The sequence below is a fragment of the Allosphingosinicella sp. genome, from assembly GCF_036403745.1.
In the GTDB taxonomy this organism is placed as follows: domain Bacteria; phylum Pseudomonadota; class Alphaproteobacteria; order Sphingomonadales; family Sphingomonadaceae; genus Allosphingosinicella.
This window is the reverse complement of the sequence record NZ_DASWQI010000031.1, coordinates 1-55,324: the sequence shown is the minus strand read 5'-3', so window position 1 is coordinate 55,324 and position 55,324 is coordinate 1. Positions and strand designations below refer to the sequence as shown.

At 68.6% G+C, this 55,324-nt stretch carries 54 protein-coding genes (1 of these 54 cut by a window edge); 29 read left to right on the top strand and 25 right to left on the bottom strand.

Annotated features, from left to right (window positions below; all coding sequences use genetic code 11):
- Positions 1-314, top strand: partial view of an endonuclease domain-containing protein gene (locus VGC56_RS04075; protein ID WP_464123435.1) — the 3' portion only. The gene continues 118 nt to the left of window position 1, outside the view; only the last 314 of its 432 coding nucleotides appear in the window; its start codon lies off the left edge, out of view; the stop codon is at positions 312-314.
- A gap of 14 nt (positions 315-328) precedes the next feature.
- Here the strand turns inward: VGC56_RS04075 and VGC56_RS04070 are convergent, their stop codons facing one another.
- Genes VGC56_RS04070 through VGC56_RS04055 form a run of 4 tightly spaced genes read right to left on the bottom strand, consistent with a single transcriptional unit; the run spans position 329 to position 3,792 of the window.
- On the bottom strand, positions 329-772 hold the full coding sequence (locus tag VGC56_RS04070; RefSeq protein ID WP_464123434.1) for a nuclear transport factor 2 family protein: 444 nt from the start codon (positions 770-772) through the stop codon (positions 329-331).
- Positions 773-782: 10 nt separating this feature from the next.
- Positions 783-2,369 (bottom strand): carboxyl transferase domain-containing protein, encoded by a 1,587-nt coding sequence (locus tag VGC56_RS04065; RefSeq protein ID WP_464123545.1) that lies wholly within the window; start codon positions 2,367-2,369, stop codon positions 783-785.
- 5 nt (positions 2,370-2,374) lie between these two features.
- A complete protein-coding gene (locus tag VGC56_RS04060) occupies positions 2,375-2,638 on the bottom strand; it encodes a hypothetical protein (RefSeq protein ID WP_464123433.1) in 264 nt (87 codons plus the stop codon).
- Positions 2,635-3,792 carry an isovaleryl-CoA dehydrogenase gene (locus VGC56_RS04055; protein ID WP_464123432.1) on the bottom strand — a complete coding sequence of 386 codons (1,158 nt, stop codon included), beginning with the start codon at positions 3,790-3,792 and terminating at the stop codon, positions 2,635-2,637. The genes VGC56_RS04060 and VGC56_RS04055 overlap by 4 nt, the downstream gene beginning before the upstream one ends.
- 222 nt (positions 3,793-4,014) lie before the next feature.
- On the opposite strand from VGC56_RS04055, the gene VGC56_RS04050 reads away from it, so the two are divergent.
- Positions 4,015-5,208 (top strand): acetyl-CoA C-acyltransferase, encoded by a 1,194-nt coding sequence (locus VGC56_RS04050; protein ID WP_464123431.1) that lies wholly within the window; start codon positions 4,015-4,017, stop codon positions 5,206-5,208.
- Between the two features lie 16 nt (positions 5,209-5,224).
- Here VGC56_RS04050 and VGC56_RS04045 read toward each other — a convergent pair whose 3' ends face one another.
- Entirely contained in the window at positions 5,225-5,626 is a 402-nt protein-coding gene (locus VGC56_RS04045) for a hypothetical protein (protein ID WP_464123430.1), read from the bottom strand.
- 43 nt (positions 5,627-5,669) lie between these two features.
- A complete protein-coding gene (locus VGC56_RS04040) occupies positions 5,670-6,779 on the bottom strand; it encodes an alanine racemase (protein ID WP_464123429.1) in 1,110 nt (369 codons plus the stop codon).
- Positions 6,780-6,951: 172 nt separating this feature from the next.
- Here VGC56_RS04040 and VGC56_RS04035 point away from each other — a divergent pair, with 172 nt between their 5' ends.
- From VGC56_RS04035 to VGC56_RS04000, 8 genes are all read left to right on the top strand, one after another.
- A complete protein-coding gene (locus VGC56_RS04035) occupies positions 6,952-7,830 on the top strand; it encodes an alpha/beta hydrolase (protein WP_464123428.1) in 879 nt (292 codons plus the stop codon).
- Positions 7,827-8,867: a M28 family peptidase gene (locus VGC56_RS04030; RefSeq protein ID WP_464123427.1), complete on the top strand. Its 1,041-nt coding sequence runs from the start codon at positions 7,827-7,829 to the stop codon at positions 8,865-8,867. Before VGC56_RS04035 ends, VGC56_RS04030 begins: the two co-directional genes overlap by 4 nt.
- 168 nt (positions 8,868-9,035) lie before the next feature.
- Positions 9,036-9,404 carry a 30S ribosomal protein S13 gene (gene rpsM / locus VGC56_RS04025; protein WP_464123426.1) on the top strand — a complete coding sequence of 123 codons (369 nt, stop codon included), beginning with the start codon at positions 9,036-9,038 and terminating at the stop codon, positions 9,402-9,404.
- A gap of 83 nt (positions 9,405-9,487) precedes the next feature.
- Complete coding sequence (gene rpsK / locus VGC56_RS04020; protein ID WP_167104510.1) at positions 9,488-9,877, top strand: 30S ribosomal protein S11; 390 nt, start codon at positions 9,488-9,490, stop codon at positions 9,875-9,877.
- A 112-nt stretch (positions 9,878-9,989) separates the two neighbouring features.
- On the top strand, positions 9,990-11,057 hold the full coding sequence (locus VGC56_RS04015) for a DNA-directed RNA polymerase subunit alpha (RefSeq protein WP_464123425.1): 1,068 nt from the start codon (positions 9,990-9,992) through the stop codon (positions 11,055-11,057).
- 378 nt (positions 11,058-11,435) lie between these two features.
- The gene (locus VGC56_RS04010) at positions 11,436-11,663 is read left to right on the top strand and encodes a type II toxin-antitoxin system HicB family antitoxin (protein ID WP_464123424.1); all 228 of its coding nucleotides are present in this window, start codon (positions 11,436-11,438) and stop codon (positions 11,661-11,663) included.
- 9 nt (positions 11,664-11,672) lie between these two features.
- Positions 11,673-11,909 carry a DUF2283 domain-containing protein gene (locus VGC56_RS04005; protein WP_464123544.1) on the top strand — a complete coding sequence of 79 codons (237 nt, stop codon included), beginning with the start codon at positions 11,673-11,675 and terminating at the stop codon, positions 11,907-11,909.
- Between the two features lie 1,192 nt (positions 11,910-13,101).
- On the top strand, positions 13,102-13,863 hold the full coding sequence (locus VGC56_RS04000) for an alpha/beta hydrolase (RefSeq protein ID WP_464123423.1): 762 nt from the start codon (positions 13,102-13,104) through the stop codon (positions 13,861-13,863).
- 21 nt (positions 13,864-13,884) lie between these two features.
- On the opposite strand, the gene VGC56_RS03995 is transcribed toward VGC56_RS04000, so the two are convergent.
- From VGC56_RS03995 to VGC56_RS03985, 3 genes are all read right to left on the bottom strand, one after another.
- The gene (locus VGC56_RS03995) at positions 13,885-14,562 is read right to left on the bottom strand and encodes an Abi-alpha family protein (RefSeq protein WP_464123422.1); all 678 of its coding nucleotides are present in this window, start codon (positions 14,560-14,562) and stop codon (positions 13,885-13,887) included.
- A 100-nt stretch (positions 14,563-14,662) separates the two neighbouring features.
- Positions 14,663-15,052 carry a helix-turn-helix domain-containing protein gene (locus tag VGC56_RS03990; protein ID WP_464123421.1) on the bottom strand — a complete coding sequence of 130 codons (390 nt, stop codon included), beginning with the start codon at positions 15,050-15,052 and terminating at the stop codon, positions 14,663-14,665.
- Positions 15,049-15,345 (bottom strand): type II toxin-antitoxin system HigB family toxin, encoded by a 297-nt coding sequence (locus VGC56_RS03985; protein WP_464123420.1) that lies wholly within the window; start codon positions 15,343-15,345, stop codon positions 15,049-15,051. Before VGC56_RS03985 ends, VGC56_RS03990 begins: the two co-directional genes overlap by 4 nt.
- A 915-nt stretch (positions 15,346-16,260) precedes the next feature.
- Between VGC56_RS03985 and VGC56_RS03980 the strand changes: the two genes are divergently transcribed.
- From VGC56_RS03980 to VGC56_RS03960, 5 genes are all read left to right on the top strand, one after another.
- A complete protein-coding gene (locus VGC56_RS03980; RefSeq protein WP_464123419.1) occupies positions 16,261-16,959 on the top strand; it encodes a hypothetical protein in 699 nt (232 codons plus the stop codon).
- Positions 16,956-18,275 carry a terminase large subunit domain-containing protein gene (locus tag VGC56_RS03975; RefSeq protein ID WP_464123418.1) on the top strand — a complete coding sequence of 440 codons (1,320 nt, stop codon included), beginning with the start codon at positions 16,956-16,958 and terminating at the stop codon, positions 18,273-18,275. Before VGC56_RS03980 ends, VGC56_RS03975 begins: the two co-directional genes overlap by 4 nt.
- 115 nt (positions 18,276-18,390) lie before the next feature.
- Complete coding sequence (locus tag VGC56_RS03970; protein WP_464123417.1) at positions 18,391-18,525, top strand: hypothetical protein; 135 nt, start codon at positions 18,391-18,393, stop codon at positions 18,523-18,525.
- An 81-nt stretch (positions 18,526-18,606) separates the two neighbouring features.
- Complete coding sequence (locus VGC56_RS03965; RefSeq protein WP_464123416.1) at positions 18,607-19,044, top strand: hypothetical protein; 438 nt, start codon at positions 18,607-18,609, stop codon at positions 19,042-19,044.
- A gap of 58 nt (positions 19,045-19,102) precedes the next feature.
- Complete coding sequence (locus VGC56_RS03960; RefSeq protein WP_464123415.1) at positions 19,103-19,450, top strand: hypothetical protein; 348 nt, start codon at positions 19,103-19,105, stop codon at positions 19,448-19,450.
- A 41-nt stretch (positions 19,451-19,491) separates the two neighbouring features.
- Here the strand turns inward: VGC56_RS03960 and VGC56_RS03955 are convergent, their stop codons facing one another.
- Positions 19,492-19,938: a hypothetical protein gene (locus tag VGC56_RS03955; RefSeq protein ID WP_464123414.1), complete on the bottom strand. Its 447-nt coding sequence runs from the start codon at positions 19,936-19,938 to the stop codon at positions 19,492-19,494.
- 81 nt (positions 19,939-20,019) lie between these two features.
- On the bottom strand, positions 20,020-20,310 hold the full coding sequence (locus VGC56_RS03950) for a hypothetical protein (RefSeq protein ID WP_464123413.1): 291 nt from the start codon (positions 20,308-20,310) through the stop codon (positions 20,020-20,022).
- 109 nt (positions 20,311-20,419) lie between these two features.
- Here VGC56_RS03950 and VGC56_RS03945 point away from each other — a divergent pair, with 109 nt between their 5' ends.
- Positions 20,420-20,905: a hypothetical protein gene (locus VGC56_RS03945; RefSeq protein ID WP_464123412.1), complete on the top strand. Its 486-nt coding sequence runs from the start codon at positions 20,420-20,422 to the stop codon at positions 20,903-20,905.
- A gap of 34 nt (positions 20,906-20,939) precedes the next feature.
- On the opposite strand, the gene VGC56_RS03940 is transcribed toward VGC56_RS03945, so the two are convergent.
- Both VGC56_RS03940 and VGC56_RS03935 read right to left on the bottom strand, forming a co-directional pair.
- Entirely contained in the window at positions 20,940-21,851 is a 912-nt protein-coding gene (locus VGC56_RS03940; RefSeq protein WP_464123411.1) for an HNH endonuclease, read from the bottom strand.
- A 56-nt stretch (positions 21,852-21,907) separates the two neighbouring features.
- Positions 21,908-22,195: a hypothetical protein gene (locus VGC56_RS03935; RefSeq protein WP_464123410.1), complete on the bottom strand. Its 288-nt coding sequence runs from the start codon at positions 22,193-22,195 to the stop codon at positions 21,908-21,910.
- A 172-nt stretch (positions 22,196-22,367) separates the two neighbouring features.
- Here VGC56_RS03935 and VGC56_RS03930 point away from each other — a divergent pair, with 172 nt between their 5' ends.
- Complete coding sequence (locus tag VGC56_RS03930) at positions 22,368-23,627, top strand: glutamate carboxypeptidase (RefSeq protein ID WP_464123409.1); 1,260 nt, start codon at positions 22,368-22,370, stop codon at positions 23,625-23,627.
- Between the two features lie 15 nt (positions 23,628-23,642).
- On the opposite strand, the gene VGC56_RS03925 is transcribed toward VGC56_RS03930, so the two are convergent.
- Together VGC56_RS03925 and VGC56_RS03920 are read right to left on the bottom strand one after the other, a co-directional pair.
- Positions 23,643-24,284, bottom strand: coding sequence for a DedA family protein (locus tag VGC56_RS03925; RefSeq protein ID WP_464123408.1), 642 nt, complete (start codon positions 24,282-24,284; stop codon positions 23,643-23,645).
- An 89-nt stretch (positions 24,285-24,373) separates the two neighbouring features.
- Positions 24,374-29,656, bottom strand: a complete 5,283-nt coding sequence (locus tag VGC56_RS03920; protein ID WP_464123407.1) for a beta strand repeat-containing protein — start codon at positions 29,654-29,656, stop codon at positions 24,374-24,376.
- Positions 29,657-29,815: 159 nt separating this feature from the next.
- Between VGC56_RS03920 and VGC56_RS03915 the strand changes: the two genes are divergently transcribed.
- Positions 29,816-31,033, top strand: coding sequence for a hypothetical protein (locus VGC56_RS03915; protein ID WP_464123406.1), 1,218 nt, complete (start codon positions 29,816-29,818; stop codon positions 31,031-31,033).
- A 20-nt stretch (positions 31,034-31,053) separates the two neighbouring features.
- On the opposite strand, the gene VGC56_RS03910 is transcribed toward VGC56_RS03915, so the two are convergent.
- A complete protein-coding gene (locus VGC56_RS03910; RefSeq protein ID WP_464123405.1) occupies positions 31,054-31,401 on the bottom strand; it encodes a hypothetical protein in 348 nt (115 codons plus the stop codon).
- 9 nt (positions 31,402-31,410) lie between these two features.
- Entirely contained in the window at positions 31,411-31,857 is a 447-nt protein-coding gene (locus tag VGC56_RS03905) for a hypothetical protein (RefSeq protein ID WP_464123404.1), read from the bottom strand.
- A 143-nt stretch (positions 31,858-32,000) separates the two neighbouring features.
- Between VGC56_RS03905 and VGC56_RS03900 the strand changes: the two genes are divergently transcribed.
- Positions 32,001-32,402: a hypothetical protein gene (locus tag VGC56_RS03900; protein WP_464123403.1), complete on the top strand. Its 402-nt coding sequence runs from the start codon at positions 32,001-32,003 to the stop codon at positions 32,400-32,402.
- Positions 32,403-32,554: 152 nt separating this feature from the next.
- Here VGC56_RS03900 and VGC56_RS03895 read toward each other — a convergent pair whose 3' ends face one another.
- A complete protein-coding gene (locus tag VGC56_RS03895; RefSeq protein WP_464123402.1) occupies positions 32,555-33,547 on the bottom strand; it encodes a cation diffusion facilitator family transporter in 993 nt (330 codons plus the stop codon).
- A 358-nt stretch (positions 33,548-33,905) separates the two neighbouring features.
- Here VGC56_RS03895 and VGC56_RS03890 point away from each other — a divergent pair, with 358 nt between their 5' ends.
- The 4 genes from VGC56_RS03890 (at position 33,906) to VGC56_RS03875 (ending at position 37,235) form a co-directional block, all read left to right on the top strand.
- The gene (locus VGC56_RS03890; RefSeq protein ID WP_464123401.1) at positions 33,906-34,661 is read left to right on the top strand and encodes a DUF2334 domain-containing protein; all 756 of its coding nucleotides are present in this window, start codon (positions 33,906-33,908) and stop codon (positions 34,659-34,661) included.
- A 106-nt stretch (positions 34,662-34,767) separates the two neighbouring features.
- Positions 34,768-35,709, top strand: a complete 942-nt coding sequence (locus VGC56_RS03885; protein ID WP_464123400.1) for a hypothetical protein — start codon at positions 34,768-34,770, stop codon at positions 35,707-35,709.
- A complete protein-coding gene (locus tag VGC56_RS03880) occupies positions 35,706-36,860 on the top strand; it encodes a glycosyltransferase (RefSeq protein ID WP_464123399.1) in 1,155 nt (384 codons plus the stop codon). Before VGC56_RS03885 ends, VGC56_RS03880 begins: the two co-directional genes overlap by 4 nt.
- Before the next feature lie 39 nt (positions 36,861-36,899).
- Positions 36,900-37,235, top strand: coding sequence for a DMT family protein (locus tag VGC56_RS03875; protein ID WP_464123398.1), 336 nt, complete (start codon positions 36,900-36,902; stop codon positions 37,233-37,235).
- Between the two features lie 75 nt (positions 37,236-37,310).
- On the opposite strand, the gene VGC56_RS03870 is transcribed toward VGC56_RS03875, so the two are convergent.
- Complete coding sequence (locus VGC56_RS03870; protein WP_464123397.1) at positions 37,311-37,670, bottom strand: glycine zipper 2TM domain-containing protein; 360 nt, start codon at positions 37,668-37,670, stop codon at positions 37,311-37,313.
- 115 nt (positions 37,671-37,785) lie between these two features.
- On the opposite strand from VGC56_RS03870, the gene VGC56_RS03865 reads away from it, so the two are divergent.
- On the top strand, positions 37,786-38,412 hold the full coding sequence (locus tag VGC56_RS03865; RefSeq protein WP_464123396.1) for a flavodoxin family protein: 627 nt from the start codon (positions 37,786-37,788) through the stop codon (positions 38,410-38,412).
- Between the two features lie 12 nt (positions 38,413-38,424).
- On the opposite strand, the gene VGC56_RS03860 is transcribed toward VGC56_RS03865, so the two are convergent.
- Both VGC56_RS03860 and VGC56_RS03855 read right to left on the bottom strand, forming a co-directional pair.
- On the bottom strand, positions 38,425-39,078 hold the full coding sequence (locus tag VGC56_RS03860) for an RlmE family RNA methyltransferase (RefSeq protein WP_464123395.1): 654 nt from the start codon (positions 39,076-39,078) through the stop codon (positions 38,425-38,427).
- 160 nt (positions 39,079-39,238) lie between these two features.
- Entirely contained in the window at positions 39,239-40,366 is a 1,128-nt protein-coding gene (locus VGC56_RS03855; RefSeq protein WP_464123394.1) for a Ppx/GppA phosphatase family protein, read from the bottom strand.
- Between the two features lie 342 nt (positions 40,367-40,708).
- Here VGC56_RS03855 and VGC56_RS03850 point away from each other — a divergent pair, with 342 nt between their 5' ends.
- The 3 genes from VGC56_RS03850 to VGC56_RS03840 all read left to right on the top strand — a co-directional run bounded on the left by VGC56_RS03850 (position 40,709) and on the right by VGC56_RS03840 (position 43,292).
- Entirely contained in the window at positions 40,709-41,779 is a 1,071-nt protein-coding gene (locus VGC56_RS03850) for a sensor histidine kinase (protein ID WP_464123393.1), read from the top strand.
- Positions 41,780-41,789: 10 nt separating this feature from the next.
- On the top strand, positions 41,790-42,434 hold the full coding sequence (locus VGC56_RS03845) for a DUF308 domain-containing protein (RefSeq protein WP_464123392.1): 645 nt from the start codon (positions 41,790-41,792) through the stop codon (positions 42,432-42,434).
- A 564-nt stretch (positions 42,435-42,998) separates the two neighbouring features.
- On the top strand, positions 42,999-43,292 hold the full coding sequence (locus VGC56_RS03840; protein WP_464123391.1) for a hypothetical protein: 294 nt from the start codon (positions 42,999-43,001) through the stop codon (positions 43,290-43,292).
- Positions 43,293-43,301: 9 nt separating this feature from the next.
- On the opposite strand, the gene VGC56_RS03835 is transcribed toward VGC56_RS03840, so the two are convergent.
- Both VGC56_RS03835 and VGC56_RS03830 read right to left on the bottom strand, forming a co-directional pair.
- The gene (locus VGC56_RS03835) at positions 43,302-43,601 is read right to left on the bottom strand and encodes a type II toxin-antitoxin system RelE/ParE family toxin (protein ID WP_464123390.1); all 300 of its coding nucleotides are present in this window, start codon (positions 43,599-43,601) and stop codon (positions 43,302-43,304) included.
- A complete protein-coding gene (locus VGC56_RS03830) occupies positions 43,598-43,867 on the bottom strand; it encodes a type II toxin-antitoxin system ParD family antitoxin (RefSeq protein ID WP_464123389.1) in 270 nt (89 codons plus the stop codon). Before VGC56_RS03830 ends, VGC56_RS03835 begins: the two co-directional genes overlap by 4 nt.
- A 234-nt stretch (positions 43,868-44,101) precedes the next feature.
- Here VGC56_RS03830 and VGC56_RS03825 point away from each other — a divergent pair, with 234 nt between their 5' ends.
- Both VGC56_RS03825 and pbpC read left to right on the top strand, forming a co-directional pair.
- Entirely contained in the window at positions 44,102-49,837 is a 5,736-nt protein-coding gene (locus tag VGC56_RS03825; RefSeq protein ID WP_464123388.1) for an alpha-2-macroglobulin family protein, read from the top strand.
- Positions 49,834-51,957, top strand: a complete 2,124-nt coding sequence (gene pbpC / locus VGC56_RS03820) for a penicillin-binding protein 1C (protein ID WP_464123387.1) — start codon at positions 49,834-49,836, stop codon at positions 51,955-51,957. The genes VGC56_RS03825 and pbpC overlap by 4 nt, the downstream gene beginning before the upstream one ends.
- Positions 51,958-52,129: 172 nt before the next feature.
- On the opposite strand, the gene VGC56_RS03815 is transcribed toward pbpC, so the two are convergent.
- Positions 52,130-54,523 carry a glycoside hydrolase family 31 protein gene (locus tag VGC56_RS03815; protein WP_464123386.1) on the bottom strand — a complete coding sequence of 798 codons (2,394 nt, stop codon included), beginning with the start codon at positions 54,521-54,523 and terminating at the stop codon, positions 52,130-52,132.
- On the bottom strand, positions 54,520-55,324 hold an 805-nt coding region (locus tag VGC56_RS03810; RefSeq protein ID WP_464123385.1), incomplete at its 5' end, for a tryptophan halogenase family protein. The genes VGC56_RS03815 and VGC56_RS03810, both read right to left, overlap by 4 nt.

Here is a 55,324-nt window from a genome sequence, read left to right as displayed (position 1 = left end):
CAGGCTTGAAATTCCGACGCCAGCATCCGTCCGGCCCGTACGACCTCGACTTCTTCTGCAGCGATGCACGCCTTGCGATAGAGGTCGACGGCGAAGCCCATAAGCGGGGAAACCGTCCCGCCCGCGACGCCGCGAGAGACGGCTGGCTCACTGCTGCGGGTATCGAAACGATGCGAATCCCTGCTCGGGAGGTGCTGGCGGACCTCGATGGCGTGGTGCGCGGGATCGTGGCAGAAGCGGTCCTGCGCCTGCCCCTCCACCACCCGGCTACGCCGGGCGGTCCCCCTCCCCGAGACGAGCTCGGGGAGGATTGAGCTCCTCCGCTCCCTCACCGCTCGCAGCCTTGGGTCGTCTGGTTCCAGGTCACGTTGAGGATGCGCCATTTGCCGTCCACCCGGACGAGGTCGAAATGGTCGGTGCCGCAGTGGAGGAACTTGCCGTCCACCGTCACCCCGTAGCGGCCCCACACCATCGCCACGTCGCCGTCCACGCGCGCCAGAGGCGCGCGCATATGCTCCTCGACGATCGGCTTGTCCTTGGGCAGGTGCGCGAAAAAGTCGGCCCAAGTGAAGTGGCGGACAACACTCTTCCCGTCCTTGCCCATCGACACGGCCGTCGCCCCGCCCTCGGGCAGCGTCAGCGCCTGCATCGCCGCTGGATCCTTGCCTGTGAGGCGGCCGAGGAGTTGGTTCGCCGTCGCGAGCGCGACGGCTTCGTCGGCGGTCGGGGCGGGCGCCGCGGCGGCGGCGAGTCCGAGGATCAGTCCGAGCATCTCTCTCTCCTCACATCCGAAACAGGCCGAACTGCGCGCGCTCCGGAATGGGGGCGTTCAGGCAGGCGGAGAAGGCGAGGCCCAGCACGTCCCGCGTCTGGACCGGATCGATGATGCCGTCGTCCCACAGGCGGGCGGTGGCGTAATAGGGGTTGCCCTCGTCCTCGTAGCGCTGGCGGATCGGGGCCTTGAAGGCTTCGGCCTGTTCGGGCGTCCAGCTCTCCGCGTCCTTGTGAACCGTCGCCAGCACGCTCGCCGCCTGCTCGCCGCCCATCACGCTGATCCGGCTGTTGGGCCAGGTGAACAGGAAGCGGGGGCCGTACGCCCTCCCGTTCATCCCGTAATTGCCGGCGCCGAAGCTGCCGCCGATCAGCACGGTCACCTTCGGCACCTGCGCGGTGGCGACGGCGGTGACGAGCTTGGCGCCGTCCTTGGCGATCCCGCCCGCCTCATATTTGCCGCCGACCATGAAGCCGGAGATGTTCTGGAGGAATAGCAAGGGCGTGCGGCGCTGGCAGGCGAGCTCGATGAAGTGGGCGCCCTTCAAGGCGCTCTCGGAGAACAGGATGCCGTTGTTAGCGAGGATCGCAACCGGCATCCCCCAGATGCGGGCGAAGCCGCAGACGAGGGTCGATCCGTAGAGCGCCTTGAATTCGTGGAAATCGGAGGCGTCGACGATGCGCCCGATCACCTCGTGCACGTCATAGGGGGTGCGAACGTCGTCGGGGATGAGGCCGTAGAGATCCTCCGGGTCGAGCTTGGGCTCGGCCGGCTCGGCGAGATCGAGATCGACGGCTTTGATGGTGTTCAGGCGGGCGACGATGCTGCGCACGATCGCCAGCGCATGCTCGTCATTGTCGGCGAGATGGTCGACGACGCCGGACTTGCGCGCATGGAGGTCGCCGCCGCCGAGATTCTCTCCGCTGATCACCTCCCCCGTCGCCGCCTTCACGAGGGGCGGACCGCCGAGGAAGATCGTGCCCTGGTTGCGGACGATCACGGTCTCGTCCGACATCGCCGGGACGTAGGCGCCGCCGGCCGTGCAACTCCCCATCACGCAGGCGATCTGGGCGATGCCCTGCGCCGACATCTGCGCCTGGTTGTAGAAGATGCGGCCGAAATGCTCGCGGTCGGGGAAGACCTCCGCCTGGTGCGGCAGGTTCGCCCCACCCGAATCGACGAGGTAGATGCAGGGCAGCCGGTTCTCCCGCGCAATCTCCTGGGCGCGCAAATGCTTCTTCACCGTCAGCGGAAAATAGGCGCCGCCCTTCACGGTCGGATCGTTGGCGACGATCATGCACTCGCGGCCCGAGACGCGCCCGACGCCGGCGATTACCCCCGCCCCCGGCGCCTCCCCGCCATACATGCCGTTCGCCGCAAGCTGCCCAACTTCAAGGAACGGCGCGCCGGGATCAAGCAGTCGCGTCACCCGGTCGCGCGGCAGCAATTTGCCGCGTCCGACATGCCGCTCGCGATGCTTCTCCGAGCCGCCGAGGGACGCGATCGCGACGCAGGTGCGAAGCTCGTCGGCCAGTGCACGATTTTGCGTCGCATAGCGGCGGAAATCGTCCGAGCCGTCGTCGATCTTGCTGACGATCTGGGTCACGAATGCACCGGCTTCTTGCGGATGAGGTAGCGGTAGACGCCGATCACATTGATGAAGAACAGCACGACATTCTGCCACGCGACGCCCTTGCCGTCGTCGTTGAGGAAGCCCCAGAGGATATAGGCGATGGAGCCAGTGACGAAGAGGACGAAGGCCCATCCCGTCGGCTTGCGGCCAAGGTCGAGTGAAACGACGAGCGCGGCAATCGCGCCCGCGACGGCGCCATACCATTGGAAGGCGTTGATCAGCCCGTCGCTCATGCCCCCGCGCCGATCAGCTCGCGGCCTATCAACATTCGGCGGATTTCGTTGGTGCCGGCGCCGATGTCGAGCAATTTGGCGTCGCGCATGTAGCGCTCGACCGGCCAATCCTTGGTGTAGCCGGCGCCGCCCAGCGCCTGGATCGCCTCTAGGCTGACCTTCACGGCGCTCTCGGAGGCGAGCAGGATCGCGCCCGCCGCGTCGAAGCGCGTCGTCTTGCCCGCATCGCAATTCTTGGCGACGGTATAGACGTAGGCGCGCGCCGAGTTGAGGGCGACGTACATGTCCGCGACCTTGGCCTGCATCAGCTGGAAGGAGCCGATCGGCTGGCCGAACTGCTTCCTGTCCCGCACATAGGGCAGCACCACGTCGAGGCAGGCCTGCATGATGCCGAGCTGGATCCCGGCGAGCACGGTGCGCTCATAATCGAGCCCCGACATCAGGACGCCGACGCCGCCGTTCACCGGCCCCATCACATTCTCGTCGGGGACGAAGCAGTCGTTGAAGACGAGCTCGCCGGTGGGCGACCCACGCATCCCCATCTTGTCGAGCTTCTGCCCAAGGCTGAAGCCTTCGAACCCCTTTTCGATGAGGAAGGTGGTGATGCCGCGGCTGCCCTCGCCGGTCTTGGCATAGACGACGAGTGTGTCGGCATTGTGGGCGTTGGTGATCCAGAATTTCGTGCCGTTCAGCCGGTACCCCCCCTCGACCCGCTCCGCCTTGAGCTTCATCGACACGACGTCCGAGCCGGCCCCGGCCTCGGACATGGCGAGGGAGCCGACATGCTCGCCCGAAATCAGCCTGGGCAGGTATTTCGCCTTCTGCTCCGGGGAGGCCCAGCGGCGGATCTGGTTGATGCAAAGGTTCGAATGGGCGCCGTAGCTGAGGCCGATCGAGGCCGAGGCCCGCGCCACTTCCTCCTGCGCGACGACATGCTCGAGATAGCCGAGCCCGAGCCCGGCATAGTCTTCCTCGACGGTGATGCCGTGGAGGCCGAGCGCGCCCATTTCCGGCCACAGCTCGGTGGGGAACCAATCCTCCGCGTCGATGCGCGCGGCGAGCGGCGCGATGCGGTCGGCGGCGAAGCGGCGCGTCGTGTCGCGGATCGCGTCCGCCATCTCGCCGAGGGCGAAATCGAGCCCCGTCTCGGACATGTCTCTCTCCTGTTGGCGCGGCCCTAGCAGAGGCTTCGCGATTTGAACAAGGCGGGGCGGCCTCCTATGTGCCTCTCGAAATCCTCCCCGAGCTCGCTCGGGGAGGGGGACCATGCGCAGCATGGTGGAGGGGCGGTCCGTCCATGCCGGCCCCTCCGTCAGCGCTGCGCGCTGCCACTTCCCCGAGCAAGCTCGGGGAGGAATGAGAAAGCAGGAGCCTCCATGACCGCCGCGCACGACCCTATCGTCATCCTCTCCTACGCCCGCACCCCGATGGGGAGCTTCCAGGGCGCCCTCGCCGGCGCCACCGCCACCGAGCTCGGCGCCACCGCGGTGCGCGCCGCCGTGGAGCGGGCCGGCGTCTCGGGGGAGGATGTCGACAAGATCTTCATGGGCTGCGTCCTTCCCGCCGGCCTCGGCCAGGCGCCTGCGCGCCAGGCGGCGCTCGGCGCCGGCCTGCCGAAATCGGTCGAGGCGACGACGGTCAACAAGGTCTGCGGCTCGGGCATGCAGGCGGCGATGTTCGCCCATGACATGATCGCCGCCGGCTCGGCCGACGTGATCGTCGCCGGCGGCATGGAGTCGATGTCGAACTCCCCGTACCTCATGAAGAAGCACCGCGCCGGCGCCCGCATCGGCCACGATACGGTCTACGACCATATGATGCTCGACGGCCTCGAGGACGCCTACGATGCCGGCCGCGCGATGGGCACCTTCGCCGAGGATGCAGCGCGGGAATACCAGTTCACCCGCAGCGACCAGGACGATTACGCGATCGAATCCCTGCGCCGCGCCACCCAGGCGATCCAATCGGGCGCCTTCGACCGCGAGACCACGCCCGTCACCGTCAAGACCCGCAAGGGCGAGGACGTGGTCACCTGCGACGAGCAGCCGGGCAAGTCGAACCCGGAGAAGATCCCCGGCTTGAAGCCCGCCTTCGCCAAGGACGGTACCATCACCGCCGCCAACGCCTCGTCCATCTCCGACGGCGCCGCCGCCCTCGTGATCACACGCCAGAGCGTTGCCGACCGCCTCGGCCTCAAGCCGGTCGCCCGCATCGTCGCGCACGCCGCCCACGCCCAGGCGCCGAACCTGTTCACCAGCGCCCCCGTCCCCGCCGTCCGCAAGGCGCTGGAGAAGGCCGGCTGGGACGTCGCCGACGTCGACTTGTGGGAAGTCAACGAAGCCTTCGCCTGCGTCGCGATGATCGCGATGCGCGACCTCGGCATTCCGCGCGAGAAGCTGAACGTCCATGGCGGCGCCACCGCATTGGGCCACCCGATCGGCGCCAGCGGCGCCCGCCTCCTCGCCACCCTGCTCAGCGCGCTCCAGACCCACGGCCGGAAGAAAGGCGTCGCCACCCTCTGCATCGGCGGAGGCGAAGCGACCGCGATGGCGGTGGAGCTGGTCGACTGAGGCGCCGCGCCCGCTGCTAGGCTTCGAGCCATTCGCGGCGGGCGCGCCAGCCGAACAGCGACGCGACGGCGAAGGCGAGGCCGACGCCCGCATATTGATACATCGGTCCAGTGACCGCGAGCGTCATCGAGCCGCCGACCGAGGTCCACCGGCTGCGGTGGATTTCGATATCGACGAGGAACCACAGCGCCGAGGCGGCGACCAGCAACTCGACGAGCACGAACAGCCACGCGCCGACCGGGGACCGCCCCGCCTTGACCAGCATTGCGGCGAAAGCGGCCGCGCCGGTCAGCCAAAGCCAGAGGAAGGGCGCGCCCAGCAGTGCCTCGGGCGCGTCGCCCACCCCGCCGGACGCCACCCATCCGGTAAGCATCGCATAAGCAAGGCCCAGCCACTTGGCGCATGAAGTGGGGCGCAACGTCCGCAGCATCACGGGCGTCGTACCACGCACGACGGCAGCCCTACCAGAAGTTGCAGCGTTCCCAGGTTGTGGCCACGTCCACGCCGCCGTCGACGACATGGTAGCGTTCGTGGGCGGCAGCGGTCATGCAGGCGTGGTTGGGGAGGATGCGGACCTGGCTGCCGATGGGCAGGCGCGCAAAGTCCGCCTCGCCGGCGGGGACGAGGCCGTGCTCCTGGTTGACGGAGGCGACGGCGAGGCGGAGGGGCGTGCCGGTGCCGGCGTCGACGAGGCGTCCGTAGCCGCCGCTCTGTCCGGCATCCTTCGACAAAGCCAGGCCGCCGGCGTCGAGCAGGATCGTGCCGAGGTCTCGGCGGTGGCCGATCACCGTCGCCAAAACGGAGAGGGCGATCTCCTCCTCGCCGCAGACGCCCAAGCGGGCCATCACAAGGTCCATGAACATGTAGACGCCCGCGCGCACTTCGGTGACGCCGTCGAGCCGCTCGGCGAACAAGGCGGTGGGCGTCGAACCGACGCTGACGACGGGCGCCGGGAGGCCCGCCGCGCGCAACGCCTCGGCCGCCGCGACGGCGCCCGCGCGCTCCTGCTCCGCCAACGCCTGGATGGCCTCGGCGGAACCGCAGCCGTAGGACAGGCCGGCATGGGTCATTACCCCACGAAGCTCCGTACCCGGCGCGGCATGGAGGCGGCGGCCGATCTCGATGAGGCGCGGATCGTCGGGGCGGACCCCCGCTCGGCCCCCGTCTGTGTCGACTTCGATCAGCACGCCGAAGGTGGCGCCGAGCGCCGCCGCGCGCTCCGCCACCGCGCCCGCCATTTCGAGGCTGTCGAGGATCACGGTGATCTGCGCACCGCGGCGCTGCAGGTCGGCGACGTGCGCCAGCTTTCCCGGCACGATTCCGACCGCGTAGAGGATGTCGGTGAAGCCGTGCTCCAGGAAATGCTCGGCCTCCTTCAGCGTCGAGACGGTGATGCCGCCCGGCTGCCCCGCGACCGCGAGCCGCACCGCTTCGACCGACTTCGCGGTCTTGACGTGTGGCCGCAACGGCACGCCGAGCGCCGCCAGCCGGTCGCGCATCCTCTCGATGTTGCGGGCGAGGCGCGGACGGTCGAGCACCAGAGCGGGGGTTTCGAGGCCGGTCAGAAGCATGGCACCGCTATAGCGCAGGAGGCGGCACGCTCCGCAACCGGCCTGACCTGGTCACGGACAAATCGGCGCCGCTTTCCTCCCCGGGCGCCCCCCGCTAAAGCTGCGCCACGAGACGAAGGGGGTCGGCGATGCGCAAGGAGCCGCTGAAGCGGGTCGACAAGCTGCCGTGCGCATGACCCGATGGCGCGCCCGGCGCTCGGCCGGGAGGGCGGTGATTCTCCTGCTGCTCGGCCTCCTCGTCAGCTGGGGGCTCGGCGAGGCATTGGTCTGGCCGACGCCCTCCGCGGTGCCGGCGGCGGCCGCGCCGGCCGTCGATGTCCGCCTCCGTTCGACCGACGGCCTGGCACTCGCGGCGACCTATCGGCCGGGACGCACCCGCGCGGCACCGGCGGTGCTGCTCCTCCACGGCAACGGCGCCTCGCGCGCGGCCATGGCGGCGACGGCGCAAGTACTGGCCGAGCAGGGTTATGCGACGCTGGCGATCGACTTTCGCGGTCACGGAGAATCGCAGTCCGCCCGCCACAGCTTCGGGCTTTACGAAAGCCGGGACGCGGAGGCGGGCCTGAGGTGGCTGAGGGCGCACCAGCGCGGTGCGAAGGTCGCGGTGATCGGCCTCTCGCTCGGCGGGGCGGCGGCTTTGCTGGGCGCGAACGGCCCGCTGCCCGCCGACGCCTTGGTCGTCGAGGCCGTCTATCCGGACATCCGCCACGCTATCCGCAACCGCATCGCCGCCTTCACCACGATCGGTCCGGCCTCCCTACTCGAGCCGCTGCTCAGCCTGCAGTCGCGGCCGCGGCTGGGGGTCTGGCCCTCGCAGTTGTCCCCGCTGAACGCCGCCCGTCGCTATCCCGGCCCGGTGCTCGTCATCGGCGGCGGCGCCGACCGCTACACTCCGCCGGACGAGACACGTAGCCTCTACGCCGCCTTCCCCGGACCAAAGCGCCTGTGGTACATGGCCGGCCGCGTCCATGCCGGCGTCGGCGACATCTCCGAGGCCGCCTACCGCGCGCAACTCCTCGCCTTCCTCGCCGCCACCCTCGGCACCCCATGAGCGGCTATTCGAAGCCCCCGCTGGCGCTGCGGCTCGGCATCCTCGCGGCCATCCTCCTCCTGCTGCTCGCCCTCCCCTCGGCCGCTTTATTGTGGATGACGGCGGTGCCCGGGAGGAGTTGGGAGGGGCCCCTCCCGCCGCCGACAGCCCCGGAGACGGCGCTGGCGGCACGGCTCGAGCGGCACGTCCGCGCCATCGCCAGCGTACCGCACAATGTCGGCCATCCCGAAGCGCTCGCCCGCTCCGCCGCCTGGATCGAAGGGAACCTCAAGGGGCTCGGCTACCAGGTGACGAGCCAACAGGTGGACGACGTAAACGGCGTCCCCGTCGCCAATCTCGAGGCCGTCGTCCCGCCCGCGGACCAGAAGTCCCCGTCCCTGGTCGTCGGCGCCCACTATGACAGCGTCGGCGACGCGCCGGGGGCGAACGACAACGGCACCGGCGTGGCGGCACTCCTCGAAATCGCTCGCGCCCTCGCGCCGCTGCGGGACCGGGCGGGCCTGCGCGTGCGGCTCGTCTTCTTCGTGAATGAGGAGCCGCCCTTCTTCAAGACCGGCCGGATGGGCAGCCTGGTCTATGCCCGCCGCCTCCGGGCTTCGGGCGAGCGCGTCCAGGCGATGCTGTCGCTCGAGACGCTCGGCTTCTATAGCGACGCGCCGGGCAGCCAGCATTATCCCTGGCCGCTGGGGATGCTCTATCCCGCGACCGGCAATTTCGTCGCCTTCGTCGGCACGGTCGGAGCGCGGCCGCTGGTGCGGCGGGCAGTAGGGACCTTCCGCGCCCAGACCCGCTTCCCCAGCGTCGGGGGCACCGCCCCGGCGTTCGTCTCGGGAATCGACTGGTCGGACCATTGGGCTTTCGGCGAGCAGGGCGTCCCGGCCCTGATGGTCACCGACACGGCGCCGTTCCGCTACCCTTATTACCACAGCGCGCAGGACACGCCCGACAAGGTCGACTATCCCCGCCTCGCGCGGGTCACGGCGGGGCTGGCCCGGCTGGTCGCGAGCTGGGCGACGATTTCGAGCCGTCCCCGGTGACGCCAGCATCTTGACTCGTCCCGCCGTGCCACCTATCTGCCGCTCATCCCGATAACCGGTCGTCCGGCGGCGCTCCCGTGCGCTTGCCGTTTTTGTCCGTGTTCGGGCTTTGACGCTTTGAGATGGGAAGGTGGCCAGCCTTCCCGTGGAGCAGGAGAGAGTTTCAGGATGGCACGTATTGCGGGGGTTAACATCCCGACCAACAAGCGCGTCGAGATCGCGCTGACCTACATTCACGGCATTGGGCGCACCAAGGCGAAGGAAATCACCACCAAGCTCGGCATCGAGCCGCAGCGGCGGGTGCAGGACCTCACCGACCAGGAAGTGCTCCACATCCGCGAGATGATCGACGCCGGCTTCACCGTCGAGGGCGACCTCCGGCGCGAAGTGGCGATGAACATCAAGCGCCTGATGGACCTCGCCTCGTACCGCGGCCTGCGCCACCGGCGCGGCCTCCCGGTTCGCGGCCAGCGCACGCACACCAATGCGCGCACCCGCAAGGGCAAGGCCAAGCCGATCGCGGGCAAGAAGAAGTAAGCGCCACGCGCCCTTCTTCTCCGCCGGAGGCAGGCACGAGACCTCCTCCGCGCCAGCAACAGATTTTGTAGGGATTTCACTCAATGGCACGCGAACCCCAGCGCATCCGCCGCCGCGAGCGCAAGAACATCACGGCCGGCGTGGCGCACGTCAACGCCAGCTTCAACAACACGATGATCACCATCACCGACGCGCAGGGCAATGCCATCGCCTGGTCGTCGGCCGGCATGATGGGCTTCAAGGGCAGCCGCAAGTCGACGCCCTACGCCGCCCAGGTCGCCGCCGAGGATGCGGGCAAGAAGGCCGCCGAGCATGGCGTTCGCACCCTCGAGGTGGAAGTGAAGGGCCCCGGCTCCGGCCGCGAGAGCGCGCTCCGGGCGCTGCAGGCCGTCGGCTTCCAGATCACCTCGATCCGCGACGTGACCCCGATCCCGCACAACGGCGTCCGCCCGTCCAAGCGCCGCCGCGTCTAATTCGAGGGGACACGCTCTTGCGTGTCCCCGCCACCGCAGAACGGGGACACGCAATAGCGTGTCCCCGCCGATACCGGGAGGGACGCCTCCCCATGAAAGCCAGAGGAAGCACATGGCCGTCAACGCAAAGAACTGGCAGGAAATGAAGAAGCCCAACGCCCTCGAGAAGAAGACCGCCGGCGGCGACGCGCGCCGCCGCGCGACCTTCGTCGCCGAGCCCTTGGAGCGCGGGTTCGGCCTGACGCTCGGCAACTCGCTGCGCCGCGTGCTGCTGTCGTCGCTGCAGGGCGCCGCCGTCACCTCGATCCGCATCGAAGGCGTGCTGCACGAGTTCAGCAGCCTGGCCGGCGTCCGCGAGGACATGACCGACCTCGTCTTGAACGTGAAGCAGATCGCGCTGCGCATGGAGGGCGACACCGCCAAGCGCCTGCAGCTTTCGGCGACGGGCCCCGGCGAAGTCACCGCCGCGCAGATCGCCACGTCCGGCGACATCGAGGTGATGAACCCGAACCTGGTCCTGTGCCACCTGGACGAGGGCGCGACGCTCAACATGGAGCTGACCGCCGAGGCGGGTAAGGGCTACGTCCCCGCCGCCGCCAACCGCCCGGCCGACGCGCCGATCGGCCTCATCCCGGTCGACGCGCTCTACAGCCCGGTCCGCCAGGTCAGCTACAAGGTCGAGAACACCCGCGTCGGGCAGGAGCTCGACTACGACAAGCTGACCCTGACCATCGACACCGACGGCACCGTCACCCCGGACGACGCGCTCGCCTACGCGGCGCGCATCCTCCAGGACCAGCTCCAGCTGTTCGTCCACTTCGACGACGGCATGGCGATGGTGAGCGCGCCCTCGCACGGCATGTCGTCGGTCTCCGCCGCCGACGCCGACCACGACGCCAACCAGCTCAACCGCTACCTCTTGAAGAAGGTGGACGAGCTGGAGCTGTCGGTCCGGAGCGCCAACTGCCTCAAGAACGACAACATCATCTACATCGGCGATCTGGTGCAGAAGACCGAAGCGGAGATGCTGAGGACGCCGAACTTCGGGCGCAAGAGCCTGAACGAGATCAAGGAAGTGCTGTCGAGCATGGGGCTGCGGCTGGGGATGGACATCCCGGGCTGGCCGCCGGAGAATATCGAGGAAATGGCGAAAAAGCTGGAGCAGGAGCTGCTGGGCTGACGCCATACGTCGCAAAGTGGTACTTCGCGCCGGTTGAGCGACAGGAAGGGCCGTCCCGTAAGGGGCGGCCCTTTTCTATTGCGCGCGTGCGACAGGAATGGGTACGCGCGGGGACTAGTGCGGCATGGCGCGTGGGGAAAAGCTGCTTCAGCGAATGCGGGACAACCCGCACGACTGGCGGATCCAGGATGTGGAGGCGCTTTGCCTGTGGCTTGATCTGGCCTTCGAGCGTCCCCGCGGTGGCTCCCACTACGGTGTCAGCGACCCGACGCAGCGGCATCACGTGACCGTCCCTTTCAGGAGACCAATCAAAGGCGTATATATCCGTCAGCTCGTTCGGTTCGTGGATGCGGTCCGGGCAGCGAGAGAGGATCGGACGTGACCGACTGCCTGGGCGCCTACAAGATCGTGATCGAGCCGCTGTCGGAGGAGGACGGCGGCGGATTCCTGGCGACGGTGCCCGAGCTTCCCGGCTGCATGTCGGACGGGGAGACGCGGGGAGAGGCCCTCCATAATGTCGAGGACGCGATCGCCACCTGGCTCTATTGCGCCGAGAAAATGGGCCAGGATATCCCGGAGCCGCAGGTGCATCGCTCCGCGGCCTGAGGAGCCGAGATTAAGCTGCATTATTATCCGGAGACCGACAGCCTCTATATCGAGTTGCGCGCTGAGCCTGGGGCGGAGACGCGCGAGGTGGCGCCTGGGGTCGATGCGGACTTCGGTGCGGACGGGATGATCGTCGGCCTCGATATCGACGGGGCGAGCAAGCTCGATCTTTCTTCGCTGGGCGATCGATGTGCCGCTGTCGGCGCTGAAGGCGGCGTAACTGCGCCGCGTGCAAGCTACCGATGAGCCGCAGTCGGAGTAGGACGGTAGAGAGTTGACCGCGGAGTTCCTTTGAATAGGTTGGCGCTGTGACCGAGGAGGGGCCTTGTCAGCGAGAGTGCGCTCTTCCGTGGGGCGCGGTTGCCACGCTTGAGCGTCCCGATGGCACTTTTGTGCTGCACCGCCGTAGCTTTGAGGACTGCGTTCGCCGTTTTCTGGAATTCGCGCAGAGCACCAGGCGGGCCCTGAGCATCCATTCCGGGGACGACATCGGCGGCAAGCGATATGGGCCTTACGTTCTCTCTGGGGTCGAGGTCGAGAGGATCGCGCGGCACCTTCCGGTTCGAACGGACCGTTCAGATAATGTGATTCCCTTTCGCCGCACTTGATCGCGCCTCGTGTGGCCTCAGGTCGCGTCTCGCAGCGCGAGGCCCCACACCTAGGTAATTCCCCATCCGCAAGCGCTACGGCTCAGGGCGAGCATAGAAACTTGACCTAAGCCTTCAGTCCACCGCGAGGCGCGCAATCTTCGCCAACAACCGGCGGAGCTGATGGGACAGGCGTAACAAAGGCATTGCAGCTTGAGCAGATAGTTCAATTTGGCAGATTGTCATTCTGCGGAGACCGCTCCCGTGGAGAGCTGCCCGTCGATGCTTGACATAGACGGTTCTGTCGTCATCCTACCGGGATGCCGGGCCACTGGGTCACGATCTCCAGTCTCATCGCCTTTATTTTTGCGGCGAGTGGTTTCGTCTCGCTCGCTTTGCGCTGGAGAGGATTGCGACGGCGGGCGAGGCGAAGCTTGGACACGAACCTAGAACCACCGTCATTTCGGAAAACGAAGCGACGTCGCAGCTCGCAAGGAGCAAAGCCTTCGCAACTAGACGTGAGTTTCATTTCTCGTTCCGTGCGGGAGAGCGCTCTAATCTACGAGAAGCTCCCTGAATGGCTGACTTCCTCGAAACGGGAGGAAGGACGATCTTTGGATCCACCCAAGCATCACGAGTATCGCGTGTGGTTTGCGACTAACAGGAGGCCCAAGGATGCCGACGAAGTTGGAAAGGGGTTCTCTGCTGCAAGGGATAAGCATCTCTACCTTGGCTGTTGCGACGTGCAGGTCCCAGAGTCCCACCGAATTGGTTCGGTAGGATCGTCGGCGCTCCATCGCCTTCTCACCTGGAACGATGATCGTCTTCGCATCAGGCGGATCACTCCCCTTGTGGAGGATCGATTCTGGGATAGCGTTGCGCGTCAGCTACGGGAAATCGAGCCAGGTGGTCGACACGCCGTCGTATTCATTCATGGGTACAACGTCTCGTTTGATGAGGCAGCAGTCCGTGCCGCTCAGATCGGTGTCGATCTGGGAATAGGCACAATGGCATTTTTCAGTTGGCCGTCGCGAGGCGCACGAACGCGTCGAGCCTACCAGTCCGACGGGCAGACGATCGCGGCTAGCGAGGGAGCAATCGCGGATTTTCTCGTCGACTTTTCAAGGCGAAGCGGGGCAGACGCCGTCCATCTGATCGTTCACAGTCTAGGTAACCAAGGGGTTTTGGGTGTTATGAACCGGATTGTCGCCGATGCCGAGCGGCGCACATGTTGTAGATTTGGTCAAATCATTCTTGCTGCCGCGGATGTGGATGCCGATACGTTTGCGTCCTTAGCTGATGCGTATCGGCAGCTATCTGTTAGGACGACGTTGTATGTATCTCGACGTGATCTTGCACTTCAAGTATCCGCTTGGTTCTCAGAGTATCCCCGGGTTGGTCTATATCCACCGGTAAGTGTGTTTAATGGCATTGACACCATTTGTGTCTCCGATGTTGACCTGACTTGGCTGGGACATGGCTATGTAGCTGAAGCAAGAGATGTCCTCCAGGACATGCATCGGCTTATCTTCAGTGGAGCCCATCCACCACGCTTCGGGATGAAGGCAAGGAAGAACGACGAGGGCCTTATGTATTGGGAGGTCTCCGGCTAGCGATTGTCAAGCCTTGAGCTCTCAAGACGAGGGCCGGGTCAGTGGCGTTGATTCTCCGGGCGATATGGTCGGCGCGTTGCATGCCCTGAAGAGCGAGGAGCCACGTTCGGTTGCCGTGAGCTCCGCGGCCGCAGTCCACGACTCGCGACCCAGAAACTCTGCTTCTCGGTGAATGAGATCGAATCGGCGCTCTATTACGCCAAGAGACATCAAATGCTCGATCGACAGCCAACTGGCTTCACCCAACTCATCCTTGGCGCGTCGCCAAAGGTCGTACTCGGGGAAGGAGGGGTGTTTCTCAGGGTCATCACGCGAAAAGAACCAGTGGAAAGCCTTCGCGTCGGATGGGGTGAAGTGCGTGAGAATCTGCAGGTGGCGACGGTCTGAAGCATCCTCATCGCCGGAGGCCGCGCGTGCTAGAAGCCGCGCGAAGAGTACCTGAATTTCTTCTTCGTCCTGCTTTGTCGCCTCCTCGAACCAAGCCAGGGCATAGCGCTCCGGGATCTGAGCGTGCCTGAGCCTCAGACCCATGGTTTCAAGCTCAGCGGTCACTGCCCTTTGAAGTGAGGCAGCATTTTTCACACGCCATACAGCCACTCTATCGCCGATGAGGGCGCACCAAGCATCGGTGAGGGTGTTGCCGAATGGCGCAAGCGCCTGACGCGCGGTTTGCACGATGCTTGTTACATCTAAGGGCATCACTCACATTCCTACGACGGAAACCCTGTACGGTCACTGAGTCGGCGTCACGGTGCTTGGCGGCTGCTCTGGACCGTTGCTGAGCGGATTAAAGGCAGCCTCACGCCGCCTCGCTGCGCCGCAGCGGATAGGGCCGGACCAGCACCTCCGCCGGCAGGCCCAGGTTCGCCTGCAGCCGCCGGATCATCTCCAGCGTCAGCGGGCGTTTGCGGGAGAGGATTTCGGAGACCCGGCCGCGGCTGCCGATCATCGGCTCGAGCGCGGCGCGGTCGAGGCCCCTTTGCTCCATCACGAAATCGAGGAGCGAAATGGGGTCCGGCGCCTCGATCGCGTGGTGCTCGGCCTCCCACGCCTCGACGAGCGTAACGAGGACGTCGAGCCGGTCGCCTTCCGGGGTGCCGGGCTTTGCCGTCATCAGGCGCTCGACTTCCGCCAGCGCGACCTCATGATCCTGCGCGGTGCGAATGGGGCTCACTTCGACCATGGTCATATTTCCTCGATGTTCAGCCGATCATATTCCGCGTGGGTTCCGACGAAGCACACGTAGACGGTGTAGAAGTCGTAATTGATCCACGCGACGAGCCGGTACTTGTTCCCGGCGATGTTGAAGACCACCCGCTCGCCGACGGCGCTGGCGCTGCCGAACTGCGCCTTCAGCTCGGCGAAATGGCTCCATGAGGCCTCCTTCACGACCGCATACCAGGCCTTGAGCGGCTGTTCGCTCTCGGCGCGACCGGGAATCTCCCAATGGTCGCGCAGCCGCTTCAACGCGATGACCCGCATCTCAATTGTGTACCATGATCCCAAATTGGGAGCAATGTCCGATTCGCGGTTCGACGAGTCGACGGAGGCAGGTGGCATGTACTTGCTGCGGAGGATCTGGCACGCCAACCGGGACTGAGGGTGCCAGGACTGCCGGTGCCAGGCCAGGACTGCCGGTGCCGGACTGCCGGTGCCAGGCACGTGCCAGGCACGTGCCTGGCACGTGCCTGGCACCACACGCAGGCGAGCCGCATGCGCCGCCGCGCCGAGTCGGTATCTGAACCCGCGGAATTCCGCCAGAAATAGGAATTATTCCTATTTGGCACTTTGCGCTTGACATTCCCCTTAGCTTGTGGAACATATAGGGGGCGGATGGGACTCGCTCCCGGAGCACTGAAGGGTCGGCTGCTTCGTTGCGTTTGCCGCGGGGCGGGCCGGCTTCTTTGCGTCCGGGGCGCGGGCAGGTGACGAGAGGAGGCTGCGGTGGGGCGGCGGGCTAGGGCGGGGTGGCGGAAGGACTTTTTGAAGGCGCTGGCGCGGACCGGGAATGCGGGGTGGGCGGCGCGCCGGGCTGGGGTGGACAAGCAGACGGCCTACACGCTTCGGCAGCGGGATTGGGGGTTTGCGGTCGAGTGGCGGTGGGCGAAGCTGTTTGCCGACGGGCGGGTGCGCGGGGACGGGGTCGGGAACGGGCGTTTCGAGATGTGCTGGACGCGGAAGATCGCGCGCCACGGGGGCTGTCCGCCTGGGTCTGCCGCCCCGCTGCCGAATACCCCTCCACCAGGCAGAGCCTGGTCATGCTCGGGTGCAGACGGCCCCCGGCCGTCCGGAGCCCGTCCGGGGGACGGGCGGCCCGAGCATTCCCCACCTGGCGATGGGGAGGCACAACGAAGCCCGTTCGTCCTGCGCTTCAACAAAAGGGAGGGGGCGCAGCTGGTGCGGGCGGGGAAAGGGCGGTGGTCGGAGCGGACGCGGGGGCTGTTTCGCGCCGGGCTCGCGGAAACCGGCAACGTGCGGGCGGCGGCGGCGCTCGCCGGCATCTCCACGACGGCGCTCTACCGGCGGCGCAAGCTTTATCCGATGACCGAGGCCGAGTGGGATGCGGCGCGGGAGACGGGCTGCCGGAACGTGTCGCTCCTCCTCATCGAGGCGGCGGAGGCGGCGCTCGACCCGGCCATTGCGGCGGAGGCGAAGGCGAACCTGCCCGAGCTGTCGGTGGCGGACGCGATCGCGGTGCTGCGGCTCCACCGATTCAATGAGGCGGGGGCGCCGACCCATGTGGGCGAGCGGAACGCGTCCCGGGCGCGGGGGCAGGCCGTCGAGGACATGCCGATCGAGGCGGTGCGCGCGGAGATATTGCGGCGCGTCGAGGCGATCCGCGTGCATGAGGCGCGGGAGGAGGCGGAGGACGACAGTGAGGCAACCGTCCCCGAAGAAGAGGGGCAGTTACATAACTTTTCCCGGACGGAAGAGGCCGAGGATCATGCGCAAATCCGCGCAGGCCTCGACCGGTCATCCCTCCACCCCCTTCGCCCCGCGGCTGCTGCGCAGCCGGTTCCTGCCTTCGACATGTCCCCCGGACATGCCGAGCCGCCTGCACCCCCCTCCCCATCTGGCGATGGGGAGGCAGAATGACGGCGGCGCGGGCGGACTTTGTGCGGGCGCTTGCGGGGCTGCCCACCGGCGAGGCCGAGGCGCTGCTGGAGGCGCTCGGCGAGGCGGAGCTGCGGCGGATGTTCGTCGACTGGCGGGCGTGGGCGCATGGCGGGCAGGCCGCGCCCGACGGCGATTGGCGGGTGTGGGTGATGCTGGCCGGACGCGGCTTCGGGAAGACGCGGGCGGGGGCGCAGTGGGTGGAGGCGTTCGCGCGCGCCAATCCCGGCGCCGCGATCGCGCTGGTGGCGGCCAATGTCGACGAGGCGCGGCGGGTGATGATCGAGGGGCGCAGCGGCCTGCTCGCGCTGCCGCGGGTCGGGCCGCCGCCAAAGTGGCAGCCGAGCCTCAGGCGGCTGCGGTTTGCGAGCGGCGCGGAGGCGAATATCTATTCGGGCGCGGACCCGGAGGGGCTGCGCGGGCCCGAGCATCATCTCGCCTGGTGCGACGAGCTCGCGAAATGGCGCCGGCCCCAGGAGACGTGGGACAATCTCCAGCTCGGCCTCCGCTGCGGGACGCGGCCCCGCACCCTGGTGACGACGACGCCGCGCGGGGTGGCGGCGCTCGGCGCGATCCTCGGCGAGGAGGGGGTGGTGCGGACCGGCGGCGGCACGGCGGACAATCCCTTCCTGGCGCGGGCGGCGGTGGCGGCGCTGCAGCGGATGCACGGCGGCACCCGGCTCGGGCGGCAGGAGCTGGAGGGGGAGTGGATCGAAGCGGTGGACGGCGCGCTGTGGCCGCCCGAGCTCATCGCGGCGTCGCGGGCGGAGGCGCCGGTGGCGCGCGAACGGCTTGTCCAGGTCGCGGTGGGGGTGGACCCGCCGGCGGGGGAGGATGGCGCGGCCTGCGGTATCGTCGTGTGCGGGCTCGATATTGAGGGGAATGGCTATGTCCTCGCCGATCACAGCGTCGGCGGGCTCTCGCCGGAAGGGTGGGCGCGCAAGGTCGCGGCGGCGGCGGAGGCGCATGGAGCGACGCGGGTGGTGGCGGAGGTGAACAATGGCGGGGCGATGGTCGAGGCGGTGCTTCGCGGGGCGGGGCTGCGGATCAAGGTGCGGTCCGTCCATGCCAGCGAGGGCAAGGCGGCGCGGGCGGCGCCGGTCGCGGCCTTGTTCGAGAGCAAGCGGGCGACATTCGCGGGCGCCTTTCCCGCGCTGGAGGCGGAGCTGGCGCGCCTCACCTGGCGCGGCACCTATGAAGGGCGCGGATCGCCGGACCGCGCCGATGCGATGGTGTGGGCCATGAGCGACCTCATGCTCGCCAAGCCACGCGCGGAGCCGCGGATCCGCAGCCTTTGAGGCGGCGACCGAGGCCCGCAGGACCGCGCTCCTGGAGAACGCGCGGCAAGAGATCGGATGATGGCGGTTTGCTTCCACCGATTGCGGAGCTTCCGGTTCGTGCTAGCGTGACGGGATGGGAAACGAGGATCCGTGGTTCGTGCTGGTCGGAGGAGCGATTGCGCTTCTGATCGTCGCCGCTGTCCTGTTCATCCCGATTAAGATCGTTCAGCTGATTGCCCGGCGGCGGCGCAGCGACGATCGCAATTGAGCGTCGGCTTGCCCGCCGTTGCGAACACTCGGATGATGGCGGCGAGGTAACGGCATGGGCGCGGCCGATCAGAGAGTGAGGATGACGTGGCCGCCAGTGCCTGTCCTGGCGGTGATCGTCGGTCTCCTGGTGCTAGTTCCGCTGGGCTCATGGCTGCTCGTCGCTTTGCGCGACTGGGGGTATGGCGGCTCGCCTGCCGCCGTGCTGGACGGGCCGTATTTGTGGGGCGTGCTGCTGCTCCGTCTCGCGGGGGCAGTGCTTCTGGCCCTCCTCCTCGTGTTCGTCAGGAAGCCGGCGAGCGTGTGGATCGCGGTGACGAGCCTGTGGCTGGCGGGACCTCCGCTGCAGATGCTCCTGACAGGAATTGTCTTATTGTCCGCAAGCGCCGGGCAGCAATCCCTGCCGCCCTTCCCGCTCCGCCTGCTGCTGTGGTGGAGCATCGGGCCGGCGGTCGCGACCTTGTGCCTGCTGGGATTTCGATCGTCGCGGAAGGCCTACGGGATTTCCTCGAACCCGTGAATAGGTCCGCTTCCGCTTTGGGTGGAAGGCGGGCGCCCAGTGGCTTACCCTGCGGGCCATGAGCGCGGATACCGTCACCTTATGGCGGCCGGTCGGGCCGGCCGAATTGCGCCTCATCGAGGAGGCGGGGATGGCGGCGTTCCCACCGCGCCTCCCCGGGCAGCCGATCTTCTACCCGGTCACCACCGAGGACTATGCGGTGAAGATCGCGCGCGACTGGAATGTCCCGCAAAGCGGCTCGGGCTTCGTCACGCGGTTTCGGGTGCGGCGCGACTATCTGGCCGGCTACGACGTGCAGGACGCTGGCGGCAGGGCGCACCGGGAATATTGGATACCGGCCGAGGAGATGGACGCCTTCAACGCCGAGATCGTCGGCCCGATCGAAGTGGTGCGCGCGTTTCCGTGAACGTCCGCGGTGGCCGGCAAGAGGAACCTCAGCCCACCGCCTCACGCAAAGGGGTCGAACCAGCGGTCGGTGGGCTGTCCTCGCACAAGCAGGGCGATTTGAGCCATGCCCCCCAGCGCGAAGGCTGCGATCAGGAGCAAAGTCGCCGGCAGGCGGTGAATGGAATTGGCGGCGATCAAGGTCATGACCAGCAGCGGGACATTGACCGTCACCAACAGCCGGTCGCCAGGTAGCAATTCCCAGCCGGGCAGCCTCGACGAGCGGCCTTTCTCCCGAGCTTGCGTCCGCCGCCGGGCATTCAAGGCGGAAACCGCGCGTTGAAAGCGCTGGTCGGAAACGCAGACCAGGAACATTGCGGCGGCGGCCGCGCCCACGACCATCGCAGCGATGCCGATCAGGCGATCGTCGACAGCATCCAGAAACAGGTTCGCCACGGCAAGAAAGAGCGACCCGACCCCGACGGCGGCGATGGGCAGCCGCAGACGCATGGCAAGCCGCGTCGCAAGAACATCAGTTCCCATCCAACCAAGCTGCTCGAAAGGCAGCGCGTCCGCAACGGGGGCAGCCAACTACATGAGCATCCGGCCGCCCCATGCCCAGACGATCGCGCCTAAGGCGATGACGAGAAGGACGCATGCCCCAGAGGTGAAAAGCGGCCGGGCCCGGTTCGTCGCTGCGGCTTTCCAGGCGAAACAGGCACCGACCGCGAGCGGCAACGGCGCCGCCACGAGAGCGGCAGCGCTCCACTTTGCAGGCGCTTCGAGGTCGAGCCACCCCAGGCCGACATAAGCCCCCAGAGCCGCCGGAATGAGGGCGATGGTACACAGGCCGCACATCAGCCGGGCGGACAGTCGCAGCATTGGCCTCCCATAGCGGTTCCTTGGCCGCCCCATTGCGGAAACTTCGCCGGCGTGGGACTTCTTTTCGCAACGGGATGCGGGGAACGCCGACGTGATGGGCAAGGATGTCATGTCTGGAGACGCCGCGGCGCGCGAGGCACTTCCTGCCGCGCCTTCATGGGAGGAGGCACGGGAGATGATGGGCCAGGCCGACATCGTCTCTTTCCTGGCCGCGCACGGAGTCGAGCCGCTCGGCGAATGGCGGCCGGGAGAGCCGTTATTGTATGTCGTCGAGGACGGGTATCGCACCGACACCCACCATTATGGCGACATGCCGCGCCGGCTGCGTCCGAGCGTCGCGCGCCTCGACAATCCCGACAGCGTTCAGTCGCGGGACCGCGCGGTCGACAGGCACGGCGTGTGGACGGAGGTGTTCAAGATCGTCAACGAGAGCGGCGGCCAGGTCGACTATTATGCGATCGATCCGGACACCCATGCCGTGACGTTCATAAGGTCCAGCGCGTCGAAGCGCGACAAGACCTATCCTTATGTGGCGCCGGGAAACCTGTTGTTCCGCGCCAGCGACGAGCTGTTTCCGAAGTCGGTGACCCGCTAGGCCGCGCGCCGTCAGCCCCGCGAGAGGCCGCACGTCAGGACTTGAAACAATGCGCCCGGTGCCACGCCAGATAGGCGGGGTGCGGCCTGTGCGCCGGGTTGGCCGGCACCGCCGCCCGGCGCGTCTTGTTCACCAGCCCCCAGACGCTCTCCGCATCGTTGACCTGCCGCGACACCAGCACCTCCAGATCGTCGAAGAGACTGATGAGGCCGCGGTCGAACATCCAGTGCGCGGTGCCGGAGAGGGCGATGCCGTTGGTGACGTGATCGGGCCCGTTCGCTTCCACAGGCTTGATGTGCGCGGCGTGGACTTCGGCGCGGCCGCCGCCGTTGATGAACTTGAGGCCGGTCACGGCGCAGCGGCAATCGTAGGCGTCGAGGATGACCCTGCGGAAGACGCGGTCCCGCACGGCGCGGTTGGTGAAGGCGGCCACCCGCTCGCGTTCCTGGTCGAACAGGAAGGGCGTACGGTCCTCCGCCACACGGCTGATCGCCGGTACGTCGGCGCGGGGAAGGATGGGCTCCTCGTCGGGGATGCCGCGCTCGAGGATGCGGTTGAAGTCCTCGATCGAGATCGGACGCACCGCCGCCTGGGCGCGGCCCGAAATGCGGCCCTGCTCGTTGAGGACGCCCCGTTCGACCACGCCGTCTCGGTCGGAGAAGGGCACCGCTCGCTCGAAGGGAAGGTAGCTGCCCGGCTCGATCAGCGCGACATGCATTCCCGGCGCGGCGGGATCGGGGATGATGCGCTCTACGCGGGCGATCGCGTAATAGCCCTTCGCGGTTGGTCCGCGGCGGGGCTCGTAATAGACGATCCAGTCGCCGACGAACTGCCCCGCGCGGCTGAGATATTGCTGCGGGAACTGGTACCGTTCGGCTGGCCGGTCGTCGTAACGAGAGTCCTCGCGATGCAGGAAACGCCTCTCGTCACACCCTCTCCTTCGCACTGGGAAGAAGAGGCTAGCACAGCGTCCCAGGCGGGCAACGTCTTTCCCGGCCGCGGTCAGCCCCGCAGCATCTGCCAGAGGCAGCCCACGCCGATGAAGGTCGATACGGCGATGAAGGCGCCGAGCGTCCAGCGCAGGGTGGTGCCCGGCTCCTCGAGACGAGACCACAGGACGATGGTGCCGGCGACGGCGGCGAGTTGAAGGATGCCGCGGACCGCGAGGGCGATGGGGGTGCCGCCGAGAGGGAGGTAGAATAGGAACGCCACAGCGATGGCCGCGACGACGCCCGCGAAGGTGCCGACGTCGGTGCGGATCGGCCAAAGGATGTCGTCGTCGTCTCTCATTGGGTCGGCGTTTCGTTAGTCCGTGGCGTGGGCGCGTCCGTGGCCATGTGCGGACGATGGCGTGCCGCAGCCGGGGCCGCAAGCGCGCGGCGTGCGGGCGGCTTTCGTCAGGCTCTGGCGGGTGGAACGGCACGGCCCTATTACCGACGCCGAACGAGGTTGGAGGGCGGGAATGCGGAAGCTTTCAGGATTTGTGCTGGTCGGCGTTGCGGGGCTGCTGGCGGGGGGAAGCGCGCTGGCGGCGCCGGCTGCGGGGGCGCGCGATGCGCGGCTGTGGGCGGAGGCGCAGGCGGCGCGCGAGGGGCAGGTGGCGCTGCTGCGCGAGGTGGTGAATATCGACTCCGGGACAGGCGACGTCGCCGGCGGCGCGAAGGTGCAGGATGTGGTCGCCGCGCGGCTGCAGGCGCTCGGCATGGCGGTGACGCGGGTCAAGGCCGAGGCGCCGGACCTGCCCGACAATCTCGTCGCGACGATCGAGGGCAACGGCAAGGCGCGCATCCTCCTCATCGGCCATGTCGATACCGTGTTCGGCCCCGGAACCGTCGCGCGGCGGCCGTTCCGGATCGAAGGCGACCGCGCCACCGGCCCCGGCGTCTCGGACGAAAAAGGCGGCGTGGTCGAGGGCGTGGTGGCGCTCGAGATGCTCCACAAGCTTGGCTTCAAGGACTTCAAGCGCATCACCTTCCTCATTGAAACCTCGGAGGAGCGCGGCTCGCCGGGGACGCAGGCGCTGATCGGCCGGCTGCTCACCGATGCCGACGTCGAGTTCAATCTCGAGCCGGGCGATTCGCCGGACATGCTCACCGTCTGGCGCAAGGGCAGCGCGACCTACCATATCGACGTCAAGGGCCGGGCGGCGCATGCCGGAGTCGCGCCGCAGGACGGCCGCAACGCGGCGACCGAGCTCATCCACCAGATCCAGGCCGACGACGTCTTCCCGCATTCCGGCGCCGGGCTGACCGCCAACCTCACCGTAATGAGCGCGGGCACGCGGGCCAACATCATCCCTGAGGATGCCGCGGCGCAGATCAACGTGCGCGTGCGCGACCGGGCGGATTTCGACCGGGTGCAGCGGACCTACGAAGCGAATGCGCGGACGGTGCAGGTGCCTGACACGACAGTGACGGTGAGCCGCGAGCGCGCCTTCCCGCCGCTTCCCGACAATCCGGCGACGGCGGCGCTCGCCGATCGGGCGGCGCGCATCTATGCGGGGCTCGGCATGACGCTCGGGCGCGGCGGCAATGGCGGGGCGTCGGAATCGGCGCTGGCGGCGGATGCCGGGGTGCCGGCGCTCGACGGGCTCGGACCGGTCGGCGGCGGCTTCCATTCGGACGGCGAGTATCTCGACATGCGCACGCTGACGCCGCGCCTCTATCTGCTGGCGCGGCTGATCATGGAGGTCGGTGCCAACCCGCCGCCGCGGCTGCGCTGAGGACTAGGCTGAAGCTCAGCGGCAGCCGTCGGCTTCCGCCTCCTCGGCGAGGATGCGCGCGAGCGTCTGCTTTTCGTAGCGGTGGGCGCTGAACAAAGCGAAGGCGATGCCGACGCCGACGAGGACGAGGAGCCCGATGGCGATCGGCCCCTCGACCTTGCTGACCCGGTCTCCGAACACATAAGCGGCGGTGGCGAAGCTCGCCGCCCAGGCGAGGCCGCCGGCGGCGTTCATCACGGCGAAGCGCGGCCACGGCATGCGGTTGGCGCCGGCGAGCAAGGCGGCGAGCACGCGGAGCAAGGCGACGAAGCGGCCGAAGAAGACGATCTTGCCGCCGTGGCGGCGGAAGAGATAGCGGCCGATCTTCAGCCGGTCCTCGGTGATGCGGACGTGGCGGCCGTAGCGGGCGAGGAGGCGGAAGCCGAGGGTGCGGCCGATCCAATAGCCGCACGTGTCGCCGGTAACGGCGGCGGCGAAGGCGACGGCGATCACCTCCCAGAGCTGGAAATGCCCGGTCGCGCCGGCATAGAGCGCGGCGCTGACGAGGGCGGTCTCGCCCGGCAGCGGCAGGCCCATGCTCTCCAGCATGACGATGCCGAACAGTGCCCACAGGCCGTAGGCCGTCATCAGCTGGTGGAAGAGCCCATGGTCGATCACCCGCCCCTAACGCCGGAGCGGGGGGCTCGGGTCAAGGGCCCGGGGGTCAAGGGCGGGTTGGGGACAGTCGCCGTGACCGTCCCCTCCCCTCAGAGCACGAAGTCGGTGTTCACCAGCGGGTGGTTGTTGGCGGTGGTGACGAGCAGGGTGAAGTCGGCCGTGCCGTCGCCGTCCAAGTCGCCCTGGACGGTCCAGACGCCGTTCGCGAGGTCGGCGCGCAGCTCGCCCGCATGGTGGCCGAAGGCGTTCGCGCCGATCCAGGCGAAGGCCTGGTCCCCGGCCTGCGTCGAGTCGGCGTCGATCTGCGAGAGGTCGATTTTGTCGCCGGCGTCGAACTCCAGGATATGGTCCGTCTTCGCCGCCGTCGACTGCGCGGCGTCGGTGTAGAGGAAGACGTCGTTGCCCGCGCCGCCGGTGAGGGTGTCGGCGCCAAGGTTTCCGTAGAGCGTGTCGTTGCCATGGCCGCCGGTGAGCGTGTCGTCGCCGGTGCCGGAGAGGATGCGGAAACTCCCGTCGGTCTCGGCCGACCCGTCGAACACCAGGTTCGTGACGACGGGTGTGCCGAAGATGGTGAGGAGCTTGCCGGCCGCCACCGCCGCGTCGTTGGTGACGATGTTGTAGACGGGATCGCCGGCGTAGAGGACGATGGTCTGGATGTTGGCGAAGTTGCCGCCGAACGTTCCGAGCGCGGAGCTGCTCGAGAAGTCGTAGCTGCCATCGAGGCCGAGCTGGTTCTGCCCGCCGCCGCCGCCGTCGACATGGTCGGCCTGAGTGAACTTGCCGGGGCCGAAATAGAAGCCGTCGCTTGAGGACCCGCCCTTCAAATTGTCGGTGCCGAGACCGCCGTACATGACGAAATAGCCGTGGGTCTCCGCCGAGCCGTCGAAGGTGACGTTCTCGCCGGCCTGAAGGTTGCCGGCGTAGATCGCCATCTTCTGGTTGGTGGCGAGATTGCCGTCCGACCATGTGATGTCGTAGCCGACGGGACCGCCGAGGCTGGTCATGATGCTCAAGGTCTCGACATTGACGAGCTGGCCCGCCGTGATCGTCAGCTTGTTGGCCCCGGTATAATCGCCGCGGATGCCGACCGTGTCGGCGCCCGCGCCGCCGTCCACTGAGTCCCCGGCCCCGAACGCCGCCCCGAACGAAAAGGCGTCGGTGCCGCCGCCGCCGGACGCCTTGTCGGCGCCGCCCTGGGAGAGGTCGAAGAAGTCGTTGCCGTCTGAGGCGGCGACGTTGTCATTGCCGGTGCCGCCGGTGAACGTCCAGTTGCCGGTGCCGACATAGGTCAGCTTCTCGACGTTGGCGGGCAGGACGTAATTGGCGATCGTGGTGCGGACCTCGTCGGTGCCCTCGCCGGCATTCTCGATGACGATGTCGTTGGCGTCGTCGACATAATAGACGTCGTTGCCGGTGCCGCCGGTCATCGTGTCGGCACCGGTGCCGCCGTCGAGCACGTCGTCGCCCGCTTCGCCGTAGAGGGTGTCGGTGCCGGCGCCGCCGAAGGCGGTGTCGTTGCCGGCGTCGAGGTGGACGATGTCGTCGCCGCCGTTCAAGGTGGCGCGATCGTCGCCCGCGCCGGTCTTGACGTCGTCATTCCCCTCGCCGGTGGTGATGTCGATCTTCTCCACGTCGAAGAAGGACACGCTGCGGCCGAGGCCGTCGCTATAGCCGTAGGCGGGGCCGTCTCCGGTTTCGCTATAGGTGAGCAGCGTCGTCACCCGGCCGGTCGTCTGGGAATAGTCGACGACCAAGGTGTCGGTGCCGGCGTCGCCATAAGCCAGGACCCTGCCGGGGAGACTGACGAGCAGGCGATCGTTGCCGTCGCCGCCGTTCAACCGGTCCCAGCCGCCGGCACCGTCGAGCACGTCGTCTCCGCCGAGGCCGGCGATCCAATTGTCGAGGCCGTTGCCGGTGAGGGTCTGCGCGGTGTCGGAGCCGCCGAGATTCTCGACATTCGCGGTGAGCGTGTAGGCCGCGAGCGTGGTGCGGACGGTGTCCTTGCCCTCGCCGGCCTGCTCGACGACGAGATCGCCGACATTGTCGACGGTGTAGAGGTCGTCGCCATTGCCGCCGGCCATCGTGTCCGCGCCGAACTGGCCGTCGATCGTGTCGGCGAGGCCGCCGCCCTTGATGCTGTCGTCGCCCCGGCCGCCGGAGACGGTGAAGGCGACGTCGGAGCGCGCTGAGCCGTCGAAGCTCAGCGTCTCGTTGGCCGCGAGCCCGGCACCGGCGATTTCCAGCTGGCCGGTGGCGCTGACGAAATCGCCGGCGACGATGGTATATTGGTTCGGGATCGGCGAATGGTCGACATAGGCATCGTGGCTCCGCAGGTTGAGCCGCTCGATGTTGCGAACGTTCGCGCCGAGGACGAGGTTGTTGTAGACGCCGGCGAGCGCAAGCTCGTCCGCTCCGGCACCGCCGTCGACGACGTCGCTCGCGTCGAACGCGGCGCCGAAATCGATGCTGTCGTTGCCGCCGTTCGCATAGACATGATCGCTGCCGCCCGAGGACGCGATGATAGCGTCGTTCGCGTCGCCGGCCGCGATCACGTTGTCGAGGGCGTTGCCGACCAGGAACTGGCCGGTGGCCGAAAGGCCGGTGAGGTTCTCGACGTTCGCGCCGAGGATGTAGCCATAGGTGGTGAAGCGGACCTCGTCCGTACCCTCCCCGGCCTGTTCGGTGACGCTGTCCTGGTCGCTGTCGACATAGTAGACGTCGTTGCCCTTGCCGCCGGCCATCGTGTCCGCGCCGGTGCCGCCCCTGATGACGTTGTCGAGGTCGTTGCCCGTAAGCGTCTGGCCGGTGGCGGAGAGGCCGGTGAGGTTCTCGACATTGAAGCCGAGCGTGTAGCTTGCCAGGCTGGTCTGGACCTCGTCGGTGCCGGCGTTCGCATCCTCGGCGACGGTGACGCGGGAATCGTAGATCCGGTAGGTGTCGTTGCCGGCGCCGCCGTTCAAGACCTCGGTCCCGAGGCCGCCGATGAGCAGGTCGTTGCCCGCCTCGCCGTAGAAATAGGAGGCATATTGATAGGTGGCGGCGGTGGCATCGATGACGTCGTCGCCATCGCCGCCCCAGACCGCGAACGTGGTCGCGCCGGCCTTGATGACGTCGTTGCCGCCCCGGCCGTAGAGCACCGCGCCGCCGACGGCGTGCGCGTCGATGACGTCCGCATAGGCGCTGCCTTCGACGTTGCCGACCCGTTCGATGCCCGTGATCGTGCCGCCGCCGACACTGATGCTGCCGCCGGACGCGAGCGGCGTGAAATCGACCGTGACGCCGGACAGCGCACCCATCAGGCTGAGCATCAGCGAATCGGTGCCGCTGCCGCCGTCGACATTGTCGCCATAGCCGGCGGAGATGATATCGTCGCCGGCGCCGCCGTTCAGGGTGTCGACGTCCCGCCCCGGGTCGAAGGTGAGCAGGTAGGTGGGGACGGCCGCACCGGCATAGGGATCGCCGAAGATACCGGCGTTCAAGACGTCGTTGCCGTCGCCGCCGTTGATCGTGTCGGCACCGTCGAGGCCGTAGATGTTGTCGTCGCCGCCGCTGCCATCCAGCAGGTTCGCGCCCTGGCTGCCCTGGATGAAATCGCCGAGGGCGCTGCCGGTGACGTTCTCGATATTGTAGACGATGCCGGTGTTGCCGTAGCCGTCGCGCAGCGTCTGCCCTTCGAGGTTGACGGTCCAGCCGGCGGTCATCGCCGGGGCCATCACGACCGTACCGGGGCCGCCTGCGCCAGGCTGGTAGAATTGGCCGGCCGCGCTCAGCGTCAGCATGTCGATGCCGTCGCCGCCGTCGGCGATCGCGGCGGCGCCGCGCAGCATGAGGAAGTCGTCGCCGCCGATGCCGTAGAGCTTGTCCCCGGTCTCGCCCATCAGGCCGTTGGCGTTGTCGTTGCCGAAGAAGGTGTCGGCGTAGGCGGTGCCGGCGCCGAGCGATTCGATGCCGGTCATCGTCTCGGAATTGCCGAAGCCGTCATTGTAGACGATGTTGGTGCGCAGGTCCGCGACGGCGCCCTGCGTGGCGCCGGCCTCGAAGAAGCTCAGCTGGTCGCCGACGAGGGTGGAGGGATTGACGCCGGTGTCGGCGCCGCCGTCATAGCTGTCGACGCCCGCGCCGCCGCGCAGATAGTCGTTGCCGTCGCCGCCGTAGAGCTGATCGTTGCCGGCATCGCCGTGCAGGATGTCGTCGTCGGCGTCGCCGTAGAGCGTGTCGTTGCCGGCTTCCCCGTAGAGGACGTCGAACCCGGCGCCGCCGTGGACCACGTCGTCCCCCGCCCCGGCGCCGATGAAATCATCCCCGCCCAGACCGTTGATCGTGTCGTTGCCGACGGTGCCCGAAATGTCGTCGTCGCCTTCGGTGCCGGTGATCGGCCCGGCGCCCGGATTGGAGACGATCTGGAGCCCTGAGGGGCTGTTGACCGTGAAGAAATGTCCCGTCGGATCCAGCAGGACGGCGTCGTCGGATCCGTAAAAATAACCGGGCCAGGCGCCCGCTTCGAAGCCGAGGGGAATGGTGGCGACGGTGTGCCAGTCGATCGTCGAAACCTTGTCGATCGTGTCGGTGCCGGTGTTGAGCACATAGAGGAAATCATGCGCGGCATCGAACGTCATGCCGAGGACGTTCCCGTTCTGCCATTCGGGATGCAGCGCATCGAGATTGGCCACGAGGTGGAGCGCGCCGTCGTAGATGTTGGTCGAGTTGGTCGTCGTCTGCGCGATGAGGGCGCCGTCCATGCTGATTGCCTGGGCGCCGTAGTTGAAGCTGGAGCCGGACGTGCTCGCCGTGATGCCGCTGCCACGCGTGTAGAGATCGAGCTGGGCGTTCGAGATGTCGGCTTCGCCCAACAAGGCCTTCGATCCGTCCGGGACCGGGGTCAGCCAGCTGTCCTGGCTAATTATCCTGCCCTGATCCGTGAAGGACCCGGTCGTCAGATCGAGGAGCTTGGGTGTCGTCCAGCCGGACCAGCCGGGGAAGATCCGCTGGGTCAGCAGAACCTGGCCCGAGTTCAGCACGCCGATGTCGGCGAAGGTGTAGTCGTCGAAATTGCTGCCGGTATTGTAGAGGTAGGTGTGCGCGGATCCGGTCGACAGATCGACCTTGTAGGCCGCGACGGTATAGGTCGGGTAATCGTTGGGGTGGTCGGTTTGCGAGACCGGCGTGTCTTCCACCACCATCATGAAGGTGCCGTCTGGCGAGAGGTCCATCGCACCGAGGTCGGTGCCGATATGCCAGGCGTGGATGAGGGCCCCCGTCGCCGTCGAATAGGCGCGCAAATAGCCGTCGTCCGAGGAGGTGTAGACGGTCCTGCCGTCGTTGCTGATCTGGACGTCCGCCGGCTTGGCGGTCGTCACCTGGAAGGTCGACATGGTGGGGAAACCCTTTTGCCCGTAGTTGGGGGACAATTCGCATATCCGCATCCGGGGGGAAAGATCCTAAATTCAAGCCGTTATGGGCGCATTCGCCCCGATGTCCGGCGCTACCGCGTCGGGACGGCTGCCGCTATGGGTGCGCGAAAAGGGGAGAGAATGATGCTTCACGTCATGCGCATCGCAGCGGCTGGGGCGCTCAGTTTGGCCGGGCCGGCCTCGGCCGCGGCGCCGGTGCCCGCGCAGCAGGAGGCGGACGGCTACACACGGTACGAGTTGCTGGCGCCGGGATCGGGCAAATTCCGCATCATCTACGAGATCAGCGCCGTGGCGCCGGGGGCGGCGGCCTATTGCAACCCGATCCGGCCGGGCAGCGTCGCCACCGACGAGCGGGTGACCGACCGGGCGACCGGCAGGCCGCTCAAATGGTCGGTGGTCGATGCGGCGGCGGCAGCGCGGGAGTGCGGCGTCCGCGACGCCGAGCCGGGCCTGCGCTTCATCGAGGTGACGCTGGCGCGGCCGGTGCCGGCGGGCGGCGGCGAGGCGCGGGTGCTGATCGACAAGACCTACCTGGATCCGAAGAGCTATTTTGTCGCGCCCACCGGCGAAATCGTCTTCGACCGGCCGCTCGGGGTGAAGCGCAACGCGGTTGTGCTGCCGGCAGGCTATGTGCTCGCCGCCTCCAATTATCCGGCGCAAATCCTCGAGGAAGGCGGCCGGGTGGTGGTCAGCTTCTGGAACGTGACGCCGGCGCAGGCGCCGCTGCGGATCGTCGCCCGCCTCGCGCAGGCGGCGGTGGCGGCGAAGGTGCTGGGAGCCGAGGAGGAACGGGCGCACCAGAGCCGCAAGATCGTCTATTATCTGAACCCGCCCGAGACCCACAGCTTCGCGCTGACCCACGATTATACCGAGACGCGGCCCGGGGTGGCCACCTACGTCAACATCGTCCGGGCCGGGAGCACAGTCGCGAACCCGTCCGCGACCAACCTCGACACGGGCGATGCGATCGCGCCGACTTTCATCTCCGGAGCGGCGGTGAAGGCGGCGGAGCCGGAGGCGACCGACATCGGGCCGGACACGAAGGCCGTGCTGTTCCGCTTCCGGCCGGTGGCGGCGGGCGAGAGCCTGCGGCTGCGCATCGCCGAGACCTATACGGATGCGGGGCGCTACGGGCTGCAGGCGGACGGCAGCCTCTTGTGGGAGCGCGGGCTCGGGCGGGCGGAGAATGTCGTCGTGCTTCCGGCGGGATGGATTCCGGTGTCGAGCAATATGCCGTGTACGGTCGAGACGCAGCCCGACGGGCGCGTGCGGCTTACCTACATGAACCCGCGGCCCGACGAGCTGGCGGTGCGGCTGGTGGCGCGGCGGGTCCGCTGAGCCCTATTGCCCGCTGAGCTCTATTGCAGCGTCACCTTGACCACGTTGCCTCGGTCGCTGCGCACGGTCTCGGTGCGGCCGGGAATGAAGGGCGCGGTGTGCGGCCAGCATTCGCGGGGATGGTCGCCCCAGATGTAGCAAAGGTTACCGTCGCCAAACTCCCACTGACCGACCGTCGACTTGCCGTTATAGCGGGCTTCGACGCTGCCGTCGGGGCGGAGGAACAGGGTGCTGACCTGCCCGGAGGCGGCCTGGACGGAGATCGGCCGGCCGACGAATTCGGGCATGCGGCCCTCGCGCGGGGTGACGCAGCCGGCGAGGGCAAAGGCAGCGGCGAGCGGGAGGAGGAGGAGGTGCTTGCGGGTCATCGCGCCCCCCTACCCCCGCTCGCCGGTCCTGACCATCTCCCGGTCGTATTGGACGCGGGTGACGATGCGGCGCTCGAACCGGCGCTCGAAATGCGGGCCGTTCGACGCGGCCGGGGCCTGAATGCAGCGATCGGCGATGCCGCCGCCGCAGGGCGGATAATCGTTGGCGGCGACGACGATTCGATTGCCGTACCTGCCGCCGTAGCGCGGGCCCATCCGGCCCTCGGCGTAGCGGCGGGAATTGCGGCCCGGCCCGAAGCGCTCGTTCATCGCGAGGTTGCGCGGGCTGGCGACGCCGCGTTCGTAAAGCTGGATGCAGCGGTCGCGGACGGTGCGCGAGCAGGCGGGATAGCCGCGCGAGGCGGCGCCCGGGCCGTCCATTCCGTCCATCGGCGGCGGCGAGGCGCCGAGGAGAGCGACGCCGGCGGTGGCGGCGAACAGCGAAAGCATCTTCATGGGACGGCCTCCCTCACATCATTTCGCGAAAGCGCGACTCGAACGCGGCGTCCCCCGTTGTCGTTCCGAAATGAGGTTTTGGAAAGGCGAGGTTCATCCGCGGGTGCGGAAAAGGCTCCGGCGCGACACGGGATTGAGAGAATATGAGAGTTTCGACGGCCATGGCAGCGGCGTTTCTGGCGGCGGCGGGCGCGGCATCCGCCGCAGCGCCGGTGTCGGACTCGGGCAAACGCACGGTCAACGTCACCGTCTATGGCGACGATCCGTGCCCCAGAGGCTCGGACGGCGAGATCGTCGTCTGCGCGCGCCGCACCGACAATGAGCGCTATCGAATCCCCAAGGAATTGCGCAAGCGCGAGGAGCAGCCGTCGGAGACGAGCTGGGCGGCGCGGATGCGCGGCCTCGAGGAGGCCGGGCGCTCCAGCATGCCGGGAAGCTGCTCGGCGGTGGGAAGCTGGGGCCAGACCGGCTGCTTCCAGCAGATGATCCGCCAATGGAGCGCCGCGCGCGCGGCGGCCCGCAGCGAGGCGGCGAACCAGCCTTAAACCTAGTCCGCCCCGTGAGGCGCAGCCTCATGGGGAGGGGGACCGCACGAAGTGCGGTGGAGGGGCCTTCTCGAACCCCGCTAGGCCCCTCCACCGCGTTTCACGCGGTCCCCCTCCCCATCGGCTTTGCCGACGGGGAGGACGAGAAGCCCTTAGCAGACGTGATTGGGCGAGACGGCGCAGACCGGGTGGTCGCCGACCTCGATCTGGATGGTGGCGTGGGGGATGCCGAAGAGGTCCCGCAGCGCGTCGGAGATGGCACCGACGAACGGGTCGCCCGGGAAGCCGCCGGGCATGACGAGGTGGGCGGTGAGCGCGACCTCGGTGGTGCTGACCGGCCAGATGTGGAGATCGTGGACCTTTGCGACGCCGTGCTGGCTGGCGAGGAAGGCGCGCACGCCGGCATGGTCGACGCCTTCCGGCACCCCGGCCAGCGACATGAACACCGCGTCGCGCAGCAGCCCCCAGGTGCCGGCGACGATGATGCCGACGATGGCGAGGCTGACGATCGGATCGAGCCACAGCCAGCCGGTGAAGAGGGTGACGGCGCCGGCGACGGCGACGCCGGCCGAGATGGCGGCGTCGGCGGCCATGTGGAGGAACGCGCCCTTGATGTTGAGATCGGACTTGCGGCCCGAGACGAACAGCAAGGCGGTGAGCGTGTTGACGACGATGCCGGCGAGCGCGACGCCGATCACCATCGGCTCGCGCACCGGCTGCGGCGCGGCGAGGCGCTGCGACGCCTCGACGCCGACGATGGCCATCGCGAAGAGCAGGAAGACGGCGTTGAACAGGGCCGCCATGATCGAGCTGCCCTTGAGGCCCCAGGTGAAGCGGTCGGTCGCCTTGAGGCGGGTCAGCATCGTCGCCACCCAGGCGACGGCGAGGCCGAGCACGTCGGAGAGATTGTGGCCGGCGTCGGCGAGGAGCGCCATCGAGCCGGCGACGATGCCGGCCCCCGCCTCGACCGCGACGAACAGCAGGTTGAGGCCGATGCCGATGGCGAAGGCGCGGCCGAAATCGGGGGCGTGGTGATGGTGGTGGCCGAGACCGTGGCTGTGGCCGTGGGCATGGCCATGCGCGTGCCCATGCGCGTGGTCGTGCCCGTGCTGGTGCCCGTGCTGATGAAGGTCGGTCGCGGACATCGAACGGGCGTCTCTTTGGTGGCAGGTGCGGCGCCCCGCCCCTGCGGCGGCCGCTTGCCGGGCAATCTGGCGGCATATGGGAGCCGAAACAAGCCCTTGGGCGGTTGTGCGGGGCAACGGACGCGGCGCCCGCCTGGGCGCATAGGAGTGGACACGGCCTTACAGATTGTTCACTGGCTCCCCCTCGTGCGTTCGTCTAGGCCGGGGGGCCTTCGAGGCGACCACAAAGGGGCCCGGCACAGCCGGGGGAGGGCGGGTATTTCCTGCCGAGACGAGAACCAGGCCGCGACGCGCGGCCCGTGTGCGCCCGCTCCGGCGGCCGCTCGCCATGTGGCAGGACGAAAGCCGACCGATTGCGATGCGTGACAGGGCGACCCGAAAGCTATTGCTGTCGATCCACGACGTGACGCCGCGCTTCGACGCGACGGTGGAGCGGCTGCACGACCGCCTCTGCCGCCTCACCGGCACCAACCGGATGGCGATGCTGGTGGTCCCCGACCATTGGGGCGAGGCGCCGCTCGCCAACGACCCGGGCTTCGGGGCCAAGCTGCGCGCGTGGGCCGACCAGGGGGTGGAGATGTTCCTCCACGGCTGGTTCCACCGCGACGATTCCAGCCACGCCGGCGCAGGCGCTTCGTTCAAGGCCAGGCATATGACGGCGGGCGAGGGCGAGTTCCTCGGCCTCAGCCGCGAGGAGGCGCAGAGGCGGCTCTCGGACGGGCGCAAGCTGGTGGAGGACGTGATCGGCCGGCCGATCGCCGGCTTCGTGGCGCCGGCCTGGCTCTACGGCGAAGGCGCGAAGGCGGCGCTGCGCGACGAAGGCTTCGCCATGGCCGAGGACCATTTCCGCGTCTGGCGGCCGCGCGACGGGGCGGTGCTGGCGCGCGGGCCGGTGATCAGCTGGGCGAGCCGAAGCCGCAACCGGCGGTTGAGCTCGCTTGGCTTCGCGGCGCTGGCGCGGACGGCGCTGAAGCCGCTGCCGGTGGTGCGCATCGCCCTCCACCCCGGCGACGCCAATTACCAGGCGCTGCTCGACAGCATCGATCGCACCGTGAAATCCTTTGCGCGCAGCCACTTGCCGGCGCGGTACGGAGATCTCGCATGCGCGGCCTGACCATGCTTGGGGTTGCGCCGGGCGCGCCCGTCCTTAACTGTGTTCCGGGGCGGGACAGCGGGGCGGGGACGAGATCATCGCAAGCGACGACCAGGACGGCGGCGAGATGAACGCGCGGACCCTCGAGGCTCCGGCGGTCGGGGCGGACTACGCGCCCATCGCCGGCGAGCCCGCGCCGCTCATCGAAGGCACCGGCAAATGGGGCCGCTGGCTGAGCCTCGGCTTCTCGGCGGCGATCCTGCTGGTCATCGTCATCGAGCTGCGGCGGCTCAATTTCATCACCGTGCTCGGCCTCATCCCGGTCAGCGCCGCCTTCTGGGCAACCTTCGTCGCTTATTATTTCTCGCCGGTGATCGGCGACTGGATCATCTACCGCCACCTCTGGCGGCTGCCGCGCATCGCCTTCGTGCCGCTGATGCGCAAGTTCGTCTCGAACGAGCTGCTGCTCGGCTATTCGGGCGAGGTCTATTTCTATTCCTGGGCGCGGAAAAATGCGCGGCTGCACGCGGCGCCGTTCGGTGCGGTGCGGGATGTGTCGATCTTGTCCGCGGTGGCCGGCAACGGGCTTACCTTCCTGATGGTCGTGGTTCTGTGGCCGATCATCCGCAGGCTCTCCCTGAGCGGACCGGTGTTCAACTGGTCGCTGCTGGCGCTGGCGGTGAGTTCGCTCGGCATCGTACTGCTGCAGCGGCGATTCCTCAGCCTGTCGAAGCGGGAGCTGCGCTTCGTGCTCTCGATCCAGTCGCTGCGGATCTGCGTCACGACCTTCCTCGGCATTCTCCTGTGGCAGATCGCCTTGCCGGCGCAGCCTCTGATCCTGCTCATCGTCTTGGGTGCGCTTCGCCTCCTCCTGTCGCGCCTTCCGTTCCTGCCGAACAAGGAAGCCGCCTTCGCGGCCGGCATCCTGCTCCTGCTCGGCAAGCACGACCAGGTCACCGTCGTCGTGACGATGGTCGCCACCGTCGTCGTCCTTGCGCACATCCTCGTCGGACTGATACTCTCCGCGCTGGATTTTGCCGGGCTGCAGCATCGGGGGGTGCGGGCATGAAGATCGTCGACGTCTGCGCCTTTTACGCACCCCAGGGCGGAGGCGTGAAAACCTATGTCGAGCAGAAGCTCGCCAACGGCCCGCGCCTCGGCCACGAGATCGTCATCGTCGCGCCGGGCGACGAGGACCGCTCCGAGGCGTTCCCCGGCGGCGGGCGGATCGAGTGGGTCAAGTCGCCGCAGCTGCCGGTCGACCGCCGCTACCGTTATTTCGACGACGAGGCGCGGCTCCTCGCCCGCGTCGCCGCCGAGAAGCCGGACCTGATCGAGGCGTCGTCGCCGTGGCGGAGCGCCAGCCAGGTGGGCCGCGCCTTTCCGGGCGTGCCGCGGGCCTTGTTCATGCACGCCGACCCGTTCGCGGCCTACGGCTATCGGTGGCTGGGGGAGTTCGCCAGCGTCGAGACGATCGACCGCGGGCTCGAATTCGGCTGGCGCTACATGCGCAATCTCTGCGCCGCCTACGACGTCGTCGTCTGCCCCAGCGAGGGGCTGGCGGAGCGACTGATCGCGCAGGGCATTCGGAACGTGGTGACGGTGCCGCTGGGGGTCGAGCCGGGGCTGTTTTCGCCGACCTTGCGCGATCTCGAGCTGCGCCGCCGCATGCTGGCGCATTGCGAACTGCCGGAGGATGCCACCCTGCTGCTCGGCGTCGGCCGCTTCTCGCCGGAGAAGCGCTGGCCGATGGTGGTCGATGCGGTGACCGCCGCCGGGCTGCAGCGGCCGATCGGCCTCGTCCTCGTCGGCGACGGCCCGCAGCGGCGGCGGGTGCGGCGGCAGGCGCGCGGCAACCCGCACATCTTCCTCGCCGCGCCGATGCGCGACCGCCCTGCCCTCGCCCGGCTGATGGCGAGCGCCGACGCCTTGGTGCACGGCTGCGACGCCGAGACCTTCTCGCTGGTCGCCGCCGAAGCGGTCGCGTCGGGCTTGCCGCTGATCGTTCCCGACCGCGGCGGCACCGCCGACCATGCGGCGCGGAGCGGCGGCCTCACCTACGCCTCCGCCAGCGCGCAGGATGCGACGCGCGCGATCCTCGAGTTCGCGCAAGGGCCGCGCCCGGCGCCGCGCGGCCATGCCCGCACCATGCCGGAGCATTTCGACGCCCTCTTCGCGCTTTACGCGCGAACGGCGCCGGGGCATCGGCACGCCGCCTGAGGCTGGTAAGCCGGCGACTGGTTCGGCATGGGTCCGCGTATGCCGACAGTCATCCTCCTCGTCGTCTCGAACCTATTCATGACCGCCGCCTGGTATTGGCATTTGAAGGGCGGGATGGCGAAGCCGATCCTGCTGGTCATCCTGATCAGCTGGGGGCTGGCGCTCATCGAATATTGCTTTGCGGTGCCGGCCAACCGGATCGGCTATGCGTCCGGCTGGAGCGCGGCGCAGCTCAAGATCGTCCAGGAGGCGATCGCCCTGATCGTCTTCGGCGGGTTCATGGTGCTGTTCCTGGGCGAGCCGCTGCACTGGCGGCACTTCGCCGCGTTCGGCCTGATCATGGCCGCCGTCGCCCTGATGTTCAGCGGGCGCTGAGGCGCGCCGTCGTCAGCACAGCCTGTCAGGTCAGGGACGGTGGGGAAGGCGCCGGGCGCCCTCCCCTTTCCGGCCTTACTGGCAGCGAACGTCGCGGTCGGCGGAATAGCCGACGGCGCCGCCGGCGGCACCGCCGAGGATCGCGCCCAGGGTCTTCGAGCCGCGCGGCGCGATGGCGTTGCCGAGCAAGGCGCCGACGCCGGCGCCGATGACGAGGCCGACCGTGCCGTCGTGGCGCTTGCAATAATAACGGCCGTCATTGCCGCGATAGACCATGTCGTCGGAACCGAGCGCATAAGGCTCATAGGCGCCTTCGCGATACTGGCGGCCCCAATCGCCGGCATAGCGGTCGCGGTAGCCGGGGCCGTCGCCATAGGTCTGGCAGGCGGAGAGCGGCGCCGCTGCAAGCAGGGCGCACATGACGAGTTTACGCATACGGAATCGTCCTTCTCTGGTGGAGGTGACGGGCCTGCAATGATCGAAGGGGGCTTTGGTTGCGCGCCGGGAACGACCGACGGGCCCACGCGTCTCCAGCCCGAGCCCAGCCGAAATGGAGATGTCGCAAATGCCGCTCAGCGCGATCGCCCTCAACTGCAGCCTTAAGCCGAGCGGCGGGGAGGACAGCTCGACCGACGACATGATCGGGCTGCTAGTCTCGGAGCTGAAGAAGCACGGGGTCGCCTTTTCCGAGACGATCCGCATCGCCGACCATGACGTGAAGCCGGGCGTCAGCTCCGACGAGGGCGAGGGCGACGAATGGCCGGACATAAGGCGCCGGATCCTCGAGAACGACATCCTGATCTTCGGGACGCCGATCTGGATGGGGCAGCCCTCCAGCATCGCGAAGAGGGTGGTGGAGCGGATGGACGCCTTCCTCTCGGAGACGGACGAGAAGGGGCGGATGCCGAGCTACGGCAAGGTCGCTTTGGTGGCGGTGGTCGGCAACGAGGACGGGGCGCACCATGTCAGCGCCGAGCTTTACCAGGCGCTGTCCGACACGGGCTGGACGATCCCGGCGGCGGCGGTCGCTTATTGGGTCGGCGAGGCGATGGCGAAGACGAACTTCAACCAGCTGCCGAACGTGCCGGACAAGGTGCAATCGACGGCGGCGATGGCGGCGTCCAACGCGGCGCACCTGGCCGGGCTGCTCAAGGAGCGGCCGTACCCCGGGAGCTGAGGCGGAGGCGGATCAGCCCTTGAAGCCCTGCGCGACGACATACCATTCGGACGAGCCCTTGCGGCTGGCAGGCGGCTTGGCGTGCTTGACGATGGTGAAGCGGCGCTTCAGCTCCGCCACGAGATTGTTGTCGGCGCCGCCCGCCAGGACCTTGGCCACGTACGCGCCGCCGGGCTTCAATATCTCGGCGGCGAATTCGAGGCCGGCTTCGACGAGGCCCATGGTGCGGAGGTGGTCGGTCTGCGGGTGGCCGACCGTATTGGCGGCCATGTCCGACAGGACGATGTCGGCGAGGCCGCCGAGCGCCTCGCGCAGCTTGGCGGGCGCGGTCTCGTCCATGAAATCGAGCTGGAGGAGGGTGGCGCCGTCGATCGGCTCGGTGGGGAGGAAGTCGATGCCGACGACCAGTGCCTTGGGCACGCGCTTCCGCACCACCTGGGTCCAGCCGCCGGGCGCAACGCCGAGGTCGATGACGCGTTCGGCGCCCTTCAGAAAGCCGAAGCGGTCGTCGAGCTCGATCAATTTGTACGCGGCGCGGGAGCGGTAGCCCTCGGCCTTGGCGCGCTTCACATAGGGGTCGTTCAGCTGGCGCTCGAGCCATTTGGTCGAGCTGACCTTGCGCCCCTTCGCGGTTCGGATGTGCTTCACGACCTTGTGCCTCCCCATCGAAGATGGGGAGGGGGACCACCGAAGGTGGTGGAGGGGTATTGCGTAGGGCTCAAGGTGGGGATCGAGGCGGTCACGGCGGGCGGCAAATACCCCTCCACCGCCAAAATTGGCGGTCCCCCTCCCCATCCTGCCGGATGGGGAGGCAAGTTCGGTCTCATCACAATTTGTACCCGTCCCGCGCCATGAGGGTGCGCAGGATCCCCTCGCGGATGCCGCGGTCGGCGACGCCCAAGGTCTCGGCGGGCCACATGTCGATGATCGCGTCCAATATGGCGCAGCCGGCGACGACGAGGTCGGCGCGGTCGTGGCCGATGCAGGGGAGTTGGGCGCGCTCGTCGATGCTCATCGAGGAGAGCATGGCGTTGATCTCCCGCATCGATTCCGCGGGCATCTGCAGGCCGTCGACCATGCGCCGGTCGTAGGTCGGCAGCGCGAGGTGGACGCTTGCCAGCGTGGTGACGGTGCCGCTGGTGCCGAGCAGGCGGATGTTGGCCTTGTCGGCGGGGAGCAGTTCGGCGAAGCGTCGGAAGGCGTGGCGGACGCGCTCCTTCATGCGGCCGAAGGCGGCGAGCCGCTCGGCGGCGTCGGCAAAGACCCTCCCCTCGCTCTCGGTCAGCGAGACGACGCCCCAGGGCGCGCTCCACCAGCATTTGATCTTGGGGATGTTGTCGCCGTCGGTGTCGACGAGCACCAGTTCGGTGGAGCCGCCGCCAATGTCGAAGATGAGGGCGGGGCCGTCGCCGGGCTCGAGCAGCCGGTGGCAGCCGAGCATGGCGAGCCGCGCCTCTTCTTCCGGCGCGATGATCTCGAGGACGATGCCCGTTTCCTGCCGCACCCGCTCGACGAAGTCGCGGCCGTTGACGGCGCGGCGGCAGGCCTCGGTCGCGACCGAGCGGGCGAGGGTGACGCGGCGGCGGCGCAATTTGTCGGCGCAGACGGAGAGCGCGGCGACGGCGCGGTCCTGCGCCTCGTCGCTGATCTTGCCGCAGGTGGCGAGCCCCTCCCCCAGCCGGACGACCCGCGAGAAGGCGTCGATGACGGTGAAGCCCTCGTCGGTGGGGCGGGCGATGAGCAGGCGGCAATTGTTGGTGCCAAGATCGAGCGCGCCGTAGCTCTGCGGGTGCGGCGCGCGGCGGGGATAGGAGGGGAGCGTGTCCGGCTCGGCGGAGCCTGGGACGGGCGGAGGCGCCTGTCCGGAGGAGGGTACCTGTCCAGGTAGAGGCGCCGATCCCGGGGAAAGCGCCCCTCCGGAAGGCGGTAGCGTCGCGGCCTGCTGCTGCGCCATGGCTTGATACTCTTATATCCTGCCGGCGCCGGGCGAGCCGTCGCCGTGACTTACCCTCTGGTTACAGGAGCGTGACGGATCGGGCAAGCGTGGGGGGTGGGGGCACCAAGTGCGCCTGCTCCCGCCGACCCCGGAACGAGACAGGCGAGGGGTCGAAGTTGTGGATGAAAACCAGGATGCTCATCGACAGCGTTCAGTTCGGCGAAGGCGTCGAAGCAGGCACTGGCCCTAATTTAGGTTAGACTATCTACGGCAAACATGTACGATGGTCTCACCACCGCAAAGCTCAGGCGCACGGTGGCTGAGAGATACTCCCATGCTCCCGCCGACGGGAGCAGGCTCATGCAACAATTCGACAATCTCGCGGACGCTCAGACGCTGGCGCTGGCGATCGTCGACACGCTGCCCGAGCCTTTCGTGGTGCTCGATCAGGAATTGCTCGTGCTCGCCGCGAGCCGCTGCTTCTACGAATATTTCAGCGAGGATGCGGCGCAGACGCACGGCCGGCCCTTCTTCGAGCTTGGCGGCGGGCAGTGGGACATTCCCGCGCTGCGCCGGTTGGTTGCGACGATCCTGTCCGAGCGTACGTCGATGGAGAGCATCGAGGTGGAGGATGATTTCCGCCACCTCGGGCGGCGGACGATGCTGCTCGACGCGCGTCTGGTGCGGTACGAGGACAGCTCCAGCCCGACCATTCTCATCGCCTTCCGGGACATCACCGCCCGCCGCGCCGTCGAACGGGAGAAGCAGGAACTGCTCGAGCATACCGAGCGCCTGCTCGACGAGCAGCAAACGCTGCTGCACGAGATGCGGCACCGCATCGCCAACAGCCTCCAGATCATCGCGAGCATCCTGCTGCTCAAAGCCGGAGCGGTCGGCTCCGAGGAGACCCGGCTGGAGCTGCGCGACGCGCACAAACGCGTCATGTCGGTGGCGGAGGTGCAGAGCCATCTCAACGATGTCGACGGCATCGATCGCATCGACGTGGCCGCCTATCTGACCAAGCTCAGCGCCGGCCTCGCCGCCTCGATGATCGGGCCGCACCACGGAATCGAGATCCACGTGGAGGCCGGCGAGGGCACCCTGCCAAGCAGCGACGCCGTGAGCCTCGGCCTGATTGTGACCGAGCTCGTCATCAACGCGCTCAAATATGCCTTTCCGACCGCGCGGGCAGGCGCGCGTATCACCGTCGCTCTCGAATTCGACGGATCGGGCTGGAAGCTCAGCGTCGCGGACAACGGCAGCGGCAGGGCGGCAGCACCGCCGAGCGCTTCGAGCGGCCTCGGAACGGCGATCGTGGCGGCACTCGCCAAGCAGCTGAAGGCGCAGATCCGGGAGGTGTCCAGCGGCTCCGGCCTTCGCGTCGAAGTGACCCACGCGACCTTTTCCTCCCACGTGCCCCTCGCCGCCTGAAAGGCAGTCCATGTCGTCCACCGAACTCCCGCGCGGCGAGCGCCCGCAACCCCTTTTCGAAGCCTCGTCATGGGGCTGGACGTTCGCCTGCGGCCTCCTCAAGGTTGCGATCGCCGCCCTGGCTGTGGGCCTGCCGTTCGTGACCCGAAGCCGCCTGGCGGATTCCGTAGGCTGGATGCTCCTGGCCGGCGGCGCGGCCGAATTCGCCTTGGGCTGGGGCGCCCATCGCACCCTGCTCGGCAAGGTGACCCTCTGCTCCGGATTCCTCACCGTCCTCGCGGGGATTCTCTTCATCGACAGCGGGTGGAAGGGCCTGTTTCCGCTGACGACGGTGACGATGATCTGGCTCCTGCTCCGAGGTCTGATCTCGCTCGACGTGGGCATCCAGGCGCGCGGCGCCTATCACGCGGACTGGTTCTGGCTGGTGCTTCGCGGCCTCACCGATTTCGGGCTCGGCATGACGCTGCTGCTCGGTCTGCCGATGGCGGCGATCGCAATCATCCTGTTCAACGAGACGCAGGAGATGGTGTCCAGCTTCGGCGTCGTTCTCGCCATCAGCTTCGCAGTCGCGGGCGTGGGGCTGGTCGTGATGGGGCTCACCCAGCGCCGCCGGGAGGCCGCGGCGCTGGCAGGCGCGCTGCCCGCTACGGTGTAAGGGCCAGCTTGAGCACCCGCCGTGCTGGTCGGCGAAGAGCTGGAAGGCCTCTTCCACATGGAAATCATATCTGCGCCTTATCGCAAGCGCGTTACGACCCGGAGACGTTTGCGCTCTCGCTTCCCGGGGCGTGCCTCTTCAGGCGAAGCCCAGCCCCTTTTCGAAAAGCCGCCGTATTGCCTCGGAGCGTGAAGGCTTTGGGTCCGGTTGCTGGTCGACCCAGGTGTCGATCGCCGTCCTCGTTGCCGCAGGCAGTCGCACCGTCACAGGAGGATCGCGCCCGGTCCTCGGACGCCCGCGACCCCTTTTTTCTCCCTCGGCTATTGACCCGCCCCTGAAATGTGGTGTACCAAAATAAACAAGAGAGCCGAGGCTCACGCCTTCGGCACCGACCCGCCCACGACTCCCACGAAAAGGAGGCGAAGGATGGCTGCTGGGCAGCTTAGCCTGACCCGCCGTGCGCTGCTAGCCGCCTGCGCGGCGCCTGTGCTGGCGCCTCCCCGTCACCCCGGACTTGATCCGGGGTCCACCTTCTTCTCACCCGGTTCAGAAGGAGGAAGGTGGATGCCGGATCAGGTCCGGCATGACGTGGAGAGGAAATGGAACCGCGCCCTCGCCCGTTACCAGCGCGCCGACGCCGCCCTCGCCGCCGCCGCGGACAGCGAGGACGAGGCCTTCTACGACCGCGTCGGCGAGCGGCATGAGGAGGCGCTGCAGAGCCTGCTGCGTACCCCGGCTACCGACATCGCCGCGCTCGCGCTGAAGCTCGAGCTCGCCCTCGACGAGCGCAGCCTCGAATATTTCGGCGACCTTGCCGGCATGCAGCTCCTCAAGGCGGACGCCAGGCGGCTTTCCTGAAGGGGGGGCTCAATCCGTCGGGGCCCGGAACTCCGCATCCAGGTCCCGCGATCCGTGGAGGATGCGCTCGATCCTGACCGTGGCCGCCGGCGTGTAGAAGATGATGTAGCGCCCGTGCACGAGCGAACGCAGGTTCGCGGCGAGATCGGCACGGTCGCGCCCTCGGCCGGGAAAGCGCGTCAGGGAGAGGCAGCGGCTTTCCAGTTCCGCGACGAAGGCGAGGGCCCGCTCCGGATCGTCGGCGGCGATGTGGAGCGCGATCGCGACAAGGTCGGCTTCCGCCTCCGGGGAGAAGTGGACCCGGCTCAACCGGCCGCCCGCTTGCGCGGCGCCCCTGCGATCCGGTCACGCACCCGCGCGAAGACGTCCTCGGCCGGAATGCCGGGCCCGCTCTCGCGCCCGCGCGCTATGTCCGCGCGAAGCGCCTCGAGCCGGGCGGCGCGCTCCGCCTCACGTTCCTCCATCAGCCGCAGCCCCTCGCGCACCACCTCGCTGGCCGATGCGAAACGCCCGCCCTGCACCTGGCGCCGGACGAACTCTTCGAAATGCGTGCCGATCGAGTAACTGGCGGGCATGGGCCTCTCCTTGCATTATCAAAATATGATATTGGCGCCCGCCGCGCAACCGCCGCCGCGCCGCTGGGTCGGCGGGCCCCGCCAGAACCCCCGTCCACGGCATGTTGGCACGGAGAAAAGGCCTCGGTTCAACGGCTTCGCTCCGCCTCCGTTCGTCGTAAAAAAATAACGGTTCGCCGCTGGACGGCCGACATGGATTAAGGCATCACAGGCGCTCTCTGGAGGGCGTCGACGATGTGGGACCGGCTCAGGCGATTCGCTCTTCTCACCTGCCCGCTCCTCCTGCTGGCGCCGCTCGGCGCGTCGGCGGTGGTGCCGCCGACGGTGCTGACCGCCACGCCGGGGCTTTCGGGCCGCGCGATCGGGCGGTTCACGATCCGGTTCTCGGAAGCGATGACGCCGCTCGGCAAGCAGCGGCCGGCGCCGATCGCCATGGCCTGCCCGACGCCGGGCAAGGGGCGCTGGACCGACGCCAGCACCTATGTGTGGGAATATGACCAGGTGCTGCCCGCGGGGTCGACCTGCCACGCTACGCTCGCCGCCGGGCTGAAGACGCTGGCGGGGCGCGCCGTCACCGGCACCCGCGCCTTCACCATCGACGGCGGCGGGCCCTATGCGGCGATGATCCTGCCGCGCGAGGGCAATGAGGATATCGAGGAGGACCAGGCGTTCCTCGTCGTACCGAACGGCCCTGTCGACCGCGCCTCGGTGGCGGCGGGGGCCTATTGCGCGGTGGACGGGATCGGCGAGCGGATCGCCATCGACGTCGTGCCGCAGCCGATGGTCGACCGGGTGGTGGCAGGCCTCTCCAAATATACGCGCGACGAGCTGCTCGAAGCGGCGACGGCGGACGGTACTGCGCCGGAAGGCGCGGCGGCCATTGCGGCGGCCAAGGCGCGGATCATGGCGGTGAAATGCCGCCGGCCGCTGCCGCCGGGGCACGACATGTCGGTGGTGTGGGGGGCGTCTATCCGCTCGCCCGCGGGCCGCACGGCGGGCTCGGACCAGCGCTTCGACTTTTCGGTGCGCAAGGAATTCAGCGCGCGGCTGACCTGCGGCCGGGTCAATCCGCAGGCTGGGTGCGATCCGGTCGAGGCGATGAAGGTGGAATTCTCCGCGCCGGTGCCGCGGGCGCGGGCGCTGGCGGTACGGCTCGAGGCGGCGGGGCGGAGCATCGCGCCGATCGACGATGGGCACGCGCCGACGCTTTCCACCCTGAAGTTCAAGCCGCCGCTGCCGCCCGGCACGACCGCGAAGCTGGTGATGCCGGCGGGGCTGACGGACTTCAGCGGCCGGCCGCTGTCCAACGCGCGGCGCTTTCCGCTCGACGTCGCGATCGACCAGCCGCCGCCGCTCGTCAAATTCGCGGCGCCGTTCGGCATCCTCGAGGCGAAGCAGGGCGGGGTGCTGCCGGTGACGGTGCGCGGGGTCGAGCCGGAGCTCGGCGAGGCGGTGCAGGCGATCGGCGGCGGCGCGGCGCGGATCGACGGCAATGACGACGGCGCGGTGGCCGGCTGGATCCGCAAGATCGAGAAGGCGCAGCGCGACGACATACGCGACGAGAAGCGCGGCAAGGCCAAGGTGCAGGTCAACCATACCGGCGACCGCTCGGTCTTCGCCGCCAACGCGCCGGGCGGGGTGCAGGGCGGGGTGCAGCGCATGCAGCTGCCGCTGCCGGGCAAGGGGCGGCAGTTCGAAGTGATCGGCATGCCGCTCGCCAAGCCCGGATTCTATGTCGTCGAGCTGGCCAGCCCGACTCTGGGGCGGGCGCTGCTGGCGCGGCCGGCGACGCGCTATGTCGCGGCCGCCGCGCTCGTCACCGACCTGTCGGTCCATTTCAAATGGGGCCGCGCGACCTCCCTGGTCTGGGTGACGGCGCTGGACAGCGGCGCGCCGGTCGCCGGCGCTTCGGTGCGGGTGACCGACAGCTGCACGGGGCGGCAGCTCGCCACCGGCCTTACCGACAGCCAGGGGCGGATGGCGGTGCAGTCCGGCCTCCCCGCTCCCTCCTCGCGCAGCGGGTGCGACGGCGAGAGCGACGATTCGCCGCCCTTGATGGTCTCGGCGCGGCTGGGCGGGGACTTCTCGTTCGTCCTCTCCTCGTGGAACCAGGGGATCGGGCCCTACGATTTCGACCTGCCCTGGGGCTATCGCGACGCCTCGCCGATCTTCCACACCATCCTCGACCGCACCCTCATCCGGGCCGGCGAAACGGTGCACATGAAGCATGTCTACCGGGCGCCGACGCCGTCCGGCTACCGCTCGGGCGGGGCGGTGAACGGCAAGCTCATCCTCCAGCATATCGGCTCCGACACGGCCTACGAGCTGCCGCTCACGATCGGCGGCGACGGGATCGGCGAGAGCGAATGGCTGGCGCCGAAGGACGCGCCGGGCGGCACCTATGCGGTGAAGTGGAAGGTGGGCGAGACGCTCAACGACACCAACCAGACCTTCCGCGTCGACGAATATCGGCTGCCGACGATGCGGGCGAGCATTCATGGGCCCAAGACCAACGGCGCGCGGATGCGCAAGCTGCCGCTCGACCTCTATCTCGGCTATCTGGCCGGCGGGGGCGCGGGCGGGGCGCCGGTCAAGCTCAGGACCCAATATGAGGCGATGCGCGACCGGCCGGACGGCTGGGACGGCTGGACCTTCGGCGGCGAGGCGATCCGCGAGGGCACGACCCCGCTCGACGAGGAGCAGGGCGAGGACGGGGCGGGCCACCTCCCCTCCTCCGCCACCTTGCCGCTGACGCTCGGCAAGGAAGGGGCGCTCAGGACCGACCTCGATATCCCCGAGCTGACGGACAGCGCGCGGCTGCGAGTCGAGATGGATTATGAGGATGCCAACGGCGAGACGCTGACCACCGCCACGTCCATCCCGCTCTACACCTCCGCGATCCGGCTCGGCATCAAGCCCGACGGGTGGATGCAGCGCGCGGGCGAGATGCGGCTGAAGGTCGCGGCGCTCGATCTCGACGGCAAGATCGTGCGCGGCCAGCCGGTCGAGGTGCAGCTCTACACGCGAGAAATCCTGTCGGCGCGGCGGCGGCTGATCGGCGGCTTCTACGCGTTCGACAACAATGCCCGGGTGACGAAGCTCGCCGGCCATTGCTCGGGCGTCACCGACGAGCACGGCATGGCCGATTGTACGATCGATCCCGGTGTGTCGGGCGAGGTGATCGCGGTGGCGATGACCCGCGACCAGGCGGGGAACGAAGCGCGGGCGGTTACCTCCGTCTTTCTGGCGGGCGACGACGATTGGTGGTTCGGCGGCGACAATGGCGACCGCATGGACGTCATCCCCGACGCCAAATCCTATCATATGGGCGACACCGCCAAGGTGCAGGTGCGCATGCCGTTCCGCGAGGCGACGGCGCTCGTCACCGTCGAGCGCGAGGGGGTGCTCTCGTCCTTCGTCACCCAGATTTCGGGCAAGGACCCGGTGATCGAGGTGCCGATGGCCGGGAGCTATGCGCCAGACGTCTACATTTCGGTGATGGCGGTGCGCGGGCGGGTCGCGGGGTGGCGGCTGTGGGTCGCCGAGTTCGCCAAGAAATGGCATCTGCCCTTCTTCGCCGACCCCGGCCAGCCGACGGCGCTCGTCGACCTCGCCAAGCCCGCCTTCCGCCTCGGCATCGCCAAGGTGAAGGTCGGCTGGGAAGCGCACGAGCTCAAGGTCAAGGTGAAGCCCGAGCGCGAGAAATACCATGTGCGGGATACGGCCAACGTGGCGGTGCAGGTCACAGGCCCCGGCGGAAAGGCGCCGCGCGAGGCGGAGATCGCCTTTGCCGCGGTCGACGAGGCTTTGCTGATCCTGTCGCCCAACGAGACCTGGGACGTGCTGGACGCGATGATGGAGGAGAGGCCGCTGTCGGTGGTCACCTCGACCGCGCAGATGCAGGTGGTCGGCAAACGGCATTACGGCCGCAAGGCCTTGGCCGTGGGCGGCGGCGGGGGCGGCGACCTGTCCGCCGTGGCGCGCTCCGACTTCCGGCCGCTTTTGGTGTGGAAGGGCCGGGTGCCGCTCGACGAGCAGGGCCGCGCGACCGTGCAGGTGCCGCTGGCCGACGCCCTCTCCTCCTACAAGCTGGTCGCCGTGGCGACGGCGGGCGGAGACCTGTTCGGCACGGGCAGCGCCGACATCCGCACCGTGCAGGATCTCGGCCTCTATTCCGGGGTGCCGCCGCTGGTGCGCTCGGGCGACCAGTTCGACGCGGTGTTCACCTTGCGCAACAGCACGGAGCGGGACTTGAAGGTCACGGCGTCGGCGGAAGTCACGCCGCTGGCCGGAGCGTTGAAGCCGCAGACCGTCACGGTCCCCGCGGGCGGAGCCGTGCCGGTGGTCTGGCGGGTGACGGCGCCGGAGACGGAGTCGCTGCGCTGGACGGTCACGGCACGGATCAACGGCGGGACGGCGGGAGACCGCATCGTCGTCGACGAGCAGGTCGTGCCGCCGGTGCCGGAGGAGACTTGGGCGGCGAGCTTCCTGCGGCTGTCGCCGGGGCTGCGCGTGCCGGTCGGACCTCCCGACGGGGCCCTGCCGGGACGCGGCGGCATCGACGTGGCGCTCACCGCCTCGCCGGCGCCGTCGCTGCTCGGGGTGCGCGCCTATATGCTGGCTTATCCTTATGGCTGCTTCGAGCAGCGGCTCTCCAAGGTCATCGCGCTCGACGACCATGAGGCGTGGGGGCGGCAAATGGCCGAGCTGCCGCACTACATGACCGACAACGGCCTGCTCCGTTACTGGCCGGGCGAGCACCAGGACGGCTCGATCGCCCTCACCGCCTACGCCGTGTCGATCACGGCGGAAGCCGGCCTGCCCTGGCCCGACGACCGCAAGGCGAAGCTGCTCGACGCGCTGCGCACCGTGGTCGACGGGCGGCTGAAGGACGCTTCGGAGGCGCCCGCCGACGCGCGGCTGCTGCGGCTGGCGGCGCTCGCCGCGCTCGCCCGCAACAACGCCTCGACGGCAGCGATGGCGGCGCGGGTGGCGATGCCGCTGCGCGACATGCCGACGGCGAGCCTTGCCGACTGGATCGTCATCCTCGACCGCACGCCCGGCATCGGGCCGCGGCCGAAGCAGGCGGCCGAGCAGGCGCTGCGGCAGCGCATCGTCTACGAAGGCACGCGGCTCGACATCACCGACAACAGCACGGCGCCGTGGTGGATGATGATCAGCGGCGACGAGATGGCGATCAAGGCGCTCTACGTCGCGACCGGCCGGCAGGGCTGGGGTGACGAGGTGCCGAAGATGATGATCGGCGTCGCCATGCGCCAGCGCCGCGGCCATTGGGACACGACTCCGGCCAATGCCTGGGGGACGCTGGCCGTCCGCCGCTTCGCCGCCGCGTTCCCCGGTTCACCGGTGGGGATGACGACGGCGCAGCTCGGCGGCGACACGATGACTCGCAACTGGCCTGCCCCGCAGCCGATGCACTTCCCGCTGCCCGCGGGCGAGATGCCTTTGCTCCTGTCTCACGCCGGCGGGGCGCAGCCCTGGGCCTTCGTGTCGGTGCGGGCGGCGGTGCCGCTCACCGCGCCGTCCTTTGCCGGCTACAAGGTGTCGCGTGAGGTGAGCTTCCTGGTCCGAAAGGCGCCGGGCGCGGTCAGCCGCGGCGACGTGATGAAGGTGCGCATCACGGTCGAGGCGCCGGCGGCGCGGAGCTGGGTGGTGGTCGAGGACCCTGTCCCGGCGGGGGCGTCGATCGTCGGCGGTGGCGGGCAATCGTCGCTGCTGGCGGAGAAAGCGGACGGCGTCGCCGGCTGGTGGCCGAGCTATATCGACCGCGGCCACGGCTATTGGCGGGCTTATTACGGCTGGATGCCGCGCGGGAAGATGAGCGTCGAATATGCGGTGCGGATCAACAGCGCCGGCCGCTTCCAGCTGCCGCCGACCCATGTCGAGGCCATGTATTCGCCGGAGATCAGGGCGAGCCTGCCGAACGGGCCGCTGGACGTGGCGCCGTGACGCCGCTTGGCTGGCTGCGGCGGAGTCCCAGCGTCTGGGTGCTGACGCCGCTGCTTCTCCTCGCCGCGGTCGATTTGTGGACGGCGCCGCCGCCCCTCCCCTCTTATGCGGAGACGAAGGCGGCGTGGCGGCCGAGCGAGGCGTGGCTCAAGGACCGGCACGGGCGGCTCCTCCAGACGGTGCGGATCGACATGGCGGTGCGGCGACTGGAATGGGTGCCGCTCGCCCAGGTCGCGCCGGCGGTGCGGCAGGCGGTGGTGCAGGCGGAGGATCGGCGGTTCGCCAGCCACAGCGGCGTCGACTGGCGCGGGCTTGCCGGCTCGGCCTGGGCGGCGCTGCGCGGGCGTCATGCGCGGGGGGCGAGCACGCTGTCGATGCAGGTCGCGGGGTTCCTGGCGCCGCAATTGGGCGGGCCGGGGTCGCGCTCTCTCAGGGAGAAGATCCGCCAGCTCCGCGCCGCCCATGCGGTCGAGGCGGGGTGGAGCAAGGATGAAATCCTCGAAGCCTATTTGAACCTCGCCTCGTTCCGCGGCGAGGTGCAGGGGATCGGCGCCGCGTCGCGGGCCCTGTTCGGGCGGGCGCCGGCCGCGCTGGGGCCGGACGACGGGCTGCTGCTCGCGGCCCTGCTCCCGGCGCCGCAGGCGGACCCGCAGGCGGTGGGGCGGCGGGCGTGCCGGCTCGGGCACCGGGCGGACTGCATGACGCTCGTTGCGGAAGCTTCGGCGATGACGGGGCCGGACCGGCGGCTTGCGGACGATCCCGGGCTGGCGCCGCACCTCGCGCACAAGCTGCTCCGCCAGCCGGGGGAGACGGTGAATTCGACCATCGACGCCGGCGTGCAGCGCGCGGCGGCCGAAGCGCTCCGGCGGCAGCTGCTCGGGCTCGGCGACCGGGCGCGGGACGGATCGGTGGTGGTGGTCGACAATGCCAGCGGCGACGTGCTGGCTTATGTCGGCGGGGTGGCGGGCAGCGCATCGACCGCGCCGTCGGTCGACAATGCGGACGCCTATCGACAGGCGGGGTCGACGCTAAAGCCGTTCCTCTATTCGCAGGCGATCGAACGCGGCTTCCTCACCGCCGCCTCGATCCTGGACGACAGCCCGGTACAGCTCGACACCGCGTCCGGCCTCTATGTGCCCAAGGATTACGACCATGAGTTCAAGGGGCCGGTGAGCGTACGGACGGCGCTGGCGGGGTCGCTCAACGTGCCGGCGGTGCGGGCGCTGCTGCTCGACGGGGTGGAGGACTTTCGCGACCGGCTGTGGGACCTCGGCTATAAGGGCCTGACGCAGGACGGCGATTATTATGGCTACAGCCTCGCGCTGGGATCGGCGGAGGTGACCTTGCTCCAGCAGGCGGCGGCGTACCGGGCGCTCGGCGACGGCGGGCGGTACGTGCCGCTGCGGATGCGGATGGACGATCCGGCCGGGGAGCCGCACGCCATCGCCGATGCCCGCGCCGCCTGGATCGTCGCCGACATGATGGCGGATGCAGGCGCGCGGGCGGGGACGTTCGGGCTCGATTCGGCGCTACGCCTTCCCTTCTGGGCGGCGGCGAAGACCGGGACGTCGAAGGGCATGCGCGACAATTGGTGCGTCGGCTTTTCGAGCCGGTTCACCGTCGCGGTGTGGATCGGCAACGCCGAGGGCGACAGCATGACGCGGGTGTCGGGGACGAGCGGGGCGGCGCCGGTGTGGCGGGACGTGATGCTGGCGCTGCACGCGGGACGGCCGGGCGGGCGGCCCGCGGCGCCGGCGGGAATCGAGCCGCGGGCGGTGGCCTTTGCCGGGCCGAACGAGCCGGCGCGGCGCGAATTCTTCCTCGCCGGCACCGGCCAGCCGAGCCTCGCCGCGGCCCCCGCCACTGCCCGGCGGCCGCGCATCGTCAGCCCGCTTTCGGGCGCCGTCTACGCCCTCGACCCGGACATTCCGGTGAAGAGCCAGAAGATAAGGCTGAAGACCGTCGGCGCCGTATCGGGCGAGCGGCTCAGCCTCGACGGCCAGGATGCCGGCGAGGCGGCCGAGGGGCCGATGGTGCTGCCAGGGCCGGGGCGCCACACGCTCGCGCTGATCGAGGCCGGCGGGCGGGTGCTCGACAGGAGCGTGTTCACGATGCGCTGACGCTCGTGCCTCCCCATGCGGAGCATGGGGAGGGGGACCAGCGAAGCTGGTGGAGGGGTATTTGGCGCTCGCCGCAGCGGAGTGGGCGGGTAGCTCCTGCGCTCTTCGCAAGACCCCTCCACCACCCTTCGGGTGGTCCCCCTCCCCATCCTGTGGATGGGGAGGCACAGGGTCAGCGCACCGTCACATGGCCTTCCGGCTGGTCGGCAAGGTCAAAGCGCAGCAAGTGAGTCTGGCTGTCATAGCGGGAGGGAATGTCGCGGCCGCCGCCTGTCACTTGCCCACTAGCCGAGCGGCCGTGGATGGTCACCGATATCTCGCGCCACCAGGGGTGGAAGCTGCCCTGACGGCGGTCGAAATCGATCTGCAGGCCGGCCTGGGTGACGCTGCAGCGGATCGTCTGGCGCAGGTAGGCGCCTTTTTCGAAGTCCATCGAGTGGCCGTCGTCGAGGTACAGCATGCCGCGGCAATCGGGGCCGGGGTAGATGTCGAGGGTGAGAGGACCCTTCGGAGTCTCGGCGGTCGATTGGACGAGCGGCTGGCGGGGCAGGATCGTGCCGGCGCGGACGAAGACGGGGAGGCGGTCGAGCGCCGGGGTGGCGGAGATCGTCTTGGCGGCGGCATCGCTCTCGGGGAGGCCGGTCCAGTAATCGTACCAGCCGCCGGGCGGCAGGCAGATGTCATATTTCGCCGGGCTTTCCGGGCGGGGCGGCGGGGCGATGAGGAGGTCGCGGCCCAGCGTGAAGGCGAAGGATTGGTCGCAGCCCATCTGGAGGGCGGCGGGATGGTCGTAGAAGACCGGGCGGAGGATGGGGTCTCCCACCCGCGCATTCTCGTCGGCGAGCGCGTAGAGATAGGGCATCAGGCGATAGCGTTCCTCGACGAAGCGGCGGCGGATGGCGAGGTGCTCGGGTCCGTCCACCCAAGGCTCGACGCGGGGGGTGTTCACCGCGCTGTGGTCGCGGAAGACGGGGTAGAAGGCGCCGATCTCGAACCAGCGGGTGAGGAGGTCGGGGCTCGGCCCGCCGGCGAACCCGCTGACGTCGGCGCCGGAGTAAGAGAAGCCGGAGAGGCCGAGGTTGATGAGCTGCTGGACCGAGAGCTTGAGGTGGTCCCAGGTGGCTGAGTTATCGCCGGTCCAGGTGACGGCGTAGCGCTGGCCGCCGGCATAGCTCGCCCGCGTCATGACGAAGGCGCGCTCGTTGGGGGCGAGGCGACGCAGGCCCTCATAGGTCGCGCGGGTATTCTCCATGCCGTAGACGTTGTGGATCTCGGCGTGGCTGGCGGTGCGGGGGGCGAAATCGTCCGACGCGATGCGGTGGGCGATGTCGAGCGGCATGGTCTTGGTCGGCGTTTCGAAGATCGCCGGCTCGTTCATGTCGTTCCAGGCGCCGGCAATGCCGTCCTCGACCTGGCGGCGGAACAGGCCGCCCCACCAGGTGCGGACCTTCGCGTCGGTGAAATCCGGGAAGACGGAAGGGCCGGGCCAGACCGGCGCGACGTAGACGCTGCCGTTCGGATTGTGGACGAAGGCGTTAATCGCCGCGCCGCTGTCATAGGGGGCATAACCCTGGTTGGGCAGGCGGGCGACGTGGAGGTCGGTGATGGTGATCGCCTTGAACCCCTGGCGGCCGAGATCGGCGACCAGGCCCTTCATGTCCGGGTAGGTCGTGGTGTTGACGGTGAAGGGCCGGTTGCGGTCCTGATAGTCGATGTCCATCCACAGCACGTCCGTGGGGACGCGGTCGGCGCGGAGGCGGGCGGCGATCTGCCGCACTTCCTCGGCGGACATGTAGCTGTAGCGCGACTGCTGGTAGCCCAATGCCCAGAGCGGCGTGAGCGGCGCCTTGCCGGTCAAATCGGTGTAGCGGCGGACGACCTCGGCGGTGCTGGGGCCGGCGATCAGGTAATAATCGATCGGGCCGTCGGGGCCGCCGAGGGCGATGACGTCTTCCTCGCGATGGCCGAAATCGAACCAGGTGCGGCGCGTGTTGTCGAGGAACAGGCCGTAGCTGCCCCCTTCCCCGCCGACGGCGAGGAAGAAGGGGATCGACTTGTAGATGGGGTCGTCGGACGAGGAGAAGCCGAACGCGTCGGTGTTCCAGTCGACGAACGCCTTGCCGCGGCGGTCGAGGCCGCCGGTCTTGTCGCCGAGGCCGAAGATGTGGGTGCGGATCGGCAGCTGCTTGCGCAGCGTGAAGGCGCGGCCGTCGAGCTTCACCGGGTCGACCGCGTCCGCCGAGATCAGCTTGCCGGCCTTGTCCTCGACCACGAGACGCCCGCCGGCGAGGCGGACGCGGAGGGTGGCGGTGGCGAAACCGTCGGCGGTGGGCGCGACGGCGACGTGGCGGGCGCGGATTTCGGCCGCGACGGCCCAGCTTGCGTCCTCGTCGAAGCGCGCGCCGCGGGCGATGCGGACGCGCAGCATGTCGTTGGTCAGCGCCGTGATGCGGAGAGTGGCCGCGGCGGTGCGGAGCTCGACGCCGTCCGGGCGGTGCGCGAGCGGGGCGGCCGCGGCGGGGACGGCGGCGGCGAGGAGGAGGCAGAGAGCAAGGAAGCGGATCATGTGCGGTTCTCGGCGATGCGGGCGACGATGTCGGCGTGGAGGGGCCAGGCGGCGGAATGGTGATCGATCTGGCGTTTGACGGCGGCGAGGAAGCCGGCAAGCTCCTCCTCGCTCAATTGGTCGGCGAGGGGGTGCCAGCTTTCGGGGACGATCCCCTGGCCGATCAGCACCTGCACCCAGCCCGCCTCGGTAAACAGCTCATCGCCGTCGCGAAAGATGCGGCCGCTCTCGCGGAACAGGGCGATGCGTTCGGCGAGGCTGTCGGGAATCGCCATGTCGCGCACCTCGCGCCAGAACGGCTCGGGCCGGTCGGTCGCCTTGAAGTGGAGGATGAGGAAATCGCGGATGCGCTCCCATTCGAAGCGGGTCTGGCGGTTATATTCCGCGGCTTCGGCAGGGCCGACGCCCGCTTGCGACGGGAGGAGCTGGAGCAGGCGGACGATACCGGACTGGACGAGGTGGATCGAGGTGGATTCGAGCGGCTCCATGAACCCCGCGGCGAGGCCCAGGGCGACGCAATTGCCGATCCAGGCGCTGCGGCGGCGGCCGGCCTTGAAGCGCAGCGGGCGCGGGTCGCCGGCGGGCGCGCCGTCCAGATTGGCGAGGAGGGTCGCGGCGGCCTCGTCGTCGGAGAGGTGGGCGCTCGAATAGACGTAGCCGTTGCCGATGCGGTGCTGGAGCGGGATCCGCCATTGCCAACCGGACTTGCGCGCCGTCACCCGCGTGTAGGGGGTCAGCGGCTGGACGCTCGCGCACGGCGCAGCCTGCGCACGATCACACAGCAGCCACTGGTTCCAGTGC

What these genes read in the sequence shown, in the direction of transcription:
- VGC56_RS03840 (WP_464123391.1), top strand. Translation starts at nt 42,999, where the DNA reads ATGCCGGATCAGGTCCGGCATGACGTGGAGAGGAAATGGAACCGCGCC.
- VGC56_RS04040 (WP_464123429.1), bottom strand. Translation starts at nt 6,779, where the DNA reads ATGCTTCTGACCGGCCTCGAAACCCCCGCTCTGGTGCTCGACCGTCCG.
- VGC56_RS03905 (WP_464123404.1), bottom strand. Translation starts at nt 31,857, where the DNA reads ATGAAGATGCTTTCGCTGTTCGCCGCCACCGCCGGCGTCGCTCTCCTC.
- VGC56_RS03990 (WP_464123421.1), bottom strand. Translation starts at nt 15,052, where the DNA reads ATGACCATGGTCGAAGTGAGCCCCATTCGCACCGCGCAGGATCATGAG.
- VGC56_RS04055 (WP_464123432.1), bottom strand. Translation starts at nt 3,792, where the DNA reads ATGTCCGAGACGGGGCTCGATTTCGCCCTCGGCGAGATGGCGGACGCG.
- VGC56_RS04070 (WP_464123434.1), bottom strand. Translation starts at nt 772, where the DNA reads ATGCTCGGACTGATCCTCGGACTCGCCGCCGCCGCGGCGCCCGCCCCG.
- VGC56_RS03900 (WP_464123403.1), top strand. Translation starts at nt 32,001, where the DNA reads ATGAGAGTTTCGACGGCCATGGCAGCGGCGTTTCTGGCGGCGGCGGGC.
- VGC56_RS03875 (WP_464123398.1), top strand. Translation starts at nt 36,900, where the DNA reads ATGCCGACAGTCATCCTCCTCGTCGTCTCGAACCTATTCATGACCGCC.
- VGC56_RS03930 (WP_464123409.1), top strand. Translation starts at nt 22,368, where the DNA reads ATGCGGAAGCTTTCAGGATTTGTGCTGGTCGGCGTTGCGGGGCTGCTG.
- rpsK (WP_167104510.1), top strand. Translation starts at nt 9,488, where the DNA reads ATGGCACGCGAACCCCAGCGCATCCGCCGCCGCGAGCGCAAGAACATC.
- VGC56_RS03860 (WP_464123395.1), bottom strand. Translation starts at nt 39,078, where the DNA reads ATGGGGAGGCACAAGGTCGTGAAGCACATCCGAACCGCGAAGGGGCGC.
- VGC56_RS03965 (WP_464123416.1), top strand. Translation starts at nt 18,607, where the DNA reads ATGACGTGGCCGCCAGTGCCTGTCCTGGCGGTGATCGTCGGTCTCCTG.
- VGC56_RS03960 (WP_464123415.1), top strand. Translation starts at nt 19,103, where the DNA reads ATGAGCGCGGATACCGTCACCTTATGGCGGCCGGTCGGGCCGGCCGAA.
- VGC56_RS03890 (WP_464123401.1), top strand. Translation starts at nt 33,906, where the DNA reads ATGCGTGACAGGGCGACCCGAAAGCTATTGCTGTCGATCCACGACGTG.
- VGC56_RS03995 (WP_464123422.1), bottom strand. Translation starts at nt 14,562, where the DNA reads ATGCCCTTAGATGTAACAAGCATCGTGCAAACCGCGCGTCAGGCGCTT.
- VGC56_RS03950 (WP_464123413.1), bottom strand. Translation starts at nt 20,310, where the DNA reads ATGCTGCGACTGTCCGCCCGGCTGATGTGCGGCCTGTGTACCATCGCC.
- rpsM (WP_464123426.1), top strand. Translation starts at nt 9,036, where the DNA reads ATGGCACGTATTGCGGGGGTTAACATCCCGACCAACAAGCGCGTCGAG.
- VGC56_RS03985 (WP_464123420.1), bottom strand. Translation starts at nt 15,345, where the DNA reads ATGCGGGTCATCGCGTTGAAGCGGCTGCGCGACCATTGGGAGATTCCC.
- VGC56_RS04030 (WP_464123427.1), top strand. Translation starts at nt 7,827, where the DNA reads ATGAGCGGCTATTCGAAGCCCCCGCTGGCGCTGCGGCTCGGCATCCTC.
- VGC56_RS03880 (WP_464123399.1), top strand. Translation starts at nt 35,706, where the DNA reads ATGAAGATCGTCGACGTCTGCGCCTTTTACGCACCCCAGGGCGGAGGC.
- VGC56_RS03910 (WP_464123405.1), bottom strand. Translation starts at nt 31,401, where the DNA reads ATGACCCGCAAGCACCTCCTCCTCCTCCCGCTCGCCGCTGCCTTTGCC.
- VGC56_RS03955 (WP_464123414.1), bottom strand. Translation starts at nt 19,938, where the DNA reads ATGCGTCTGCGGCTGCCCATCGCCGCCGTCGGGGTCGGGTCGCTCTTT.
- VGC56_RS03855 (WP_464123394.1), bottom strand. Translation starts at nt 40,366, where the DNA reads ATGGCGCAGCAGCAGGCCGCGACGCTACCGCCTTCCGGAGGGGCGCTT.
- VGC56_RS03970 (WP_464123417.1), top strand. Translation starts at nt 18,391, where the DNA reads ATGGGAAACGAGGATCCGTGGTTCGTGCTGGTCGGAGGAGCGATTGCG.
- VGC56_RS04060 (WP_464123433.1), bottom strand. Translation starts at nt 2,638, where the DNA reads ATGAGCGACGGGCTGATCAACGCCTTCCAATGGTATGGCGCCGTCGCG.
- VGC56_RS03865 (WP_464123396.1), top strand. Translation starts at nt 37,786, where the DNA reads ATGGAGATGTCGCAAATGCCGCTCAGCGCGATCGCCCTCAACTGCAGC.
- VGC56_RS03920 (WP_464123407.1), bottom strand. Translation starts at nt 29,656, where the DNA reads ATGTCGACCTTCCAGGTGACGACCGCCAAGCCGGCGGACGTCCAGATC.
- VGC56_RS03945 (WP_464123412.1), top strand. Translation starts at nt 20,420, where the DNA reads ATGTCTGGAGACGCCGCGGCGCGCGAGGCACTTCCTGCCGCGCCTTCA.
- VGC56_RS03845 (WP_464123392.1), top strand. Translation starts at nt 41,790, where the DNA reads ATGTCGTCCACCGAACTCCCGCGCGGCGAGCGCCCGCAACCCCTTTTC.
- VGC56_RS03825 (WP_464123388.1), top strand. Translation starts at nt 44,102, where the DNA reads ATGTGGGACCGGCTCAGGCGATTCGCTCTTCTCACCTGCCCGCTCCTC.
- VGC56_RS03815 (WP_464123386.1), bottom strand. Translation starts at nt 54,523, where the DNA reads ATGATCCGCTTCCTTGCTCTCTGCCTCCTCCTCGCCGCCGCCGTCCCC.
- VGC56_RS03850 (WP_464123393.1), top strand. Translation starts at nt 40,709, where the DNA reads ATGCAACAATTCGACAATCTCGCGGACGCTCAGACGCTGGCGCTGGCG.
- VGC56_RS03870 (WP_464123397.1), bottom strand. Translation starts at nt 37,670, where the DNA reads ATGCGTAAACTCGTCATGTGCGCCCTGCTTGCAGCGGCGCCGCTCTCC.
- VGC56_RS03975 (WP_464123418.1), top strand. Translation starts at nt 16,956, where the DNA reads ATGACGGCGGCGCGGGCGGACTTTGTGCGGGCGCTTGCGGGGCTGCCC.
- VGC56_RS03830 (WP_464123389.1), bottom strand. Translation starts at nt 43,867, where the DNA reads ATGCCCGCCAGTTACTCGATCGGCACGCATTTCGAAGAGTTCGTCCGG.
- VGC56_RS04015 (WP_464123425.1), top strand. Translation starts at nt 9,990, where the DNA reads ATGGCCGTCAACGCAAAGAACTGGCAGGAAATGAAGAAGCCCAACGCC.
- VGC56_RS04050 (WP_464123431.1), top strand. Translation starts at nt 4,015, where the DNA reads ATGACCGCCGCGCACGACCCTATCGTCATCCTCTCCTACGCCCGCACC.
- VGC56_RS04035 (WP_464123428.1), top strand. Translation starts at nt 6,952, where the DNA reads ATGACCCGATGGCGCGCCCGGCGCTCGGCCGGGAGGGCGGTGATTCTC.
- VGC56_RS03935 (WP_464123410.1), bottom strand. Translation starts at nt 22,195, where the DNA reads ATGAGAGACGACGACGACATCCTTTGGCCGATCCGCACCGACGTCGGC.
- VGC56_RS03915 (WP_464123406.1), top strand. Translation starts at nt 29,816, where the DNA reads ATGATGCTTCACGTCATGCGCATCGCAGCGGCTGGGGCGCTCAGTTTG.
- VGC56_RS03885 (WP_464123400.1), top strand. Translation starts at nt 34,768, where the DNA reads ATGAACGCGCGGACCCTCGAGGCTCCGGCGGTCGGGGCGGACTACGCG.
- VGC56_RS03895 (WP_464123402.1), bottom strand. Translation starts at nt 33,547, where the DNA reads ATGTCCGCGACCGACCTTCATCAGCACGGGCACCAGCACGGGCACGAC.